At 70.1% G+C, this 46151-nt stretch carries 47 protein-coding genes and 2 pseudogenes; 29 read left to right on the forward strand and 20 right to left on the reverse strand.

What is annotated here, in order from left to right; all coding sequences use genetic code 11:
• Positions 1 to 387 precede the first annotated feature (387 nt).
• Positions 388 to 1353 (reverse strand): LysR substrate-binding domain-containing protein, encoded by a 966-nt coding sequence (locus tag MQH10_RS21925; protein ID WP_242566111.1) that lies wholly within the window; start codon positions 1351 to 1353, stop codon positions 388 to 390.
• Positions 1354 to 1703: 350 nt separating this feature from the next.
• Between MQH10_RS21925 and MQH10_RS21930 the strand changes: the two genes are divergently transcribed.
• A complete protein-coding gene (locus tag MQH10_RS21930) occupies positions 1704 to 2150 on the forward strand; it encodes a hypothetical protein (protein WP_242566112.1) in 447 nt (148 codons plus the stop codon).
• A gap of 93 nt (positions 2151 to 2243) precedes the next feature.
• Complete coding sequence (locus tag MQH10_RS21935) at positions 2244 to 2690, forward strand: winged helix-turn-helix domain-containing protein (protein ID WP_242566113.1); 447 nt, start codon at positions 2244 to 2246, stop codon at positions 2688 to 2690.
• On the opposite strand, the gene MQH10_RS21940 is transcribed toward MQH10_RS21935, so the two are convergent.
• Positions 2687 to 3424 carry a hypothetical protein gene (locus tag MQH10_RS21940; protein ID WP_242566114.1) on the reverse strand — a complete coding sequence of 246 codons (738 nt, stop codon included), beginning with the start codon at positions 3422 to 3424 and terminating at the stop codon, positions 2687 to 2689. The genes MQH10_RS21935 and MQH10_RS21940 overlap by 4 nt on opposite strands.
• Positions 3425 to 3595: 171 nt before the next feature.
• Here MQH10_RS21940 and MQH10_RS21945 point away from each other — a divergent pair, with 171 nt between their 5' ends.
• The 6 genes from MQH10_RS21945 (at position 3596) to MQH10_RS21970 (ending at position 9510) form a co-directional block, all read left to right on the forward strand.
• Positions 3596 to 4672, forward strand: coding sequence for an AI-2E family transporter (locus tag MQH10_RS21945; protein WP_242566115.1), 1077 nt, complete (start codon positions 3596 to 3598; stop codon positions 4670 to 4672).
• Positions 4673 to 4800: 128 nt separating this feature from the next.
• Positions 4801 to 5073, forward strand: coding sequence for a metal-sensing transcriptional repressor (locus tag MQH10_RS21950; protein WP_242566116.1), 273 nt, complete (start codon positions 4801 to 4803; stop codon positions 5071 to 5073).
• Between the two features lie 104 nt (positions 5074 to 5177).
• Positions 5178 to 6080, forward strand: a complete 903-nt coding sequence (locus MQH10_RS21955) for a class I SAM-dependent methyltransferase (protein WP_242566117.1) — start codon at positions 5178 to 5180, stop codon at positions 6078 to 6080.
• Positions 6077 to 6976, forward strand: a complete 900-nt coding sequence (locus MQH10_RS21960; protein ID WP_242566118.1) for a nickel/cobalt efflux transporter — start codon at positions 6077 to 6079, stop codon at positions 6974 to 6976. Before MQH10_RS21955 ends, MQH10_RS21960 begins: the two co-directional genes overlap by 4 nt.
• A gap of 67 nt (positions 6977 to 7043) precedes the next feature.
• Complete coding sequence (locus MQH10_RS21965; RefSeq protein WP_242566119.1) at positions 7044 to 8867, forward strand: amidohydrolase; 1824 nt, start codon at positions 7044 to 7046, stop codon at positions 8865 to 8867.
• 199 nt (positions 8868 to 9066) lie between these two features.
• Positions 9067 to 9510, forward strand: coding sequence for a hypothetical protein (locus MQH10_RS21970; RefSeq protein ID WP_242566120.1), 444 nt, complete (start codon positions 9067 to 9069; stop codon positions 9508 to 9510).
• Here MQH10_RS21970 and MQH10_RS21975 read toward each other — a convergent pair.
• The gene (locus MQH10_RS21975; protein WP_242566121.1) at positions 9507 to 9947 is read right to left on the reverse strand and encodes a MarR family winged helix-turn-helix transcriptional regulator; all 441 of its coding nucleotides are present in this window, start codon (positions 9945 to 9947) and stop codon (positions 9507 to 9509) included. The genes MQH10_RS21970 and MQH10_RS21975 overlap by 4 nt on opposite strands.
• A gap of 71 nt (positions 9948 to 10018) precedes the next feature.
• On the opposite strand from MQH10_RS21975, the gene MQH10_RS21980 reads away from it, so the two are divergent.
• Both MQH10_RS21980 and MQH10_RS21985 read left to right on the forward strand, forming a co-directional pair.
• Positions 10019 to 11155: an aminotransferase-like domain-containing protein gene (locus MQH10_RS21980; RefSeq protein WP_242566122.1), complete on the forward strand. Its 1137-nt coding sequence runs from the start codon at positions 10019 to 10021 to the stop codon at positions 11153 to 11155.
• 37 nt (positions 11156 to 11192) lie between these two features.
• The gene (locus tag MQH10_RS21985) at positions 11193 to 11522 is read left to right on the forward strand and encodes a hypothetical protein (protein WP_242566123.1); all 330 of its coding nucleotides are present in this window, start codon (positions 11193 to 11195) and stop codon (positions 11520 to 11522) included.
• Positions 11523 to 11525: 3 nt separating this feature from the next.
• Here the strand turns inward: MQH10_RS21985 and MQH10_RS21990 are convergent, their stop codons facing one another.
• Together MQH10_RS21990 and MQH10_RS21995 are read right to left on the reverse strand one after the other, a co-directional pair.
• Entirely contained in the window at positions 11526 to 11957 is a 432-nt protein-coding gene (locus tag MQH10_RS21990) for a hypothetical protein (RefSeq protein ID WP_242566124.1), read from the reverse strand.
• 37 nt (positions 11958 to 11994) lie between these two features.
• Positions 11995 to 13806: an acyclic terpene utilization AtuA family protein gene (locus MQH10_RS21995; protein WP_242566125.1), complete on the reverse strand. Its 1812-nt coding sequence runs from the start codon at positions 13804 to 13806 to the stop codon at positions 11995 to 11997.
• 215 nt (positions 13807 to 14021) lie between these two features.
• Between MQH10_RS21995 and MQH10_RS22000 the strand changes: the two genes are divergently transcribed.
• From MQH10_RS22000 to MQH10_RS22030, 7 genes are read left to right on the forward strand one after another with little or no spacing between them, the layout of a single operon-like run.
• Positions 14022 to 14660 (forward strand): DUF4129 domain-containing protein, encoded by a 639-nt coding sequence (locus MQH10_RS22000; protein ID WP_242566126.1) that lies wholly within the window; start codon positions 14022 to 14024, stop codon positions 14658 to 14660.
• Positions 14657 to 15883, forward strand: coding sequence for a DUF4350 domain-containing protein (locus MQH10_RS22005; RefSeq protein WP_242566127.1), 1227 nt, complete (start codon positions 14657 to 14659; stop codon positions 15881 to 15883). Before MQH10_RS22000 ends, MQH10_RS22005 begins: the two co-directional genes overlap by 4 nt.
• Complete coding sequence (locus tag MQH10_RS22010) at positions 15870 to 16826, forward strand: AAA family ATPase (protein WP_242566128.1); 957 nt, start codon at positions 15870 to 15872, stop codon at positions 16824 to 16826. The genes MQH10_RS22005 and MQH10_RS22010 overlap by 14 nt, the downstream gene beginning before the upstream one ends.
• A 3-nt stretch (positions 16827 to 16829) precedes the next feature.
• Positions 16830 to 17126, forward strand: a complete 297-nt coding sequence (locus tag MQH10_RS22015; protein WP_242566129.1) for a hypothetical protein — start codon at positions 16830 to 16832, stop codon at positions 17124 to 17126.
• On the forward strand, positions 17093 to 18139 hold the full coding sequence (locus MQH10_RS22020; RefSeq protein WP_242566130.1) for a DUF58 domain-containing protein: 1047 nt from the start codon (positions 17093 to 17095) through the stop codon (positions 18137 to 18139). Before MQH10_RS22015 ends, MQH10_RS22020 begins: the two co-directional genes overlap by 34 nt.
• A complete protein-coding gene (locus tag MQH10_RS22025; RefSeq protein WP_242566131.1) occupies positions 18139 to 19152 on the forward strand; it encodes a stage II sporulation protein M in 1014 nt (337 codons plus the stop codon). The genes MQH10_RS22020 and MQH10_RS22025 overlap by 1 nt, the downstream gene beginning before the upstream one ends.
• Positions 19145 to 19990, forward strand: coding sequence for an RDD family protein (locus tag MQH10_RS22030; protein WP_242566132.1), 846 nt, complete (start codon positions 19145 to 19147; stop codon positions 19988 to 19990). The genes MQH10_RS22025 and MQH10_RS22030 overlap by 8 nt, the downstream gene beginning before the upstream one ends.
• Before the next feature lie 4 nt (positions 19991 to 19994).
• On the opposite strand, the gene MQH10_RS22035 is transcribed toward MQH10_RS22030, so the two are convergent.
• From MQH10_RS22035 to MQH10_RS22065, 6 genes and pseudogenes are all read right to left on the reverse strand, one after another.
• On the reverse strand, positions 19995 to 20735 hold the full coding sequence (locus MQH10_RS22035) for a hypothetical protein (protein WP_242566133.1): 741 nt from the start codon (positions 20733 to 20735) through the stop codon (positions 19995 to 19997).
• 2 nt (positions 20736 to 20737) lie between these two features.
• Positions 20738 to 21520 carry a hypothetical protein gene (locus tag MQH10_RS22040; protein ID WP_242566134.1) on the reverse strand — a complete coding sequence of 261 codons (783 nt, stop codon included), beginning with the start codon at positions 21518 to 21520 and terminating at the stop codon, positions 20738 to 20740.
• Positions 21521 to 21623: 103 nt separating this feature from the next.
• Positions 21624 to 22100, reverse strand: coding sequence for a hypothetical protein (locus MQH10_RS22045; RefSeq protein WP_242566159.1), 477 nt, complete (start codon positions 22098 to 22100; stop codon positions 21624 to 21626).
• On the reverse strand, positions 22097 to 22741 hold the full coding sequence (locus MQH10_RS22050; RefSeq protein WP_242566135.1) for a DsbA family protein: 645 nt from the start codon (positions 22739 to 22741) through the stop codon (positions 22097 to 22099). The genes MQH10_RS22045 and MQH10_RS22050 overlap by 4 nt, the downstream gene beginning before the upstream one ends.
• Positions 22742 to 22940: 199 nt before the next feature.
• On the reverse strand, positions 22941 to 23648 hold the full coding sequence (locus MQH10_RS22055) for a hypothetical protein (protein ID WP_242566136.1): 708 nt from the start codon (positions 23646 to 23648) through the stop codon (positions 22941 to 22943).
• A gap of 30 nt (positions 23649 to 23678) precedes the next feature.
• A pseudogene (locus MQH10_RS22065) lies at positions 23679 to 27394 on the reverse strand (hydantoinase B/oxoprolinase family protein).
• Between the two features lie 71 nt (positions 27395 to 27465).
• Here MQH10_RS22065 and MQH10_RS22070 point away from each other — a divergent pair.
• Both MQH10_RS22070 and MQH10_RS22075 read left to right on the forward strand, forming a co-directional pair.
• Positions 27466 to 28161 (forward strand): molecular chaperone DjiA, encoded by a 696-nt coding sequence (locus MQH10_RS22070; protein ID WP_242566139.1) that lies wholly within the window; start codon positions 27466 to 27468, stop codon positions 28159 to 28161.
• 103 nt (positions 28162 to 28264) lie between these two features.
• Entirely contained in the window at positions 28265 to 28552 is a 288-nt protein-coding gene (locus MQH10_RS22075) for a hypothetical protein (RefSeq protein ID WP_242566140.1), read from the forward strand.
• Positions 28553 to 28583: 31 nt separating this feature from the next.
• On the opposite strand, the gene MQH10_RS22080 is transcribed toward MQH10_RS22075, so the two are convergent.
• Complete coding sequence (locus MQH10_RS22080) at positions 28584 to 28985, reverse strand: surface-adhesin E family protein (RefSeq protein ID WP_242566141.1); 402 nt, start codon at positions 28983 to 28985, stop codon at positions 28584 to 28586.
• 185 nt (positions 28986 to 29170) lie between these two features.
• Here MQH10_RS22080 and MQH10_RS22085 point away from each other — a divergent pair, with 185 nt between their 5' ends.
• From MQH10_RS22085 to MQH10_RS22100, 4 genes are read left to right on the forward strand one after another with little or no spacing between them, the layout of a single operon-like run.
• Positions 29171 to 29458, forward strand: a complete 288-nt coding sequence (locus MQH10_RS22085; protein ID WP_242566142.1) for a putative quinol monooxygenase — start codon at positions 29171 to 29173, stop codon at positions 29456 to 29458.
• Between the two features lie 13 nt (positions 29459 to 29471).
• Complete coding sequence (locus MQH10_RS22090) at positions 29472 to 30695, forward strand: acyl-CoA dehydrogenase family protein (protein WP_242566143.1); 1224 nt, start codon at positions 29472 to 29474, stop codon at positions 30693 to 30695.
• 28 nt (positions 30696 to 30723) lie between these two features.
• Positions 30724 to 31155 (forward strand): globin, encoded by a 432-nt coding sequence (locus MQH10_RS22095; protein ID WP_242566144.1) that lies wholly within the window; start codon positions 30724 to 30726, stop codon positions 31153 to 31155.
• Complete coding sequence (locus tag MQH10_RS22100; RefSeq protein ID WP_242566145.1) at positions 31155 to 32318, forward strand: serine hydrolase domain-containing protein; 1164 nt, start codon at positions 31155 to 31157, stop codon at positions 32316 to 32318. The genes MQH10_RS22095 and MQH10_RS22100 overlap by 1 nt, the downstream gene beginning before the upstream one ends.
• Positions 32319 to 32495: 177 nt before the next feature.
• Here the strand turns inward: MQH10_RS22100 and MQH10_RS22105 are convergent, their stop codons facing one another.
• Complete coding sequence (locus MQH10_RS22105) at positions 32496 to 33971, reverse strand: N-acyl-D-amino-acid deacylase family protein (protein ID WP_242566146.1); 1476 nt, start codon at positions 33969 to 33971, stop codon at positions 32496 to 32498.
• A 123-nt stretch (positions 33972 to 34094) separates the two neighbouring features.
• Here MQH10_RS22105 and MQH10_RS22110 point away from each other — a divergent pair, with 123 nt between their 5' ends.
• Both MQH10_RS22110 and MQH10_RS22115 read left to right on the forward strand, forming a co-directional pair.
• The gene (locus tag MQH10_RS22110) at positions 34095 to 34556 is read left to right on the forward strand and encodes a cupin domain-containing protein (protein WP_242566147.1); all 462 of its coding nucleotides are present in this window, start codon (positions 34095 to 34097) and stop codon (positions 34554 to 34556) included.
• Between the two features lie 49 nt (positions 34557 to 34605).
• Entirely contained in the window at positions 34606 to 35700 is a 1095-nt protein-coding gene (locus MQH10_RS22115; protein ID WP_242566148.1) for an NAD(P)/FAD-dependent oxidoreductase, read from the forward strand.
• Between the two features lie 82 nt (positions 35701 to 35782).
• On the opposite strand, the gene MQH10_RS22120 is transcribed toward MQH10_RS22115, so the two are convergent.
• On the reverse strand, positions 35783 to 37060 hold the full coding sequence (locus MQH10_RS22120; RefSeq protein ID WP_242566149.1) for a cytochrome P450: 1278 nt from the start codon (positions 37058 to 37060) through the stop codon (positions 35783 to 35785).
• Between the two features lie 237 nt (positions 37061 to 37297).
• On the opposite strand from MQH10_RS22120, the gene MQH10_RS22125 reads away from it, so the two are divergent.
• The 4 genes and pseudogenes from MQH10_RS22125 (at position 37298) to MQH10_RS22135 (ending at position 40712) form a co-directional block, all read left to right on the forward strand.
• Positions 37298 to 38398, forward strand: a complete 1101-nt coding sequence (locus MQH10_RS22125) for an NADH:flavin oxidoreductase (RefSeq protein WP_242566150.1) — start codon at positions 37298 to 37300, stop codon at positions 38396 to 38398.
• 95 nt (positions 38399 to 38493) lie between these two features.
• A pseudogene (locus MQH10_RS27165) lies at positions 38494 to 38631 on the forward strand (GFA family protein); the annotation flags it as partial.
• A 47-nt stretch (positions 38632 to 38678) separates the two neighbouring features.
• Positions 38679 to 38897 carry a GFA family protein gene (locus MQH10_RS22130; protein WP_242566151.1) on the forward strand — a complete coding sequence of 73 codons (219 nt, stop codon included), beginning with the start codon at positions 38679 to 38681 and terminating at the stop codon, positions 38895 to 38897.
• 87 nt (positions 38898 to 38984) lie between these two features.
• Positions 38985 to 40712, forward strand: a complete 1728-nt coding sequence (locus MQH10_RS22135) for an amidohydrolase (RefSeq protein WP_242566152.1) — start codon at positions 38985 to 38987, stop codon at positions 40710 to 40712.
• Here MQH10_RS22135 and MQH10_RS22140 read toward each other — a convergent pair.
• The 6 genes from MQH10_RS22140 to MQH10_RS22165 form a co-directional block, all read right to left on the reverse strand.
• A complete protein-coding gene (locus MQH10_RS22140) occupies positions 40709 to 41812 on the reverse strand; it encodes an acyltransferase family protein (protein ID WP_242566153.1) in 1104 nt (367 codons plus the stop codon). The two genes, MQH10_RS22135 and MQH10_RS22140, sit on opposite strands and share 4 nt — an antisense overlap.
• Before the next feature lie 87 nt (positions 41813 to 41899).
• Positions 41900 to 42619 carry an SOS response-associated peptidase gene (locus MQH10_RS22145; RefSeq protein WP_242566154.1) on the reverse strand — a complete coding sequence of 240 codons (720 nt, stop codon included), beginning with the start codon at positions 42617 to 42619 and terminating at the stop codon, positions 41900 to 41902.
• 24 nt (positions 42620 to 42643) lie between these two features.
• Complete coding sequence (locus MQH10_RS22150; protein ID WP_242566155.1) at positions 42644 to 43555, reverse strand: SMP-30/gluconolactonase/LRE family protein; 912 nt, start codon at positions 43553 to 43555, stop codon at positions 42644 to 42646.
• Between the two features lie 85 nt (positions 43556 to 43640).
• Positions 43641 to 44159 carry a dihydrofolate reductase gene (locus tag MQH10_RS22155; RefSeq protein WP_242566156.1) on the reverse strand — a complete coding sequence of 173 codons (519 nt, stop codon included), beginning with the start codon at positions 44157 to 44159 and terminating at the stop codon, positions 43641 to 43643.
• A gap of 186 nt (positions 44160 to 44345) precedes the next feature.
• Positions 44346 to 45197: a thymidylate synthase gene (locus tag MQH10_RS22160; RefSeq protein ID WP_242566157.1), complete on the reverse strand. Its 852-nt coding sequence runs from the start codon at positions 45195 to 45197 to the stop codon at positions 44346 to 44348.
• 101 nt (positions 45198 to 45298) lie between these two features.
• Complete coding sequence (locus MQH10_RS22165; protein ID WP_242566158.1) at positions 45299 to 45844, reverse strand: DUF924 family protein; 546 nt, start codon at positions 45842 to 45844, stop codon at positions 45299 to 45301.
• Positions 45845 to 46151: the final 307 nt, after the last annotated feature.

Here is a 46151-nt window from a genome sequence, read left to right on the forward strand (position 1 = left end):
GCGGCCGCCGGCGGCGTCAGCCGCGCTGAGCGCGCGGGCGGGTTCGTCGGCCCAGGCCGGGTGGGCCAGGGCCAGGGCGGCGCCTGACGCGGCCCAGAAGAGTTTCAGTTTTGTTGAAGGCATAGTTATCCCCGAAGCGCCCCGGGACCCGGTGGCGCTCGCCCAGAAAGACATGATGTTGGTGGTGGGCTGCGCCCTCTACGGCGGCGTCAGCCAGGTCGTCAGCGGCCGCTCAGGCCCGACATCGCATTCGGTAGATCACAGAAATCACTCCATAAGTCCCGCAACCGCGGGCCGGCCTGGGAGGGCCGGCCCGCGTCGAGGCTCTCCTGGCGGCGCCAAGGGGGAGGAAACGCCGCCGAGTAATTCCTATCGAACGAGTGGCTTTTAGGTCTCGATAGAATTTCTAGGAAATGGTGGGATATTCGCTGGGCCGCCGGGGCGCCGGTGGCGGGCGATGGCCGGGTCGGCGGCGACCTGGGCCAGGATCCAGTCGCGGAAGGCGGCGATCTTGGGAACCCGCGCGCGCTCGGCGGGATAGGCCAGCCAATAGCCGGGGCCGTAGGCCGGCGAGATGTCGAAGGGCTGGACCAGGCGACCCTGGGCGATCTCGCCTGAGAAGAAGATCGGCGAGCCCAGGGCGATCCCGTGGCCGGCCAGGGCCGAGGCGACCTCAAAGGTCTGGGCGTCGCCGGCCAGGCGCGGGCCGGCGGCGGGGCCGGGCGGGGCGACCCCGGCGGCGGCGAACCACAGGGCCCATTCCTCCTCCGACCCGATGCGCGGCGCGTCCAGCAGGTCGCGGGGATGGGCGAGGCCGCCCAGGCGGTCGCGGGTCTCGGCGGTGCAGAGCGGGGTCTGGGTGTGGGCGAACAGGTGGATGGCCTCCAGGCCCGGCCACTGGCCGGCGCCGCCACGCAGGGCGACGTCGGTGTTCTCCCGCGTCAGGTCGATGGTGCGGGTCGAGGTCTCCAGCCGCACGGCGATCTTCGGATGGGCCAGCTGAAAGGCGCCCAGCCGAGGCGCCAGCCACTGGGTGGCCAGCGACGGCATGGTGGTGATCGAGAGCACGCCCTCCGCCGCGCCGGTGATGTCGGCGAGCGCCACGCGCAGGCCGGTGACCGCCTCGGTCGCGGCGCGGGCCAGGCGCTCGCCCGGCGGGGTGAGGACGACTTCGCGGGTCAGGCGGCGGAACAGGGTGAGCCCCAGCCGCCGCTCCAGCGCCTTCACCTGCCAGCTCACCGCGGCCTGGGTGATTCCGAGTTCCTCCGCCGCGCGGGTGAAGCTCGACAGCCGCGCGGCGGCTTCGAACACCCGGATGGCGCTCAAGGGGATCTGGGCGAGCGGATCAGACATAAGTACAGCTTATCCATACACGAGGAAGACCCGTTTGTCCTGGCGCGGCGATGCGACCATGTTTCCGTTGTCAGATCAAGGAATGGAAAGGATCTCCGTCATGGAAGAGCTGAGCAGACTGCATAAGGATGTTCCCTTTGGATGGGCCCTGTGGGTCAGCCAGTGGCTGGCGGCGCGCGCCGTCGCAAGGCCCTTGCCGCGCCCCATCAGACCTACGCGGCGCCCCAGATCCGCCGGGACGACTGGCCGAGGCTCTCGGCGCCCCGCTGACCGCCGCGCAAACAGGTGCGGGGCGGCGTAAACCATAGTAGACTGCTCGGGTTGACTGATTGAGGGCCCGCGCCGCCTGCATGGACGACCCCGCCCACCTCCGGACGATCTCGCGTCTGACCTCGGAATATCTGATCGGCCTCGTCTCCGAGATGATCCGCGAGACCGGCCTCGATCCCGTCGACATGCTCGTCCTGAACGCCATCGGGGCGGCCAATGTCGCCCATCTGCGCGACCGGCAGGACCTGACCGCCGAATACCAGGCCCCTGACGCGCCGCTGCCGATCGAGCTGAAGCGGCCCATCACCAGCCTGGCGATCGCCGAAAGCCTGGGCCTGCCCCGGGAGACCGTGCGGCGGCGAATCTCGGGGCTTGTGAAGGCCGGCCAGCTGATGCGCCTGAAAGGCGGATTGATCGCCACCCCGGAGCTGCAGAACCCGGAACGCACCATCGCGCTGGCCTTTTCGAACGCCCAGCTGTTCCGCCGCATGATCCGCCAGATGCGACAGCATGGCGTCGAGATCTGAGGCTGCGCGCCACGTCGCGGTGTCCAAGCCGCGAATTGATGCTAGCCCTGGACGCGGGGACGAGATTCTCGGGCGGCGGCGGGCGTTCTAGGCATGGATGACGCGACCAATATCCGGAAGATCGCGCGTCTGACGGCCGAGTACATGATCTCGATGGTGGGGCTGCTCACCCAGTCGAGCGGCATGGATCCCACCGACATCCTGATCCTGAACGCGGTCTCCGCGGCCAATGTCGCCCACCTGCTCGACGATCCGGAGAAGGTCGACGTCTATTGGTCCAAGGGCCAGACCATCCCGTTCGAGGTCCGCCGCCCGATCACCAGCCTGGCCATCTCCGAGAGCCTGGGCCTGCCGCGTGAAACCTGTCGGCGGCGCATCAAGGGGCTGGTGGAGAAGGGGCTCCTGGAGCGCCAGCCCGGCGGGCTGATGGCGATCCAGGAGAAGGCCGATCCGGTGCAACTGGCCGCGATGTTCGCCGCCAACGCCCAGCTGTTCCGCAAGCTGGTGCGCAAGCTGCGCAAGCACGGGGTCGAGGTCTAGGCGGCCGGCGGCGGCGCGGGCGCGCGGCCGATCCAGATCTGGCCGCCGCGGGCCATCAGGGTCCCGTCCTTGTCGAACAGGGCGACGCCGGCGAAGTGCTTGCGGCCCTCGGCCTCCAGCGCCCAGGCGCTGACCACATAGGTCTCGCCCGCGCGGGGCTTGATCAGGACCTCGCCAGCCATGGTGCCGAGCAGGCCCACGGGCGCGCCGGTCTTGATGAACCAGGCCATGGAGCCCGGGCAATCCAGGGCCGCCCAGGTGATCTCGTCGGGCAGGGTCCCGTCGGGATTGGCGAAATTGGCGTGCGGGGTCCAGACGCCGGCGCACTGGCCGGCGGGCGCGCCCTCGACCTGGCCGACATAGACCCCCAGGCCCTCGCCGTCCGCGCGCTCGATGCAGCAGGAGAAGCAGCCGCGGTGCAGGGGGCGCTTGGCGAAGGGCGAGGTCTCGCCGAAGGCGCGGGCGGCCTCGATCGAGGGCGGCGCCGGCGGGGCGGGCAAGGCGCTGTCCTCGGCGGGCTTGGCCGAGCCGAGCGGCTGGCCCTCGGCGTTGCTGAGGGTGGCCGAGCCGTCCGCCGCCAGGGCCAGGGTGACGGGGACGTCGAGGGGCACGCCGGCCCGCAGCATGGCCGATCCCCGGCCGCCGACCGCATTGGACAGGACGCCGCAGATATAGCCGCCATTGGCGGTGGTGGGCGGTCCGCGGAACTGCCGCGGCACGACGATATCGGTCATGGAAATCGAAACCTTGGAAATGAGGCGCTGAAATGAGCCGAGGGAGACGGAAATATCGAAAAGTCGATGCGCGTTTCTAAGGACGGCGGCTTGGTCGGGGCAAGAGGCTTGTGACGCGGCGGGGGCGCGGGGCTAAGTAGCCGCACTGCCCGATCCGCCGGAGATTCGACCATGGCTCACCCCGACGCGCGGACCTCCCTGGGCGGCCAGCTCGGGACCGTGAAGGTCGCGGTGGTGATCATCGCCACGATCCTGACCGGCTTCACCCTCTACGCCCTGCGCCGGATGCTCGAGCCGTTCGTGATGGCGCTGTTCCTGCTGATCATGGTGGACGGGGTCGCCCGCCTGCTGAACGCCCGGGTTCCGGGCTTTCCGAAGAAGGCCGCCCTGCCGGTCGCCATCGGCGCCATCGTGCTGGTGTTCGCCCTGACCATCTGGATCACCGCCGACAACGCCCACGCGCTGGCGCTGCAGGCGCCGACCTATACGGCGCACATCAACACCCTGCTCAGCAACGGCGCCCAGAGGCTGGGGCTGAACGTCACCCCGACCCTGGCCGATCTGATCGAGAAGCTGAACCCCAGCCGGTTCGCCGGCGTGCTGGCCGAGGCGGTCAGCCATTTCGCCGAGGCCGCGGTCTTCGTCCTGATCTATCTGGGCTTCCTAGTCGCCTCGCGTCAGGGCTTCGCGGCCAAGACCAGCCAGCTGTTCGGCTCGGCGGAGGATCGCGCCGAGGCCCAGCGGGTGTTCTTCCGGGTCCGCCGCGGGGTGGAGCAGTACATCTGGGTCCAGACCCTGGTGGGCGTGCTGATCACCGCCCTGTCGGCGGTGCTGATGACCCTGACGGGGCTGTCGCACATCCCGTTCTGGTGCCTGATCATCTTCATGGCCAACTACATCCCGGCCGTGGGGGCGGCGATTGGGGTCCTGTTCCCGGCCCTGTTCGGCCTGGTCGAGGTGGACGGCGTGACCCGGGCGATCGTGCTGCTGGTCGGGCTGGAGGCGATCCACTTCCTGGTCAGCCACGTGGTCCAGCCGCGCATGCAGGGCAAGAGCCTGAACGTCGACCCGATCGTGGTGCTGCTGGCTCTGGCCTTCTGGAGCGCGGTCTGGGGGGTGACGGGCGCCTTCCTGTCGACGCCCCTGACCGTGCTGGCCATGGCGATCCTGGCGGAGTTCAAGGGCACGCGGCCGCTGGCCGTGCTGCTGTCCGGCGACGGGCGGCCCGATGCGGACATGGCGGACTAGGCAGCGCGCGCTCCCCCTCCGCTCATCCCGGCATTCGCCGGGATGAGCGGAAAACGTTGGACGTTCTCAAATGACGTGCCGCTCAAAAGCAGGCTTGCCTATCCCCTCCAGGGGGATAGGATGCGCCCATGTCCGAACACGATCACGCCCACGCCTCGCATCCCGCCATCATCAAGCGCCTGAAGCGCGCCGAGGGGCATCTGAAGTCGATCATCGGCATGATCGAGGCCGGGCGGCCGTGCCTGGATCTCGCCCAGCAGCTTCACGCGGTGGAGGCGGCGGTGACCAACGCCAAGCGCGAGCTGATCCACGACCACATCGAACATTGCCTGCACGACGCCGAGGGGCCTGACGGCCGCGCGGCCCTGGCCGAGCTGAAGCAGCTCGCCAAGTACCTCTGATCCCTCGAAACTCAGGAGGCTGAAATGGCCCAGACGAGAGTGAGACACGCCCACAGCTACATGTGGCTGATCGGCCTTTTGGGCCTGGCGGCCGGCGCGGCCTGATGATCTACGCCCCGCGCCTGAAGGGGGTCTCGACCTCCATCCTGCTGTTCGCCGGGTTCCACCTGATCGGGGCGGTGGTGATCCTGAGTTCGCTCTACGGCATGGCGCTGCGCGACTGGATCCGGGGTTTGCGCAAGCAGGCCCTGCCGGCCGGCGACGCCCTGGAGTTCGGCTGGGGGCCGGGCTGGATGAACGGCCTGGCGGTGGCGGCCCTGGTGGCGCTCGCCGCCGCGGTGGCGGTGCAGGTCTCCAACCCCGGCCTTTGGCCGATCAGCTTCCTGCTGGTGGTCCAGGCCGTGCTGTTCCTGTTCGGCAACACCACCATGAGCGCCTTTCGCCGGCCCGACCACATGGTGCTGCCCATGGTCGATCTGGTGCGTGGCGAGACCGACCGGGTGCTGGACGCCGGCTGCGGCGCGGGACGCACGACCATCGCGCTCAGCCGGGTGTTGCGGCAGGGGCGGGTGACGGCCCTCGACCGCTTCGACGCCGACTATATCGACGACGGCGGCCGCGCCCTGCTGGAGCGCAACCTGAAGATCTCCGGCCTCGCCGACCGGGTCGAGGTGGTGACCGGCGACCTGACCGCCATGCCGTTCCCGGAGGGCGATTTCGACGCGGCGGTCAGCACCAATGTCTATGACCACCTGGGCGCGGCCAAGCAGGCCGGCCTGACCGAGACCTGCCGGGTGCTGAAGCCGGGCGGCCGGTTCCTGATGGCGGTCTGGACCCCCGGCCCCATAATGTTCACCATCGGCAGCGTGCTCTCCTTCCTGCTGACGCCGAAGTCCGCCTGGCGGGCCATGGCGCGGAAGGCCGGCTTCGAGGTGATCGACGAGGGCGCGATCAACGGCTGCTGGTGGGTGCTGTTGCAGAAGCCCGTTTCACAGGCCGCCGCATGACCGATTTCGCCACCCTGCTCGCCCAGGGTCACGCCTGGCTGTTCATCCCCTCGGCCCTGGTGCTGGGCGCCCTGCACGGGCTGGAGCCCGGTCACTCCAAGACGATGATGGCGGCCTTCATCATCGCGGTGCGGGGCACGGTGGGGCAGGCGATCCTGCTGGGCCTGGCGGCGACCTTCTCCCACACCCTGGTGGTCTGGGCGGTGGCGCTGGCGGGGCTCTATTTCGGGCGCAACCTGAACATGGAGACCTCCGAGCCCTGGTTCCAGCTGGCCTCGGCGGGGATCATCCTGGCCGTGGCCCTATGGATGCTCTGGCGGACCTGGAGCGACGGCCGGGCCTGGCGCAAGGCCCATGCGGGCCATGGGGCGCACGGCCACAGCCATGATCACGCGCACGGTCATTATCACGATCACGACCACGACCACCATGACCATGACCACGATCATCACCACCACCACGATCACGACCCTGGTCACAGCCACGACCACCGGCATGATGCGGCGCACGCCTATGAGGACGCGCACGAGCGGGCGCACGCCGCCGACATCGCCAAGCGCTTCCAGGGGCGGACGGCGACCACCGGCCAGATCGTGCTGTTCGGCCTGACCGGCGGCCTGATCCCTTGCCCCGCCTCGATCACCGTCCTGCTCCTGTGCCTGCAGCTGAAGCAGGTGGCGCTCGGCGTGGTGCTGGTGCTGTGCTTCTCCATCGGCCTGGCCGTGACCATGGTCTCGGTGGGTGTCGGCGCGGCCCTGGCCGCGCGCCAGGCCGAGAAGCGCTGGGGCGCGGCCTTCGAAGGCTTTGCGCGCAGGGCGCCCTATGTCTCCAGCGGCCTGATCATCGTGCTGGGCCTGGCGCTCGGCGGCCAGGCGATCCACGCCCTCCTCAGATAGGGTTGTTCCGTCCTGTCCATGCCCCGGCGCCTGGGCCATTCTGCCCGGGCAGTCGAGGGACGGAATCGTGGATCAGACAGAGATCGCAGCGGAGCGGGGCGGCGTCGCCCTGGGGGATGGCCCGGCGATCCGGCCGTTCCAGGCGGACCGCTTCGGCTGCGCCTGCTGTTCGCCGACCCTGACCGGGCTTGGGCTTCTGTCCCGACCGTTCCTGGCGGGGGCGAGCCGGCCGGCGGCCTGGGGGCGACTGGGACCGCCGCCGGCGCCTCACGCCGGGACCACGGTCTTGACCAACGCCAGGATCCTGACCGTGGACGCCGACTTCTCAGTGGCCGACGCGATCGCCTTCCACGACGGGGTGATCCTGGCGACCGGCGATCTGGAGACCGTCCGCGCGGCGGCCGGCGAGGACGCCCAGCTGATCGATGGCGGCGGGCGCGTGGTGCTGCCCGGCTTCATCGAGCCGCACATGCACTTCTTCATCATCGCCGTCCTGGAGAAGATGGCCAATGTCGGGGCCATGGTCTGCGCCGACGCGGACGCCGTCATCGCGCGGGTGGGGGAACTGGCCCAGACGGCGCCGGCCGGCGACTGGGTGCTGGCCCGCCAGTTCGATCCGTCCCTGCAGCCGGGCGCCGAGCGGATCAGCCGCCACACCCTGGACCAGGTCGCCCCCGACCGGCCGGTCTTCATCTTCAACGCCTCGCTGCACATCGCCTATTGCAACAGCGCCGCCCTGAAGATCGCCGGCGTGACGGCGGAGACCCCCGATCCGCCGGGCGCGGTCTATGTGCGCGACCTGGACGGCGCGCCGAACGGGGTGCTGCAGGGTCAGGCGGCCATGTTCACCGTGCTGGGCCATAACCTCGGAGCCATGCGCGTGGCCGATGTTCCGGCCGCCTGCCAGAAGGTCTGCGCCAAGGCCAATCGGGCCGGGGTGACCACCTTCTGCGACCAGGCCAGCGGCGGCTTCCTGGGCAAGGACGAGATCGGCGCCTATCACGCCTTCGCCGCCTCCGGCCACATGACCACGCGGCTGCGCTATTCCGTGATCAACGCCGGGGCGCGGCACTGGGACGCCAGCGGGCCGAAGCCGGGGGACGGCGACGCCATGGCCCGGGCCGTGGGATGGAAGATCGTCTCGGACGGCTCGAACCAGGGGCGGACGGGCCTGCAGCGCGAGCCCTATCTGGGGAGCGAGAGCGCCGGCATGGCCTATGTTGAGCCCGACGCCCTGACGGACATCGTGGTCCAGCGCGCCCTGCAGGGCTGGCAGGTGGTGATCCACGCCAACGGCGATCTGGCCATCGACCGGGCGCTGGACGCCATTGAGGCGGCGCAGGCCGCAGGATGCGACCCGGGCTTGAGGTTCCGCATCGAGCATTGCTCGATCCTGCATGACGACCAAATCGCCCGGATCGCACGGCTGGGGGTCAGCCCCAGCTTCCTGATTGGCCATGTCCACTATTGGGGCCGGGCGTTCCGCGACGAGATTTTCGGGCCGGCGAAGGCGGACCTGCTCGGCCGCGCCGCCTCCTGCGGCCAGGCCGGGATCCGCTGGACGATGCATTCCGACGAGCCGGTGACCGAGATGGGCCCGCTCAGGCTCATCGACAATGCGGTGAACCGCAGCCTCTGGCAGGAGCCGGGCGGCGTGCTCAATCCCGCCGAGCGGGTCACGGTGGAGCAGGCGATCATCGCGCTGACCCGCGACGCCGCCTGGCAGTGCCATTCGGAGCACGAGATCGGCTCGCTGGAGCCCGGCAAGTTCGCCGACTTCGTGGTGCTGGACGCCGACCCCCGCGAGGTCCCGCGGGCGGAGATCGGCGCGATCCGGGTGCTGGAGACCTGGGTCGGCGGGCGACAGGTCTATGCGGCGGACGCCGATTGACAGAACGCTGATCTGGCGACTACCAGGGCCCATGGCTCATATCCTGACCCGCACCCAGCAGCAGCAACGCCCCATTCCGGCGGTGCGGGTGCGCGCGGCGGGCTGATCCCAGTCCCGTTCGAATGATCCACCCACCCCGCCCGGCCGGCGGGGGGAAGATCTTCGTTCGCTGCCCGGGCCTTCCTGTTGGAGACCCAAGATGACCAAACACTATGCTGATGACGACGCCGTGGCCCGCGTGGGCCGGGGGCTCGTGGAGCGCACCCTGCCCAAGGCGGAATGGACCCATGCGGCCCATTTCGCCGCCGCCCTGTGGCTGTTGCGGCATGCGCCCGAGCCGCCGCTCGGGACGGTGATGCCGGACATGATCCGGGCCTATAATCTGGCGACCGGCGGGGAGAATACCGACAGCGCCGGCTATCACGAGACCATCACCCAGGCCTCGATCGCCGCGGCGCGGGGGTTCCTGGGGCGCTATGCGGCGGACCATCCGCTGCATGCGGTGGTCGACGACCTGATGGCCTCGCCGCTGGGCAAGCCGGACTGGCTCTTGGTTCACTGGAGCCGGGCGCGGCTGTTCTCGGTGGAGGCCCGGCGGGGCTGGATCGCGCCCGACCTCGCGCCCCTGGCCGATCCGCTCTAACCCTTCGCCAGCTCGGCGAGCTCCGTCATCACGGTCCGCCAGCCTTGCTCCGCGGCGGGGCCGGCGCGATCGAAGGCGGTCTGCAGGTGGCGAGCCTGGACGCCGGTCAGCTCGGCCTCCAGGCGCTCGCCCTCCGGGGTGAGCCTCAGGTTCTTGACCCGCCGGTCGCCGGCGGCGGGCAGGGCGGTGACCAGGTGCATCTCGACCAGCTGGCGCAGGGGGGCGTTGAGCGCCTGTTTGCTGACGGCCAGGAGGTCGAGCAGGCCGCGGACCGAGATGTCCGGCCGGCTGCCGATGAAGTGCAGGATGCGGTGATGGACGCGCCCCAGGCCCCGGCGTTCGAGGATGCGGTCGGGCCGGTCGGTGAAGCCGCGATAGGCGAAATAGAGCAGTTCGATCGCGCCGCGCAGCTCGTCCTGGCGATCTAGGTCAAGCATGTTGACACATTAATCTTGCCCGCCTTAGGCTGTCGATAGGTCAATAACCTTGACGCTAAACGGAGGCCAAGATGGCGCGCTTGTCGGTCCGGACCCAGAACCTGCACGCCTCGCCGGTGCGCGAGATGCTGAGCGTCAGCCAGCGTCCCGGCATGATCTCCTTCGCCGGCGGCCTGCCCTCGCCGGAGAGCTTCGCGGGGCTGGAACTGCCGCCGCCGCCGGGCGACCTGCTGCAATATGGCCCGACCGAGGGCGAGCCCGAGCTGCGGGCGAAGATCGCGGCCGAGCTGATCGGCTTGGGGATCGACAGCGCGCCCGAGCGGGTGCTGATCCTGTCGGGCTCGCAGCAGGGCATCGACCTGGTCGCCAAGCTGGCGGTGGACGCCGGCTCGGTCGTGGCGGTGGAATCGCCGGCCTATCTCGCCGCCCTCCAGGTGTTCCGGTTCTTCGGCGCGGACTTCCAGATCCTCGACCGCGCCGACCCGGCCGAGGGCTGGGACAAGGCCCCGCCGGCCGTCGCCTATGTCACCCCCACCTTCCAGAACCCGACCGGCGGCTGCTGGAGCGCCGACGCGCGCCGGGCGCTCGCCCGGGCTTGCGACGCCCATGGCGTGATCCTGTTCGAGGACGATCCCTATCGCGACCTGGTCTATGAGCCCTGCGAACGGCGGCCGGTCTGCGCCGACGTCACGTCCGCCTCCTGGGTCTATCAAGGCTCGTTCTCCAAGACCGTCGCGCCCGGCCTGCGCCTGGGCTTCCTGACCGCGTCGGAGGATCTCTTCCCCCTGCTGGTGCGGCTGAAACAGGCCGCCGATCTGCACACCAACCGCCTGAGCCAGTGGATGGTGCTGCAATACCTGAACGACCCCGACCGTGACGCGCGGCTGACGCGGATCGCCGCGCTCTATCGGCAGAAGCGCGATGTGTTCGCGGAGGCGCTGAGCCGCCATCTCGGCGGCGTCGCGACCTGGACCGTGCCGCCCGGCGGGCTGTTCTTCTGGGTGACGCTGAAGGGCGCGGTCTCGCCCGAGGCGCTGTTGAAGCGGGCGCTTGAGCGCGGCGTGCTGTTCACGCCGGGCAGCCACTTCCTGGCGCAGGGCGGCGCCTGCCAGGCTCTGCGCCTCAACTTCAGTCTCGCCGCGCCGGAAGATGCGGAGCGTGGGCTGGCGATCCTGGGCGAGCTGTTGCGCGAGCAGATGGCGGCCTAGGCTGGCCTCAACCCGCCAGCCGCGCTAACCCCCTCCCATGGCCAAGACCAAGAAAAGCGCGGAGTTCGAGATCACCGTGGGCGGGGAGCCCTATGTGTGGCGGCTGCAGCGTCGGCCCGGGCGGTCCAGCGACACTGGCGAGTGGAGCGGCATGGCGATCGCCGTGCGTCACGCCGAGGGCCAGCGCGAGGCCGTGGTGGAGTTTCCCGCCCCGCCGCGCCCCCGGTTCGGCGCGCCCCTGCTGCAACCCGCCCAGATCCCCCGGGACCTTGTGGCGAACGCCGTCGCCTCGGCGATCGCCTCGGGCTGGGAGCCCCTGTCGCGGGGCAAGACCGTGGCCATCGTGGTGGATGCGAACGGGGAGTGAGCCCTACCGCTTCAGGAACCGCTTGGCGTCGGCCTCGAGCTTGGCGAGCAGGGCCTCGGAGTCGTCGGTCTCGGCCTGGTAGGGCAGGGTCCCGGCGACGCCGCGGACGGCGAGCCACAGCGGGCCGCTGAAATGGCCGAGCACGCGGAGCGGCCGGCGCTTGTCGTCGGTGACGTCCCAGCCCTCGGCCTCGAAGGCGGCGACCTGAACGGCGGGGGCCTTGTTTTCGATATTGTCCCAGCCCGCGGGGCGCGGCAGGTCCTCGGCCTCGTCCGCCGTCAGGCCGAAAAGTGCGGTGGTGCAGGCGTCGATCTCGGGAAACTCGGCGCGGGCTTCGGGCTCGGCGAAGTCGCGCTTGAGCAGGGCGCGGTATTCGAGCGCATCCACGCCGGGCAGATCGATCAGGCGCCGCAGCGCGGGGGGCTTGCTGGTCATGGGGCGGGTCTAGCGCGGATCAGGCGGAGTGGCGAGATCACCCCAGCAGCGCCGCCGGGACCTCGATCTCGATGTCCAGCAGCTGCTGGGCCTTGCCCTTGGCGAGCGCGTCGAGGCGCAGGCTGGAGAACTGGCCGCCGCCGAGCGCCTGGATGCAGTGGAAGTTCAGCGCCGCCATGCCGGGCAGCTCGTAGCGGACGACCTTGGGGGCCGGCGCGCCAGCGAACTCGTGGGCGAACCAGGCCTTCACGCGGGCCTCGGTGAGGGCGGCGCGGATCCAGGGCAGGACCTCCGGCTTGCGGGCGATGACGCCGACATTGAAGGCGTCGCCCTTGTCGCCGGACCGCGCCCAGGCGACCTGGACCAGAGGTACGGTCTTCATCGGGCCGGCGTCCCTGGCGGCGGGATCGGCCGGGACCGGCGGACGGATGGTGGCGGCGGGATCATAGACCCGCGGCGGGCGCTCGGCCTCGACGGTCAGGGTCTGGCCGCCGACATCCACCTTGGCCGGGATCTCTTCGCGCGGCAGCAGGATCGAGAACACCCTGCAGACCGGGGTGATGGTCGGCGCGCCGCCGAACCAGCCGGTGGACCCGACGCTCATCGAGGTGGTGGGGGAGGCGAACTCGCGCATCATCAGGCCCAGCGCCTCGGCGCTCTCATGCTCACAGCCGATACGGGCCACGACCTCGCGGACCCCGGCCAGGGCCGGATTGGCGTTGGCGCCATAGGTGGCCTCGGCGCCCAGAACCTCGACGCGGCTGTCGCGCAGGGGCGGCAGGTTGCGGTCGCGCAGCATCTCGCCGACCCGGATTAGCACGGCGTCGGCCTGGCGCTGAGCCTTCAGCGCCGCCTCGCGGCCGACCACCGGCATGGCGCCGATGAAGCGGAAGCCGTCGCCGAAGGTGACGCAGACCTTGTAGCGGTCGGATGGCGGATAACCCTTGGCGCCGGTGACCTTCACGCGGTGCGCGCCGACCTCCTCGACCTTCACCTGCGTGAAGTCGCAGACCACGTCGGGCAGGGCGTAGGCTTGCGGATCGCCGACCTCATAGAGGATCTGCTCGGCCACGGCGGCGGCGGAGACCAGGCCGCCGGTGCCGGGGGGCTTGGTGACGATGAAGGACCCGTCGGCGTGGCATTCGATCACCGGATATCCGATGTGGGCCCAGTCGGGGACGTCCTGCCAGTCGGTGAACAGGCCGCCGGTGGCCTGGGCGCCGCACTCGATGACGTGGCCGGCCAGCGAGCCCGCCGAGAGCAGGTCATAGTCACGGTCGGTCCAGCCGAACTCGTACATCAAGGGGCCCAGCGTAAGGGCGGAATCGACCACCCGGCCGGTGATCACCATGTCGGCGCCGGCGGCCAGGGCCTCGGCGATCGGGCGGCCGCCGAAATAGGCGTTGGCGGAGAAGACGGCCTCCGGCTCCGGGAAGGCCGCGTCGGTGAACATCTCGGTCAGGCCGCGGGACTTCAGGTCGGCCAGACGGTCGGAGAGATCATCGCCCTCGACCACGGCGATCTTGAAGGACAGGCCGGCGGCGGCGGCCAGCTCCTCCATGCGCGCGCGGCAGGCGTGGGGATTGAGGCCGCCGGCGTTGGTGATGATCTTCACCCCCTGGGCCTTCAGTTCCTGGAGGTTGTCCTTCCAGATCCAGTCGGTGAAGTCGCGGGCGAAGCCCTGGTCAGGGCGGGCGGCCTTGAGCTGGCCGAGCGCCGACATGGTCGCCTCGGCCAGGTAGTCGAGGATCATGTAGTCGAGCTTGCCGCCGGCCAGCAGCTGGGGCGCCGCCACCGAGGAATCGCCCAGGAAGCCGCCCGCGCCGCCGATCCTGATCACCTTGGCCATGCGTCCGCTCCCTGATGCTGGTTGGCGTGCAGGTGGAGGCCAGCGGGGGCCTCGGTCAAGCCGGGGACGTAACGGCAGGAGCGGGAAATTTGCGGCCCGCGGCGGCCAGGGCTGTCCTGCGCCAGAGGTTCCTTGACCTCGCCCGACGGCTCGGGCCTATTCGGTTCCACCATAGGTGGCGGGTGCGCCCCGCCTTGGCTTTCGGGGGCGGACGCTTGGGGGTTTCGGTCGGCGACCATGAGCAGGCGTTCGCCGCCGCCCATCGCAAACTCCTGGCTACGCGCGGCCTGCAGTTCGACTTCACCGCCGTCCCGCAACCCCCGCCGCCGCCGACCTGGCTGGTCAAGCTTCTGGAGGCGATCGGCCACGGCTTCCTGGCGATCGCGCCCGTGCTGAAATACGTCTTCTGGGGCGGGCTCGTGCTGGGCGTGGTGCTGATCGCCTGGTTCATCGTCCGCGACCTGACCCGCGTGGGCCGCGGCGACCGGGCCGCGCCCGCCCATCTTCGTCAGGCCGACGCCGGCTGGCGGCCGACCGTCGAGAAGGCCAAGGCCCTCTTGTCCGACGCGGACCGCCTGGCCGCAGAGGGCCGATACGCCGAGGCCGCGCACCTGATCCTGAACCGCAGCATCGACGATTTCGCCGGGCGCCGGCCGGGCGCGGTCAAGCCCGCCCTGACCAGCCGCGACCTGGCCCGCGCCGAGGCCATGCCCGCCGAGGCGCGGGCGACCTTCGCGGTCATCGCCGAGGTGGTGGAGCGCAGCCTGTTCGGCGGCCGGCCGGTGGATGCGGCGCGGTTCGCCGCCTGCCGCCAGGCCTATGAGGACTTCGCCCTGCCGGAGCGCTGGGCGTGAGCGAACCGCGCGTGCGGGCGGATTTCTCGCCCCGGACCATGATCGCCCTGGTGCTGGTCGGCGTCTTCGCCTTCGCCGGCTTCACCGTGCTGTCGGTCTATGCGCCGGAGCTGCGGGGCGGCGAGGATGGCGAGGCCCACGCCCTGTCGAAATCGGCGGTGGGTTTCGCCGGCGCCGTGACCCTGCTCCAGGCCCTGGGGACGCCTGTGGTGGTCAGCCGCACGCCCCTGCACAGCCTGGCCGACAGCGCGGGCCTGCGGGTCATTTCGCCGGGGGTCATGCCCGACCGGGACGAGATGGCGGCCTATCGGGGTGACGGCCCGTTGCTGATCATCCTGCCCAAATGGAATGTCACGCCCGACGAGACGCACCTCGGCTGGGTGAAGAAGCTCGGCGTCATCACGCCTGATGCGGCCGCGGCCCCGATCCGGGCTCAGGATCACGCGATCCGTCTGGCCCAGAGGCCGGGCGTCTCGCGGCCGGCGCTGCGCGGCGCGGGCGGGCCGTTCGGGCCCGGCGTCTTCCTGCCCCTCGACGCGGTCGACCACCTGCAGACCCTGGCGGGCGAGGGCTGGCGGCCAGCCCTGACCGACGAGCAGGGCGGCATGGTCCTGGCCAGCTGGGGACGCAGCCAGATGTATGTGCTGTCCGATCCCGACCTCCTGAACACCCAGGGGTTGAAGGGGCTGAACACCGCGCGGGCGGGCCTCGCCATCCTGGACGGTCTGCGCGGCGACCGCGGGGTGGCCTTCGACGTGACCCTGAACGGCTTCAAGCGCGCCCGCGACCCGCTGCGCCTGCTGTTCGAGCCGCCCCTGCTGGGCGGATTCCTCTGCGTGCTGGCCGCCGCCGCCCTGATGGGCGTGCATGCGGCGGTGCGGTTTGGGCCCGTGGTCCGCGAGGGCCGCGCCTTCGCGCTCGGCAAGCGGGCCCTGATCGACAATTCCGCCGCCCTGATCCGCGCCGCCCACAAGGAGCCGGAGCTGGTCGGCGCCTATGTCAGCCTGGTCGAGGCGCGGACCGCGAAGCTGCTGGGGGAGCGGGAGACCGATCCCGCCGCCCGCGCCGAACGCCTGGTGCGGCTGGAGCGCCAGCGGCGCCCGGCGGAATCCCTCGAGACCCTGAAGACGGCGGCCTCTGCCGCCAAGACCCGCGGCGACGCGCTCGCGCTCGCCCTTCGACTGTTCAAGTGGAGATCGGACATGAGCCATGATCGTCGGTGACGTGAAACAGACCGCCGACCGCATCCGGGCCGAGATCGGCAAGGCGGTGATCGGGCAGACGGCCACGGTCGACCTGATGCTGGTCGCCCTGCTGGCCGGCGGCCACGTGTTGCTGGAGGGGCCGCCCGGCACGGCCAAGACCTTCCTGGCCCAGTGCTTCGCCCGGACCCTGAAGCTCGACTTCGGGCGGGTGCAGTTCACCCCGGACCTGATGCCCGCCGATATCGTCGGGGCCAATCTGTTCAACTTCCAGACCTCGACCTTCACGTTCAATCCGGGGCCCGTGTTCTGCGAGCTGCTGCTGGCCGACGAGATCAACCGCACCCCGCCCAAGACCCAGGCCGCCCTGCTGGAGGCCATGCAGGAGCGCCGGGTGACGCTGGACGGCGCGTCGCACGTGCTGAGCGACCGGTTCATGGTGCTGGCCACCCAGAACCCCCTGGAGCAGCAGGGCACCTATCCCTTGCCTGAGGCCCAGCTCGACCGGTTCCTGTTCAAGCAGGTGCTGGGCTATCCCGACCGCGAGGAGGAGCGCGCGATCATCGCCGCCCACGGCCTGCGCAGCGGCCAGGCCGATCCGGCCGCCATGGGGGTCGAGCAGGTGGCCGACGCCGACTGGATCCGCGGGGCGGGCGAGACCGTGGCGGCCGTGCGGCTGAGCGACGAGGTGGTCGACTATGTGCTGAACCTGGTGCGCTCGACCCGGGAGACGGCCGACCTGTCGGGCGGCGCCTCGCCGCGCGGCGCGGCCATGCTGGCGCTCGCCGCCCGGGCGCGGGCGGTGCTGGACGGCCGCGACTATGTGATCCCGGACGATGTGAAGGCGCTGGCCCTGCCGGCCCTGCGCCACAGGGTGATCCTGTCGCCGGCCGCCGAGATCGAGGGCCGCCAGGTCGACCAGGTGCTGACCGCCCTGGTCGAACAGGTCGAGGCGCCCCGCTAGCCCATGGTCTATCCCACCCGCCGCAGCATGATCCTGGCCCTGGCCGGCGCGCCGGTGGCGGTGGCGCTCGGCGTCCTCGCGCCGGGCCTGTGGGCGCTCGGCCTGGCCTGGGCGCTGGCGGCCGTGGCCCTGGTGCTGGCGGACGCCTGGCTGGCGGCCTCGCCCGGGCGGCTCAACTTGAGCCTCGACCTGCCGGAGAGCCTGGGCGTCGGCGGCGCGGGCGAGGCGGTGGTCACCGCCAGGTTCACCGGCGGCGCGCGCGGCGGATGGAGCTGGCCCTGGGCGTCAATGATCGCCTGAGCGTCGATGGCGCCGCGCGGCGGATGGACCTGACCCAGGGCGAGGGCCAGGCGCGCATCGCCCTTGCCCCCCTGCGCCGCGGCGAGGGCCGGATCGACGCCATCTGGTCCCGGTGGCGGGGCCCGCTGGGCCTGGCCTGGGTGCAGCGCCGCGACGCGCCGGGGCGGGTGCTGCCGGTCACCCCCAATATCCAGATGATCCGCGACGAGGCGCTGAGGCTGTTCTCCCGCGACGCGTCGCTGGGGATCAAGGTTCAGAACGAGATCGGCCAGGGCTCGGAATTCCATGCGCTGAAGGAGTTCCAGACCGGCATGGACCTGCGGGCCATCGACTGGAAGCAGAGCGCCCGGCACGGCAAGCTGCTGGGCCGCGAGCACCGGACGGAGCGCAATCACCCGGTGATCCTGGCGCTCGACACCGGCCGGCTAATGTGCGCGCCCCTGGCCGGGGCGCCGCGGATCGACCATGTGATCAACGCCGCCCTGCTGCTGGCCTTTGTGGGCCTGAAGCTCGGCGACCGGGTCGGGCTGTTCGCCTTCGATTCCCGGCCGCGGGTGTCGAGCGGCGCGGCCGGCGGGGCGGGCGCCTTTCCGTTGTTGCAGCGGCTGGCGGCCTCGGTGGACTACACGACCGAGGAGACCAATTTCACCCTGGGCCTCACCACCCTGGCCGGGCAGCTGAGCCGGCGGTCGCTGGTGGTGATCTTCACCGACTTCGCCGACGCCACCAGCGCCGAGCTGATGCTGGAGAACCTGGGCCGGCTGATGCGCACCCACCTGGTGCTGTTCGTGACCCTGCGCGACGAGGAGCTGGAGACCCTGGCCGACCGCGCCCCGGCCGAGCCGGACGACGTGTCCCGCGCGGTGATCGCCGGGACCCTGCTGCAGCAGCGCGAGATGGTGCTGACCCGGCTGAGGCGGGCCGGCGCCCTGATCGTCGAGGCCCGTGTCGACCGCCTGGGGCCGGACCTGATCAACAGCTATCTCGACATCAAGCGGCGGGAGCTTCTCTGATGGCCGAGCTGCAGCTGAAGAGCCACCGGTTCCGCGAGGAGCGCGAGGCGGACTGGCGCCGTCTCGAGCGGCTGCTGACCAAGGTCGAGGGGCGTTCGCCCGGCAAGCTGACCGCCCCGGAGCTGCTGGAGATCCCGGTGCTCTACCGCCAGGCCCTGTCGTCCCTGTCGGTGGCCCGCGCCATCACCCTGGACCAGGGGCTGATCGACTATCTGGAGAGCCTGTGCGCCCGGGCCTATTTCATCGTCTACGGCCCGCGCACCAGCGTGTGGGAGCGGACCGGACGATTCTTTTCCCACGACTGGCCGGCCGCGGTCCGCGGCCTGTGGCGCGAGACGCTGGCGGCCACCCTGATCGGGGTGCTGGGCCTGATCGTGGCCATGGCCCTAATCCATCAGGACGCCGGCTGGTACTTCTCCTTCGTGCCCAAGGCATTGGCCGGCGGACGGGACCCATCGGCCTCGGCGGAGTTCCTGCGCAGCACCCTGTTCGCCGCGCCGAAGGGGCAGCAGCATTCGGGGCTGTCGGTGATGGCGGCGTTCCTGTTCACCCACAATGCGGGGATCGCGCTGCTGGCCTTCGCGCTGGGCTTCGCCTTCTGCGTGCCGACCGGGGCGCTGATGGCCTATAACGGCGCCATGCTCGGCGCCTTCCTGTCGCTGTTCATCTCCCGCGGCCTGGGGGTGGAGGCGGGGGGCTGGCTGTTCATTCACGGGGTGACGGAGCTGTTCGCCGTGACCCTGGCCGGGGCGGCCGGCTTCGCGATCGGGACCGCCACCCTGTTCCCCGGCGACCGACCCCGGGCAGAGGCGGTGGCCCAGGCGGGCCGCCGCGCCGCCGCCGTGATGACCGGCGTGGTGGTCATGCTGTTCGTCGCCGGCCTGCTCGAAGGATTCGCCCGCCAGCTGATCCAGAACACCGCCGTGCGCTACGGCGTGGCGACGCTCAGCGCGGCGGTCTGGGGGCTCTATTTCTACGGTCCGCGGCGGCGGGGAGGCCTGGGCCATGAGTGACGCCGGGCGGGAATTCGTGACGCCGGAGGGCGTCGATCTGCGGCTGAAGGTCGGCGCCGTGTCGGAGCGGGCCGGCGCCCTGGTCATCGACCTCCTGATCATCATGGCGGCCCTGATCCTGCTGACGATCCTGGTGGGCGCGGCGCTGTGGGTCAGCAACGTCACGGCGAGAAGCGCCCCGGCGGTGATCTGGCTCTTGGGCTTCTTCCTGCTGCGGAACTTCTATTTCACCGGCTTCGAGCTGACCCCGGCGGCGGCGACCCCGGGCAAGCGGGTGATGAAGCTCCGGGTCATCGCCCGCAACGGCGGCCGCCTGACCGCCGACGCGGTGTTCGGGCGCAACGCCATGCGCGAGCTGGAACTCTATCTGCCGATGATCTTCATGCTCAGCCGGGGCCAGGGCGTCGACGCCTGGGTGATCTCGCTGGGCTGCCTGTGGTCGCTGGTCTTCCTGCTGTTCCCCCTGTTCAACCGCGATCACCTGAGGGCCGGCGACCTGATCGCCGGGACCATGGTGGTGCGGGCGCCCAAGCCAATCCTCGCGCCGGACCTGTCGCGGGACGGGGCCGTGGCGCTGAACGAGCTGCGGTTCACCGACGAGCAGCTCTCTGCCTACGGCATCAAGGAGCTGCAGGTGCTGGAGTCGGTGCTGCGCAGCAATGACCGCAAGACCCTGGCCGAGGTCGCCCGGCGCATCCGCGGCAAGATCGGCTGGATCGACGAGGTCGGGGTGTCCGACCGCGCTTTCCTGACTGGCTACTACGCCGCCCTGCGCGGGCGGCTGGAGCGCCAGATGCTGTTCGGCCGCCGCCGCGCCGACAAGTTCGACGCCGGCTGAGGCGTCAGTCGAACACCTCCGCGATCTGGGTCGCGCCTTCCTTCAGGCGGCGAAGCTCGGTGTAGAGCACGGCGAAGATCGGGCCGTTGACCAGGCCCATGATCAGCGAGGCGAGCGCTGTGCCAACCAGAGTTGCGCTTCCCGCATCGGCGAAGATGCCGATCAGAACGCCAAGCCCAAAGGATACTACGAGGACGATCAGAGCGACGCTGAACCAGTAGATCATCAACAGGGCGAGTATTGTCCAGCGATGGCCCCGTGTGAGCGTTGCGCTGCGGGTGAAGGCGGGAGACAGGCTGCGGCGCTCAGAGACCAGGACGGGGCCTGCAACGCACCACATGACCCCCAACATGACGCCTGGCACGACGAATAGAATGAAGCCCAGGAATACGCCCGCGCCCACAATGAAGCTGATCCCGAGCAAGCCTCTAAACGTCTTCAGACCTGCGGACGCGCCCTGTGTCCATGTGGACTGGCGACCATCAAGATCGGTCAGCGTCAGGTGTATCAGGGCTCCCTGGAGGATCACGCCGAGGACTAAACTCACGGACCTGTCGAGCAGACTTACCGACTGCGCCGGGACATGCGCGAGCGCCGCAGCGAAATCAATCACCAGGGCGGGCAGACTTCCAAATATGGCCGCGAGCAGCAGCATCGGCCCCAGATTGCGGCGGGTGACCTCGACGGTCGTGCGCAGGACACGGCCGATGTCGAGGCGCTCGGGCGAGGCGGCGGTGTCGGACATGGTCAGTCGAAGACGGCGGCCAGGTCGCCGGCGCCGACGCCGTCCTTGATGCGGCGGAGCTCGCTGTAGAGGACGGCGATGCCGGGGTGCAGGAGCATGGCGATGATCAAGCTGAAGAGCAGGCTGAACAGCCGAACGACTGAAATCGCGGACCCGCTGGCCATGGATTTGGCGAATCCACTGAACCCGCCGAACAGTCCGACTGCCGCGATCTCGACAACGAAGAAGGTGATCATCAGGATCAGAAACAGGCCCAGTAGTCGCCAGCGGGATCCCTTGGTCAGGGCGGCGCTGCGCGAGAAGGCCGCGAAGATTCCGCGGCTCTCAATCACATAGGCGGGTGTCGAGACGCACCAAGCCAGGGCGAGCATCACGCCTGGTACGAAGAAAAACAGGGACGCGAGCCCGCAGCAGAAGAAATACACGATCGACAGGCCGATCAGGGGCAGGATCGCGCGCACGCCCCGGATCAGGGCGGGGCGCATCGAGACCGGCTGGCCATTCAGATCGGCGACCGTCATCTGGATAAGGGCGCTCTGAGAGATCATGGCGCAGGCGAAGGCGATCAGGCCGAAGGGGAGGCCGACCAGGATGCTCGCCGGACCGGGGCGCAGACTGTTCATACCCAGCGCCGTCTGAACCCCCAGGGTCACCAGGCCAGGCAGGGCGCCAAACAGGAACGCCACCAGGGCGAAGGGGCGCAGATTACGCCCCACCACCGCGAAGGTCGTGGAGAAGACCCGGCCGATCTCCAGCTTGGCCCGTCTCGTACTCGTATCGCTCACCGCAACGTCCCCCAACTCAACCCCAGATAAGTTGAGCACGCGGGAACACGGTTGTCGACATGCCCGCGGCGGCTTTGCGCCCGAGATGGGGCGAGGCGATCGTCTAGCGCGTCTTGGCGGGGCAGGCGCCGCGGAAGGCGCGGATGGCGGCGCGTTCGTTCGCGGCCCGCGCGTCCAGGCGGGTCTGGTCGGCGATCAGTTCACCCGAGGCGGCGAAGGCGTCGAGCACGGGATCGGCTGCGGGCATGGTGGCCTGGAGCAGGGCCTCGCCCTCCGGGGCCAGGGGATAGACGCCATGGGCCTTGCCGCTGCGCAGGGCGATCTTCTTGGGCGGGGCCGCCGCCGGCTGGGACATCCAGATCTTCACCCGCGGCTGGGCGCAGAGCAGCATCAGGCCGACATCGTCGCTGTTGGGAATTCCATAGGCGAGCTTGGCGGACTCGCTCCGGTTGGCGGGCGCGAAGGACCAGGCGCCGCGGCCCTGGCTCAGGGGCTTGGGCGGCGGGGTGGTGGCGCAGGCGGCCAGCAGGGCGCTGAGCGACAGGGCGGCCAGGAGGGGGAGGCGGCGAGCGGCGGTCAATGCTGGGCCACCGCGCCTTCGATCCACTGGTTCAGCACCGCCAGGACCTGATCGCCCGGCGCGAAGCCGCGGGTCACCACGCCATAGGCGCCGTCCTGGTTGGGACCGGCCACCAGGGTGGGGAAGCCGGTCACGCCGGCCCGTTGCGACGTGCCGTAATCCCCCCAGGTCTCCTGCTTGAGATCGCGGCTGTCGAGGTCGGCGAGGAAGGCCTCGCGGTCGATCCCGAACTCGGCGGCGAGATCGGCCAGGATCTCCGGCCGGGTGATGTCCAGGCCCTCGCCATAGAAGGCGGCCTGCAGGCGGCCCAGATAGGTCAGCGCCAGCTCCGGGTCCTCGCGGCGGACACGGACCACGGCCCGCGCGCCGGGATCGGTGTCATAGAGGAACCCCTCGCCGTCGATGGCCGCGCGGTTGAACGGCAGGCCGGTGGCCTCCTGCACATGGGTCCAGTGGCCGGCGAGCTCGTCACGGGCCTTCTGGCTCATGGGCTCGGTCGTGCCGGGGCGCAGGCCGCCGAGGATCAGCTTGATCGGCAGGGCGCGGCCATAGGCGCGGCGGATCTCGGCGATCACCGGCGAGAAGCCGTAGCACCACGAGCACATGGGATCGGCGAAATAGATGAGATGCGGCTCGGCCATCGGCGAAATCTAGACCCGCCAGGGACGAGGCGCACGGATTTTCGCGGGGCGCCTTGGCTCCTCCCCCGCTGGGGGAGGGGGACCGCGAAGCGGTGGTGGGGGCCGCCTTCGCCAGGAGGCGGATGGGGCGTATCCGTCCCTTCGGGCCGGCCCCTCAGGCGCTTCGCGCCAGCTCCCCCAGTGGGGGAGCAGCAGATCCCTACTGCGGCTTGGTGCGGAGCTTGGGCGGGGTGGGCTTGGCGGTGGCGATGGCGTCGCCGATCGGGTCGCCGGCGGCGGGCTGGTCGGCGGGCGGCGCAGCCTGGGCGACGTCGGGACTGGCCACAGGCGCGGCCGCAGGCGCCTCGACGGGCGCCGGGTCCGGCTCGGCGGGCGCATTGGCCTGGAAGGTGGCGCCCAGCAGCTTGGCGCGGCTCTCCAGGGTCTTGGCCGTGGGCACGCAGCGGGCGGGCAGGGTCCAGCCCATCCACTGCTGGGCGACCGTGCGGCGGGGCAGGGTGTTGGCGCCGGCCCAGCCGGCCCGGCCCTGGCCGATGGCCTTGGCGCCATAGGCGTTGATCGGCTTCAGGCTGGCCTTTTCCGCGGCCTGCATGGCGCGGGTGAACAGCTTCATATTGGTCCGGCTCATGGCGTCGAGCTCGTCATAGACCGCCATGTCCTGGGCGAGCGTGCGGCCCGGGGCCTGGAACGCGCCCTCGATGCGGGTCACCTCGGGGATCATCCGGTCGTGCAGGTCGAGATAGCCGCCGAGCGCGCCATAGCACCAGCCGACGAAGCCATAGTCGTCATGCGGCGCGCCGGGGGGGAAGGGTAGTTCTTCCTCCTGGGCCGCGGGGGGCGCGGGCTCGGCCGGGGCGGGCGGCGCATCCTGGGCGGCGAGGAGCAGGGCGAGGAGAAGAGCGGACATGGCGGCGGCGCTACCTGTGAATTTCGGCGGTCAGATGGCAGGCGGCGGCCCATAGCCTCCGCCGCCCGGGGTTTCGATCTCGATCACGTCCCCAGGCTTGACCGTAACGGAGAAGCAGCCGGGAAGCTCCGTCACGGCGCCGCTTTTTTCGATCAGGCGCTGGGCGCCGGGTTTCGCCGCCCCGCCGCCGGCCAGACCTTGCGGGGCGTTGAGGCGTCGGGTGGAGAGCAGGGCCGCGTCCATCGGGGCGAGGAACCGGATGCGGCGCAGGGCCCCGTCGCCGCCGGCCCGCGCGCCCGCGCCGCCCGAACCGTGGCGGACCGCGAAGGCCTCGACCCGCACGGGGAAGCGGCGCTCCAGGATCTCCGGATCGGTCAGGCGGGAATTGGTCATGTGGGTGTGGACGGCGCTCTCGCCGGCGTGGCGCGCCGTGGCGCCGGCCCCGCCGCAGAGGGTCTCGTAGTACTGGCGGGTCTCGTCGCCGAAGGTGAAGTTGTTCATCGAGCCCTGCGCATTGGCCATGACGCCGAGCGCCGCATAGAGGGCGTCGACCACGTGCTGGCTGGTCTCGACATTGCCGGCCACCACGGCGGCGGGCGGGGCCGGCGCCAGCATGGAGCCCGGCCGGTCAGGATCTTCAGGGGCTTCAGGCAGCCGGCGTTCAGCGGGATGTCATCATCGACCAGGGTGCGGAACACATAGAGCGCGCGCGCGTCGACGATGGCCGAGGGGGCGTTGAAGTTGGTCGGCAGCTGGTCGGCGCTGGCGGTGAAGTCGAGGGTCGCCTCGCCGGCCTGCGCATCGACCGTGGTGGTGACGACGATCTCGCCGCCGCCGTCCATGGGCACGCGGGCCTGGCCGTCGGTGAGCCGGCCGACCGCGCGGCGCACATTGGCCGCGGCGTTGTCCTGGACGAAGCTCATATAGCGGGCGACCACCTCGCCGCCGAAGGCCTCGATCATGCCGGCCACGGCCGCGGCGCCCGCCTGGCAGGCGGCGATCTGGGCCTTGAGGTCGGCGAGGTTGCGGTCCGGGGCGCGGCTGGGCCAAGGCCCGGACAGGAGCGCCGCGCGGGTCTCCGCCTCCAGGAACACGCCGGCCTTCATGATCGGCAGGGCGTCGAGCAGGACGCCCTCCTCGTCGATGGTCTTCGAGAACGGCGGCATGGAGCCGGGCTGCACCCCGCCGACGTCCGCATGGTGGCCGCGGGCGGCGACATAGAAGGCCGCGGCTTTTCCTCCCCCGTTCACGGGGGAGGGGGACCGCGCCGCAGGCGGGGTGGAGGGGGCGGCCGCAAACGCCGAGCCCGGTCTCGCCCCCTCCACCGCTTCGCGGTCCCCCTCCCCCGCAGGCGGGGGAGGAGAAGAGAGGAACACCGGCATGACCACGGTGATGTCCGGCAGGTGGGTGCCGCCGGCATAGGGGTTGTTCAGGGCGAAGGCGTCGCCGGGGGCCAGCACCGGGTGGCGGTCGCGAACCGCGCGCACGGATGCGCCCATCGAGCCCAGATGCACCGGCATGTGCGGCGCATTGGCGACCAGGCCGCCGTCGTCGTCGAACAGGGCGCAGGAGAAATCCAGCCGCTCCTTGATGTTCACCGAATGAGCGGTGCGCTCCAGGGCCGCGCCCATGGCCTCGGCCACGCCCATGAAGCGGCGGTTGAACAGCTCCAGGGTGACGGGATCGGGGCGATCGAGGGCGATGGCGCGGCGGGCCTGGGCGCCGAGGCGGGTCAGGCGGATCAGGCCGTCGGCCTCGGCGGTTGCGCGCCAGCCGGGGGCCAGAGCGATCTGGGTGTCGCCGCGGACGATCAGGGCGGGGCCGTCGGCGGCGGTCAGGGCGTCGGCGGCGAGGATCGGGGCGTCGTGGACAGCGCCGTTGGCGAACATCTCCATCCGCTCGTCCCCGCGCAGGCGGGGATCCATGCTGAGCTTGGTGGCGGCGGTGAGTCCGCTTGGGTCCCCGCCTGCGCGGGGATGAGCGGGGCTTTGGACGGCCTCAACCTCAACGCTGGCGATCAGGACAATGCGGGCCGGTTCGATGAATCCGAACAGGCGCTTATGGGCGACTTCGAAGGCGGATTTCGCCTCGGCGAGGGACGAGAACGGCGCCGGCAGTTCGGCGTCGGCGCCGTCGTAGCGCAGGCGCAGGGTCCGGCGGACCTCGCCCTCGGTCGCGCCCTGTTCGGCCAGGGCCTGGCGGGCGGCGGTCTCCAGCTGGTCCAGCAACTCTCCGGCGCGGGAGAGGCCGGCGGCGTCCAGCGGCGCCTCCAGCCCGGCCTGGCGCAGGGCGGCGACGCGGGCCTGGCCGATGCCCCAGGCCGACAGCACGCTGCCATAGCGGGGGCACAGCACCTCGGTGACGCCAAGCGCCTCGGCGGCCTGGCAGGCGACCTGGCCGGCGGCGCCGCCGAAGGCGACCAGGGCGTGGTCGCGGGGGTCGAAGCCCCGCTCGGTGGAGATGCGGCGCACGGCCTGGGCGGTCTGTTCGACGGCGACGGCGACGAAGCCCTCGGCGGCGGCCTCCAGGCTGTCGGCGCCCATGGCGGCGGCGAGCTCGGCCAGGCGGGCGCGGGCGGCCTGCGGATCGAGGGGCTGGTCGCCCCGGGGCCCGAACACCTTGGGGAAGAAGCGGGCGTCGAGCCGGCCCAGCACGATATTGGCGTCGGTCACGGTGGCGGGGCCGCCCCGGCCATAGGCGGCTGGCCCCGGCATGGCGCCGGCGCTGTGCGGTCCCGAGCGCGCGCGGAAACCGTCGAAGGTGAGAATCGAGCCCCCCCCCGCCGCCACGGTCTCGACGTCCAGCATGGGGCTGCGCAGGCGGGCGCCGGCCACGCGGGCGACGTCGCGGCGCTCGAGCGCCCCGGCATAGCGGCAGACATCGGTGGAGGTGCCGCCCATGTCGAAGCCCAGCACCGCCGCAGCGTCGGCCTGTTCGGCCGTGCGGGCCACGCCCACCACGCCGCCGGCCGGGCCGGAGACCACGGCGTCGCGCCCACGGAAGGCGGCGGCGTCGACCAGGGCGCCCGAGGAGGTCATGAAATAGAGCGGCGCGCCGGCGACGGCGGCCGCCACCCGGTCGACATAGGCGCGCAGGACCGGGGTCAGATAGGCGTCGGCGACGGTCGTCTCGGCCCGCGGCACATAGCGGGGCAGGGGGGAGACCTCGTGGCTGAGCGCCACGAAGGGAAAGCCGAGCTCGCGGGCGATCTCTCCCGCCGCGATCTCATGGGCCGGATTGAGGTCGGCGTGCAGGAAGGCGATGGCGCAGGCCTCGTAGCCCTCGGCCAGGGCGGCCGCGAGCCGGTCGCGCAGGCCGGCCGTGTCGAGCGGAGCGACCACGGCGCCGTCGGCGGCCAGGCGCTCGTCGGCCTCGACCACGCCCGCATAGAGCGGGGCGGGGCGGACGATATCCAGGGCGAAGAGGTCGGGGCGGGTCTGGTCGCCGATCAGTATGGCGTCGCCGAAACCCCGGGTGGCGACGAACAGGGTCTTGGCCCCGCGCCGCTCCAGCAGGGCGTTGGTGGCGACGGTGGTGCCCATCTTGATCGCCTCGACCCGGTCGGCCGGGAACGGGGCGCCCGGGGCGGCGTTGAGGACCCGGCGCATGGCCTCGACGGCGGCGTCCTCATAGGCGGGGGAGGCGGACAGCAGCTTCAGCGAGACCTCTTCGCCGTCGTCCGCCCGGCCGATGACGTCGGTGAAGGTGCCGCCCCGGTCGATCCAGAAACTCCAACGCCTGTCCAAAACTTAATTTCCCCGAGGGCAGCTTCGCGTTGTCAGCGCATCCGCAAGACTTTAGAACCCGAATTACTCCCATGAGCTTTTGGCGCAACATCGCAGGGCTCGCCGTCCGCCGTCCTGACGCGGCCGACTGCGTAGACTGTCCTCCCGGACCTCCGGGCGAGGACCCCGCCTTTTCGACCGCGGTCACGGCGCTCGGCGCCAAGCTGGCCAAGGCCGACGGCCGGGCCCACGTCGCGGAGTTCGACGCCTTTTCCCAGGTCTTCCAGACCGACGCCGCCTCGGAGCCGAACATCCACCGGCTCTATGACTTGGCGCGCCAGACGACGCGGGGCTTCGAGAGCTACGCCAAGCGGCTCGCCAAGCGCTATCGCAACTGCCCGCAGATCCTGGAAGACGTGCTGGACGGCCTGTTCCACATCGCCGCGGCCGACGGCGTCGTCTCCGACGAGGAGCTCGACTATCTGGAGCAGGTGGCCGGCTATTTCGGATTTTCGGCGCTCGCCTTCCGGCGGATGAAGGCCACCCATCTGGGCCTGGCCGAAGACGATCCCTACGGCGTGCTGGAAGTGCCCCACGACGCGCCGGACGATCACGTGCGCACCGCCTGGAAGCGGGCGCTGGTCGAGACCCATCCGGACAAGGCCCGCGCCCGCGGCCTGCCGGCGGAATATGTGGCGGTCGCCGAGACCAAGGCCGCCGCCATCAACGCCGCCTTCGACGCGGTGATGCGCGAACGCCGCTCTCTGGCGCTGGAAGGCGCCGTCTGATGCGGCACATAGGTTCATATTTGCGTAAGTCTGTTGACGTGTGCGGTCGTCAGACCGACATATTAATCGAAGATCGCTAGAAAGCCGGTCAATCGAGGACGCCATGGTCAGGGAATTCGCCCGCAAGCACGGTTCCGCACTCCGCAGCATCGCCATGGTCGGGGGCGCGCTCGCCACCACGGCTGCGGTCGCGGTGGGCGCGGTCCTGGCCCTGTTCGCCGCGGCGACGGTGGTGATCATCGCCGTGATGTCCAGCGCCCTGCTGGCGCTCGCCGGCCTCGCGCTCCGCGCCCGACGCACCGCCACGGCCCAGGCCGACGGCGTCATCGAAGCCCGCCACCTGGGCGGCCACCACTGGGTGGCCTATGGCTGGAACGAACGCGGCCGCTAGGGTTTCGCCCCAGGGCCGCGCTCTCCCCGGACTACTTCTTACAGAACTGAGCCTGCATGGCCGCGGCGCCGCCGCCGGGCGTGATCGCCTTGGCCGGGCCGGGCGTGGGGCTTTGGACGACCATCGCGCCTGAGGCGTCGTAGCCGGCGTTGCGGTTGTCGATATAGAGGCCGGCCGCGCAGTCGACCGAGATGCTCTCCAGCATGGTGGCGACCTGGACCGAGGCGCCCTGGGCGTTGGTCGTCGGGACCGGCGGGCTGAACTGGGCTTTCACCGTGGCGGTGACCACCTGCTTGCTCCAGCTCACCGAGGCGGAGTCGTAGGACAGGGTCTCGCCGTTCTGGGTTCCCCAGCTGACCCAGGTCGGGGTCTGGGCCATGGCCGGCGCGGCCATCAGCATCGGCGCGGCAAGCGCGAGCATGGCGATCTTCATGGTGTTCCTCCTCCCGGCGCGTTTCGGCCGGCTGACCTAAGCTTAACCATTGGCGAAGGGGGAACAATCAACCTGGCCGGACCAGGCGCCCCGAAACGGGCGAGGGTGATCGATGGTAAGTCGGGCTTGCCCGCCGCCATCCGCCCCTCTACCGTCAGACTTCAAACAAACGTTGGGAGGACGGCATGATCGGCGTGATCGCGACCTTGAAGGTCGCTGAAGGCAAGAACGCGGAATTCGAAGCGATCTTCACGGCATTGGGCGCTCAGGTGCGCGCCAATGAGCCGGGCTGCCTGGCCTACCAGCTGACCAAGAGCCGCACGGACGGCCAGGTCTACAAGGTGCTGGAGCTCTACAAGGACCAGGACGCCCTGACCGCCCATGGCCAGACCGAGTACTTCAAGGCCGCCGGTCCGAAGATGGGTCCGTGCATGGCCGGCCGTCCGGAAATCGAACTGCTCGACGGCGTCTGAGGAGCATATCGCCATGGACCTCGAATTCACGGCCGAGGACCTCGCCTTCGGTGACGAGGTCCGGGCGTTTATCGCCGACGCGTTCGACGACGAGATGCGGGCCCTGTCTGCTCAGTCGAAGAACCACCACCTGACCAAGGACGCCCAGGTCCGGTGGCTGAAGAAGCTCAACGCCAAGGGCTGGATCGCGCCGGACTGGCCGGTCGAATACGGCGGCACCGGCTGGAGCCACACCAAGAAGTACATCTTCGACATGGAGATGGCCCTGGCCGGGGCGCCGGAGACCTCGAACATGGGCCTGCGCATGTGCGCCCCCGTGGTCATGGCCTTCGGCACGCCGGAGCAGAAGGCCCAGCACCTGCCCAAGATCCTGTCGACGGACGTGTGGTGGTGCCAGGGCTATTCCGAGCCGGGCTCGGGATCGGACCTCGCCTCCCTGGCTTTGAAAGCTGATCTGGACGGGGATCATTACGTCTTAAACGGTTCAAAAATCTGGACAACCTACGCCCAGTGGGCCGACTGGATGTTCTGCCTGGTGCGGACCGGCAACGACCCGATCAAGCAGAAGGGCATCAGCTTCCTGCTGCTCGACATGAAGACGCCGGGGATATCGATCGTGCCCCTGCCGACCCTGGACGGGCCGCCCGAGGGCGACCAGGAAATCAACCAGGTGTTCTTCGACAATGTCCGGGTGCCGGTCTCCAACCGCATCGGCCAGCAGGACGAGGGCTGGACCTACGCCAAGTACCTGCTGCAGTTCGAGCGCGGCAACGCCTATGCGCCGGGCCTGACCAACATGCTGGGCAAGGTCAAGAAGATCGCCGGCTTGGAGCCGTCGGACGGCGGCCGCCGGATGCTGGACGATCCCGACTTCCGCAAGAAGCTGGCCGAGACCGAGATCAAGGTCGAGACGCTCAACGCCACCGAGCTGCGGATGTTCGCCGCCCGCACGGCCGGGCAGGCCATGGGCGCGGCCTCGTCCATGCTGAAGCTGGAGGGCAGTCAGGCCCAGCAGCTGATCACCGAACTGGCCCTGGAGGCGGCGGGCGTCTACGCCCAGCCCTTCGTCCAGGACACCTGGGCGGAGATCCGCGGCGGGACCAACACGCCGCGCGCCGGGGCCGATTACGCCGCGACCGTGGCGCCCATGTACTTCAACTACCGCAAGACCTCGATCTATGCCGGGTCCAACGAGATCCAGCACAACATCATGGCCAAGATGGTCCTGGGGCTCTAGCCCCGGGACCACACCTGGGGAGGACGCCATGCAGGCTGAGCTCGTCGAGCTGAGTTTCGAACTCGCGGCCGAGCGGTGTGAGGATCTCACCCCGCTGGTCTATGCGCGGCTGTTTCGCGAGAACCCCGAGATGGAGGCGCTGTTCTGGCGGGACTCCAACAATCAGGTGAAGGGCGAGATGCTGTCGCGGGTGGTGCGCGCCATCCTCGATTTCGTGGGCGAGCGGCTCTATGCGGCCACCCTGATCCAGTGCGAGGTCATCACCCACGAGGGCTATGACGTGCCGCCCAAGGTGTTCGGCCTGTTCTTCGGCACGGTGCGCGACACCCTGCGCGAGCTTCTCGCCGCCGACTGGAGCGCCGAGATGGACGCCGCCTGGGATAAGACCCTGACCGAGCTCGACTTCTATGTGACCCATCCCGACCAGGCGGAGACCACCGCCCCCGCCAAGGTGGCCTGATGTCCTATTCCGCGTTCGAACAGGCGCTCGCCCAGGCCGTGGCCCAGGGCAAGATCGCCGGCGCCGTCGCCCTGGTCACCGACCGGACCGGCCCGGTCTATCAGCACGCCCACGGGGTGCGGGCGGCGGGATCGGCGGCGGCGATGGACGCCGACACGGTGTTCTGGATCGCCTCCATGACCAAGGCGGTGGTCTCGATCGCCGCCCTGCAACTGGTCGAGCAGGGCAAGCTGTCGCTCGACGCGGACCTTTCGGGCCTGCTGCCGGATCTGGCCGGGCTGGAGGTCATGGAGGGCGTCGACGCCGACGGAAAGCCCAGGCTGCGGCCGGCCCGCACGGCCGTCACCCTGCGCCAGCTCCTGACCCACACCTCCGGCTTCGCCTATGGCTTCACCAGCCCCGAGATCCTGGCCTATCTGGCCGCGACCGGCGCGCCGGACTCCGCCTCCGGCTCGCGGGCGGCCCTGCGCCAGCCCCTGGTCTTCGAACCGGGGACAGGGTTCATCTATGGCATCGGAATCGACTGGGCGGGTCTCGCCGTGGAGGCGGCCAGCGGCCAGAAGCTGGACGCCTATGTGGCCGAGCACATCACCGGCCCGCTGGGCATGACCGACACCGGCTTCGCGCTGTCCGCGGACCAGGTCGCACGGCAGGCCGGGGTGCATGTCCGGGGCCCCGACGGCGCCCTGATCCCCATCCCCTTCGCCCTGCCGGCCAATGCCGAGGTGCTGTCGGGCGGCGGCGGCCTCTACAGCACCGTGCCGGACTACGCCCGATTCCTGCGGATGCTGATGAACGAGGGACGGCTGGACGGTGTCCAGGTGCTGGCGCCTGAGACCGTGCGCGGTCTGGCCGAGATCCAGACCGGGCCGGACCCGGTGGGCGGCTTCAAATCGGCCCTGCCCAACATGTCCAACGACTTCGATCCCCATCCGCACATGGGGTCTGGCCATGGCCTGGCGACCTTCGTGGCCCCGGCGCCCACGGGCCGCGGACGGGCCGGCGGCACGCTCGCCTGGGCGGGCCTCGCCAACACCTATTACTGGGCCGATCCGGCCAGCGGGGTGGGCGGGGTGCTGATGACCCAGGTCCTCCCCTTCGCCGATCCGACGGTGCTGAGCCTGCTGGGCGAGCTGGAACGCGGGGCGTACGGGACAGCCTGAAACGTTCCCCATTCCGCTCATCCCGGCGAATGCCGGGACCCAGATGGAATAGCTCAGATATGGGTTCCACGCGCGCTGCGCTGATCCAAGCGGCCTCCAGGCCTTTGGATCTGGGTCCCGGCATTGACTGCTTCGCGCCGCCCCTTCGGGGTCGCCGGGATGAGCGGTGTGTGGGGCTCAGGCCGCGCGCCGCAGAGCCTTGCCGGGCCGCGCCTCGGTGACGCGGCCGTCCCGGACCACCGGCTGGCCGTTGACGAACACGCAAGCGATCCCGGCCGGCGACTGCTTCGGGTCCTCGAAGGTGCCCCGGTCGATGATGGTGGCGGGGTCGAACAGCACCAGGTCGGCGAAGGCGCCTGCCTTCAGCACCCCGCGATCCTTCAGCCCGAACTTGGCCGCCGAGAAGCCGGTCATCCGGTAGATGCCGTCGGGCAGGCTCAGCACCGACAGGTCGCGGGCGTAGTGGCCCAAGACCCGGGCGAAGGTGCCGTAGAGCCGGGGGTGCGGCTTGCCGGCCAGGGTGGGCAGGCCGTCGGAGCCGACCATGGTCGAGGGGTGGCGCATCACCGTCTGGACGTCGGCCTCGCTCATGCTGTGCAGCACGACCGTGGCGCCGGGCGTCTCGTCGAGGACGCGGTTGAGGGTGGTCGCCAGGTCCTGGCCGAAGGCGACCATCAGGGCGGCGATCGACTGGCCCTCCCATTCGGGGTGATTGGCCGCCGAGGCGATCACCACGTCCTCTGGCATCAGGGACCCGACCCCGCCGCCCAGGCGGCCGTCCCCGGCCACGGCCGACAGCACCGTGCTGCCGGCGGTGTAGGGATACTGGTCGGCATGGACGTTCAGGCCCTGGCGCTGGGCGGCGTCGATGCGGGCCAGCGACTGGCGGACCAGGCCCCAGGCGGCGCGGCCGGAGGCCTTGTGGTGGGAGATCTGCACCCCCACCCCGGCCGCCTCGCCGATGCGGATGGCCTCGTCGATGGAGTCCAGCAGGCCTGTGCCCTCATCGCGCATGTGAGTGGTGTAGAGGCCGCCCGAGCCGCGCAGGACCTCGGTCAGCTCGATCAGCTCCTCGGTGCGGGCGTGGCGGCCCGGCTCATAGATCAGGCCGGTGGACAGGCCGAAGGCGCCGGCGTCCAGGCCCTCGCGGATCAGGGCCTTCATCTGGTCCATCTCGGCGGCGTCGGGCGCCTCGGTCTTGCGGCCCATGACCGACATGCGCACCGTCCCATGGCCGATCAGGGCGGCGATGTTGAGGGCCGGGGGCGCCTGGTCGATCAGGTCCAGATAGCCGCCATAGCCGTCCCAGCCGGGCAGGGTCGCGCCGGGGTGGAGGGAGCGGGCCAGGATCGCGGCGGAGGGGAAGGGGGCGGCGCCCATGCCGCAATTGCCGACCACCGAGGTGGTGACGCCGCCGGCGGTCTTGAACGCCATGTCGGGATGCAGGACGGCGGCGAAATCGTCGTGGGTGTGGACGTCGATGAAGCCGGGCGACAGGGCCTGCCCGCGGGCGTCGAGTTCCTGGCGGGCGGTCCCGGAGACGGCGCCGACCGCGGCGATCCGCTCGCCCTCGATGGCCAGATCCCCCGCGACGCCCCCCGCGCCCGTCCCGTCATAGATGACCGCGTTGCGGATGATCCAGTCGTACGCCATGTGCCGGTTCCCTGCTCCGCCCGCATAGTCGTCGAGCCCGGCGCGCTTGCCCAGTCCCGCCGGTTGCCGCCGCACCGGGTTGCGCACAGGATGGCGTTTTCCGAGGCCGCGCCTGGACCTGCCATGCCCAAGATCGACCTGTCCGCCGTTCCCGAGCGCAGGGGCTCGGGCTATCCGCCGCCCTATGACGCCCCTTGCGCGGCGCGTGTCCGCCAGAGACTGGGCGAGGCGGGCGGGCTGAAGGATTTCGGGGTCAATCTCATGCGCCTGCCGCCCGGCGGCTGGTCGAGCCAGAGGCACTGGCATTCCCACGAGGACGAGTTCGTCTATCTGCTGGAGGGCGAACTGGTGCTGGTCGAGGACGGGGGCGAGACGCCGCTGAAGGCGGGCGACTGCGCCGCCTTTCCCAAGGGCTCGGGCGACGGCCATCACCTGGTCAATCGCGGGGCGACCACGGCGGTCTATCTGGAGGTCGGCTCCCGCGACCCGGAGGACCTGACCACCTGTTCGGACATCGACATGATGAGCGCCAACGCCGACGGCAGATTCGTGCGAAAGGACGGCTCGCCGATCCCGGCCGCTTGATCCGACGGCCCGGCGCACGGCAAGGCGGCCGAGGCCAGGAGAGGATTCCATGCAGGACTGCGATGTCATCGTGATCGGCGCGGGCATGGCCGGCGCCTCCATCGCCACCGAGCTGGCGGCCCGCCAGGCGCGGGTGATCGTGCTGGAGATGGAGGACGCGCCGGGCCGGCACACGACCGGGCGGTCGGCGGCCCTGTTCTCGGAGATCTATGGCAATGCGGTGATCCGCGCCCTGACGCGGGCGAGCCGGCCGCGGCTGGCCGAGGGGTTCATGACCCCGCGCGACTGCCTGCACATCGCCAGCGCCGAGCAGCTGGAACGGCTGGAGGCCTACGCCGCCCTGCCGGACGTGGCGGGCGCGTCGCGGCGGGTGTCGGCGGCCGAGGCGATCGCGCTCTGTCCCATCCTGCGGCCCGACTATGTGGCCGGGGCGCTCGCCGAGCTGAACGCCTATGACATCGACGTCGACGCCCTGCATCAGGCCTATCTGCGCCAGATCCGCAGCCTCGGCGGGGCGGTGATCTGCGATGCGCGCCTGGAGCGGGCCGAGCGGACGGACGGGGTCTGGACCGTGACGGCCGGCGGGGCGGCCTATCGCGCGCCGATCCTGGTCAACGCTGCGGGCGCCTGGGGCGACGTGGTCGCGGCCCTCGCCGGGGTCGCGCCCCTGGGCCTGGCGCCCAAGCGCCGGACCATCGCCATCGTGCCCGCGCCGAAGGACGGCCGCTGTGACGACAGCCCCTTCGTGGTCGATGTCGATGAGCAGTTCTATTTCAAGGCCGAGGCCGGGCGGATCATGATCTCGCCCGCCGACGAGACCCCCAGCGACCCTTGCGACGCCGCGCCGGACGAGCTGGACGTGGCCATCGCCATCGACCGGGCCCAGGCCGCCGCCGACCTGCCGGTCACCCGCGTGCTGTCCAGCTGGGCGGGCCTGCGGACCTTCGCGCCCGACCGGACGCCGGTGCTGGGCTTCGACGCGGCGGCGGCGGGGTTCTTCTGGTGCGTGGGCCAGGGCGGCTACGGCATCCAGACCGCCCCGGCCATGGGCGGCCTGGGCGCGGCCCTGGTGCTGGGGGCGGCGCCGCCCGCGGGGCTGGAGGACCTGGACCCGGCCCTGCTGTCGCCGGCGCGGTTCGGCTAGCGACCTGCAGCAAGAAGGCCCGCCGCTTTCGCGACGGGCCTTGCTGAAACGCGATGAGCGGCCGCCCAGGGGCGGCGCGGGCTCAGTACTTCGAGGGGATGGTGACCATCATCTTCAGATAGCCCTTCACGAAGGCCGAGGGCACGAGCTCGGGCTCTTCGACGACCTTGATCTCGGGGAAGCGCTTCAGGATCTCTTCCCAGAGAATGCGCAGCTGCAGCTCGGCCAGGCGATTGCCCACGCAGCGGTGGATGCCGAAGCCGAAGGACATGTGCTGGCGGGGACGCTCGCGGTCGATGATGTAGGCGTTCGGGTTTTCGATCACCTCTTCGTCGCGGTTGCCCGAGACGTACCACATGATGACCTTGTCACCCTTCTTGATGGTCTTGCCGCCCAGTTCCGTGTCCTGGGTGGCGGTGCGGCGCATGTGGGCCAGCGGCGTCTGCCAGCGGATGGTCTCGGAGACCATCGACGGGACCAGCTCGGGATTGGCGCGCAGTTTGGCGTATTCGCCCGGGTTGCGGTTCAGGGCCAGGACCGAGCCGGTCATGGAGTTGCGGGTGGTGTCGTTGCCGCCGACGATCAGCAGGATCAGGTTGCCCAGATACTCCATCCGATCCATGTTCTTGGTGGCTTCGCCGTGGGCGAGCATCGAGATCAGGTCGCCCTTGGGCGGGGCGTTGACCCGCTCTTCCCAGAGACGCGAGAAATAGTCGACGCACTCGAACAGCTCCATGCGGCGTTCGGCTTCGACTTCCTCGGGATCGGTGGACTTGAACAGGCCCGACTCCGGACCGGCCGTGGCGATGTCGGACCAGCGGGTCAGCTTGCGGCGCTCTTCGAACGGGAAGTCGAACAGGGTGGCCAGCATCTGGGTGGTCAGTTCAATCGAGACGCGATCGACCCAGTCGAAGGGCTCGTTGATCGGCAGGTTGTCCAGGGTGTGCTGGATGCGGCTGCGGATCAGGGGCTCCAGCTCCTGCAGGTTATGGGGCGAGACGATCGGACTGACGGTCTTGCGCTGGACGTCGTGCTTCGGCGGGTCCATCGCGATGAACATCGGCAGCGTGAAGTCGTCCTTGGGGTCGAAGATCGTGATCGACGGCTCCGACGAGAACACCTCGTGGTTGGTGTCGACGGCCATGATGTCGTTGAACTTGGTCACCGACCAGAAGGGCCCGTCCTCGTGCTGGCCTTCCGGGTGATAGTGGACCGGGTCTTCCTTCCGCAGGCGCTCGAAATAGGGCCAGTAGGATTCGGTGCGCCACAGCTCGATGTCGGTGACGTTGATCTCCTCAAGGGGGATGGCGTAGGCCTTGGCCCGGGCCTCGGCTTTCAGGTCAATCGCGCCGTCGCTCATCGTCATCCTCCATTGGGCGGCGTTTCACGCCGCGCCAGGCTATCTAATCGCTGTTCAGAAGAGTGCCGGACGCAGGGTCATCTGGCAAGATGCGCCAAGGTGACATCGGCGTCATTTTTGCGCGGATATGTCGTTTTCCGCTCATCTTGGGCGCTTCCGAGAATTTCTGGACTGACGCAGGGGCAGGGCCGTGCTCTATCGGCGTTCGAACAACCGTTTGAACTTTACGGAGCGCCCATGGCCGCCGACGCCCTCTTCCAACCCTTCGCCTTCAAGGGCCTCAACCTCAAGAACCGGATCGTGATGGCGCCGATGACGCGCTCCTTCTCGCCCGGCGGCGTCGTGAACGAGGAGGTGGCCGCCTATTATCGCCGCCGCGCCGAGGGCCAGGTGGGCCTGATCATCTCCGAGGGCACCGGCGTGAACCGCCCGGCCTCGGTGAACGACAAGAACGTCCCGCGCTTCTACGGCGAGAGCGAGCTGGCCGGCTGGAAGCGGGTGATCGACGAGGTCCACGCGGCCGGCGGCGTCATGGCGCCCCAGCTGTGGCACGTGGGCGCCGTGCGCACCCGTGATCCGGAATGGGCCCCGCCCGGCCCCTATGACAGCCCGTCCGGCCTGTCGCGTCCGGGCAAGGAATTCGGCCAGCCGATGACCGATGAGGAAGTCGCCGACGCCATCCAGGCCTTCGCCGACGCCGCCGCCCACGCCAAGGCGCTCGGCTTCGAGGCCGTCGAGCTGCACGGCGCCCACGGCTATCTGATCGACCAGTTCTTCTGGGACGGCACCAATGTCCGCGAGGACGCCTATGGCTCCAAGGACCTGCCGGGCCGCGCCCGCTTCGCCGCCGACATCCTGAAGGCCGTGCGCAAGGCGGTCGGCCCCGACTATCCGGTGATCATCCGGATCAGCCAGTGGAAGCAGCAGGACTATGACGTGAAGCTGGCGACCACGCCCAAGGAGATGGAAGCCTGGCTGACGGCCCTGACCGACGCCGGCGCCGACATGCTGCACTGCTCGCAGCGCCGCTTCTGGGAGCCGGAGTTCGAAGGTTCTGACCTGAACTTCGCCGGCTGGGCCAAGAAGCTGACGGGCGTGCCGACCATCACCGTGGGCTCGGTGGGCCTGACTGGCGAGTTCATCGCCGCCTGGGGCGGGGAGCAGTCCAAGCCCGCCTCGCTGGATGAACTGGTCCGCCGCCTCGACCGCGGCGACTTCGACCTGGTGGCCGTCGGCCGCGCCGTCCTGCAGGACCCCAACTGGGTCGTGAAGGTCAAGGAGGGCCGCGAGGCCGAACTGATGAACTATGACGCCAAGGCGCTGGCGACCTTGAGCTAGGCCGAGCTATCGTCGTCCTCCTGAACCGGGAGGAGACGATGTTCGAAGGCGGGTGCGCCTGCGGGGCTGTGCGCTATCGGCTGACCAGCCCGCCAATGTTCGTCCACTGCTGCCATTGCCGCGACTGCCAGAGGCAGACGGGCGGCGCCTTCGCGATCAACGCCCTAATCGAGACCGACCGGATCGCGATCGCTTCGGGCGAGATCGCGCCCAGCCGCATGCCCACCGACAGCGGCCGGGTCCATGACGTCTATCGCTGCCCCGCTTGCGGGACCGGGCTGTGGTCCGATTATGGGGGCCGGCCGCCCTGCGCTTCGTCCGTGTCGCCACCCTGGACGACCCGACCGCGCTCAGGCCCGACGTCCACATCTTCACCCGCACGCGCCTGCCCTGGGTCGAGGTGACGGGGGCGCCGCAGTTCGAGGTCTATTACGACATGCCGACCCTGTGGCCGGCCGAAAGCCTGGCGCGACGCCGCGCGATCCTGGGCGACGGCTGAGGCCCAGCTTGGGGTGAACGGCGCTGGTCAGGCGGTCGTCCCCGTGAAATCGTCAGTACGATTATAAAAGCTATGGGGGGAGACGTCATGTGCCGCGCCTGCGAGCCGGGGTTTCGCGCGCTGATGCGCACCGGCCTGTCGCGCCGGGACATGGCGCGCAGCGCCGCCGCCTTTGTCGGCCTGGCGGTGGCGGGCGAGGCCTCCGCCGCAGAGGCTGGTCCGGCGGACGTAATCTTCCAGGGCGGGACAGTGCTGACCCAGGACGCCCGCTGGCCGCGGGTTACGGCGCTGGCGGTGCGGGGCGACCGCATCCTGGCGGTGGGCTCAGTTGCGCACGTGGCTGCGCACCGCGGTCCCAGGACCCGGATCATCGACCTGGCCGGCCGGACCCTGGCCCCCGGCTTCGTCGAGCCGCACATGCACGGGACCTCGGTGTTCTTCGACGACTGGCTGGACCTCAGCCCCTTCACCACCGCGACGGTGGGCGAGGCCCTGGACAAGGTCCGCGCCGAGGCGGCCAAGGCGCCGGACGGGGCCTGGATCCGGGGTCAGGGCTTCGATCCGGCCCTGCAGCCGGGCGGGCCGATCACCCTGGATCGCCTGGACGCCGCCGCGCCGGACCATCCCCTGATCATCGTCGAGGGCAACGGCCATGTCGCCTACGCCAACCGCCGGGCGCTCGCTCTGGCCAAGGTCGACGAGACCACGCCGGACCCGCCCCAGGGCCGGATCATCCGCGACGCGGGCGGGCGGCTGACCGGCCGGTTCGAGGAGCCCCCGGCCATGGGGCTGCTCCTGAAGATCCTGCCCCAGATGGGCCTGGCCGAATATCGCCGGCGCCTGCGCCGCCTGCTCGACAAGGCCGCGTCCGTGGGCTGCACCTCGCTGCACGACTGCGGGGTGGGCTCGATCTACCAGGGGGCGGAGTTCGACGCCCTGGCGGCGGTCATGAAGGACGACCCGCCGGTGCGCTATTCGGCGGCCCTGGTCTCCAACCAGATGGACCAATGGCTCAAGCGGGGTCTGACGCCGGGGGCCGGCGACGATCTGTTCCGGGTGACGGCGATGAAGCTGTTCTCCGACGGCTCGAACCAGGCGCGCTCGGGCTATCAGCGCGAGCCCTATCTCGGCGGGGACCGGCGCGGGGCGCTGAACTACAGCGGCGCCGAGATCGAGGCGGTGATGGCGCGGGCCCATGGCCTGGGCTGGCAGGTCTCCGTCCACGCCAATGGCGATGCGGCCATCGACACCGTGCTGGCGGCCTATGCCGCGGTGCTGGCCAAGGCGCCGCGCGCCGACCACCGGCACCGGATCGAGCATTGCAGCATCCTGCACCCGGAGCAGATGGCCGAGATGCGGCGGCTGGGCGTCTCGCCCTCGTTCCTGATCGGCCATGTGCACTATTGGGGCCGCGCCTTCCGCGACCAGATCCTGGGGCCGGAGCGGGCGAACCTCTACGACCCCTGCGCCTCGGCCCTGAAGGCGGGGCTGAGGATTTCCCTGCACTCCGACTACAGCGTCACGCCGATGGAGCCGCTGCGCTACATGGAGAACGCGGTGACCCGGGTGATGAAGGACGGGGGCGAGATGCTGAACCCGGCCGAGCGGATCACCCCGGACCAGGCGCTGCGCGCCGTGACCCTGGACGCGGCCTGGCAGTGCCAGGCGGACCATGTGGTCGGCAGTCTGGAGGTCGGCAAGTACGCCGACCTGGTGCTGCTGGAAGGCGATCTCACGCGGGTGGATCCGACCACGATCCGCCAGATCAAGGTCGGCGAGACCTGGATGGGCGGGCGCCGGCGCTATGGCGGCTAGGCCGCGGCGGTCGCGGCCTTGGCGGCCGGGGCGCGGTTCAGCCGCCGGACAAGGCCGCGGCCCAGGGCCTGGCCGGGGACCTCGATCCAGGCGTGGAGGGGCCAGGCGACCAGAGCGGTCGCCGCCACCGTGACGGCGCTGGCCAGCAGGAACTGCATCCCCACCCCGCCCCGGGCGGCCTTGAGCGCGTCATAGACATGGGCGCTCTTCAGGGTGGCGATTACGTGGGGATGGGCCAGATAGAGGCTGAAGCTCACCTTGCCTAGCCACCGGGTGGCGGGATTGGACAGGGCCTCGTCCGGGCGGCTGGCCAGGGTCAGACAGGCCAGGGCGATGGGGATCGACCAGAGGCTTTGGTAGACGGTGTTGATCGCCGGAGAATTCAGCAGGCCGGCCAGCGGCCCCGCGGCCCAGACGAGGCCGGCGACGCTGACCACGGTCAGGAGCAACAGGGGGCGGAACGCCAGGGTCGGGCGGGCCTGATAGAGGCGATAGGCGACAATGCCGGCGGCGAAGAACGGCAGGTTGAAGGCCAGGCTGTGGGCCACATAGTTCGATAGCCCGCCGTTCAGGGCGACCATCGCCAGGGCTGCGGCCACGGACGCGATCACCAGGACCACGGCGGACGTCAGGCTGCGGGCGAGCGCCAGGACGAAGGGAAAGATCAGGTAGAACAGCATCTCGACGCCGATCGACCAGGAGGCCAGGGCGATGCCCTCCACATGGGCCGGCGCGAGATTGAAGAGGAAGGCGCCCGCCAGGAGGATCTGTCCAGGGTGGGTGAGCGCCCAGGCCAGGGACAGGTGCCGGACGATCTCGACCGCACAGGCGAAATAGTAGAGCGGCGCGATCCGGAACAGCCGGCGCAGATAGAAGTCGCGCAAGCCCCCGCCGGCCAGGCGGCCGTCATAGCCATAGGCCAGGCTGAATCCGCTGACGGCGAAGAACAGCGGCACGCCCCGACCCGCATGCCATTTGAGGGCCTCGAGCGCGTGGGGTGGGTCAAACCCCGCCAGCCAGATGACATGGAAGACGATGACCAGCAGGGCGGCGTAGGCCCGCAGGGATTCGATGCCTCCCAAATGCTCCCGGCTGACCATGGCGCCTCCGAATCCACCATAGGTCGCGCGGATTCGGGTGCAAGCTCTAGTGTAGTTTTTGTGACGGCTCTACCAGCGCGGGCTTCTCTAGGGCAGGGCCTTGCGCATCTCCGCGGTCATCAGCTGGGCGCGCGGCGCCTCGGTGACCCTATAGGTTCCGGGCGGGGTCTCGGTGATCAGGGCGGCCTTGCCGGGACCTGCGAGGTCCAGCCATTCGAGCCCCTGCTCCAGGGTCAGCACCGCGGGCTGGCGGTCGTGGACGGCGCCGACCTCGGGGCCGGGCGGACCGGTGACGAAGGCGAAGCTCTCGATCGGCTCGGCCAGATCGGACGGATGGGCGCGGTCCCAGATCCCGGCGAAGAACCGCACGCGGTCGGTCTCGCTCGTGGGCGTCCAGCTCACCTCCCAGCGGCGCTTGGGCTGACCCTTCTTCCAGCCCGGCGGCTCGTCATATTCGATGAAGCTGGAGACCGGGATGAGCGCGCGGCGGCGCTTATAGGCCTCTCGGAAGGCCGGGGTGGTGTCGATGGTCTCGATGCGGGCGTTGGTGCACATCGACTTCCAGGCCGAGACCGGGGCCTTGTGGAAATAGGGGATCATCCACCAGCGCCGCTCGACCCCCTCCAGACCCGCGCGCGGATCAGCCGGATCGACCGGCCGGATCATCGCCGCCCGGTTGGTCGGGCGGACCGGATCGTCCGGGTCGCGGTTGGGCTCTGGATCGGCCCAGTGCATGGGGATCTTGATCTGGGAGAAGGCGTCGGCGTACTCGCCCCGCTTGATGCGGTTCTGGAACTCGTTGCACATCGCCGACGCCTTTCCCGCTTCAGTCTAGGCGTTGAAGTTGAGCTTGAGGCCCGGGCGCGGCCAGGTCGCCTTGAACAGCTTGCCGGTGGCCGAGCAGGTCACCCAGGCGGTGGTCATGTCCGGCCCGCCGAAGCAGATGTTTGTGACGATCAGGTCCGGGAAGGCGAAGTGCTCATAGGCGCCGTCCGGCTGGATGGCGGTGATCCCGCCATTGATGATGGTGGCCACGCAGACCCGGCCGTCGGCCTCCACGGCCAGGCTGTCGAACAGCTGGTAGCCCGGCAGGTTGACGATCACCCGGCCGGGCGCGAAGCCCTCCGGCGGGGCCAGCACGCCGGGCGACTGGACGTCGAAGGCCCAGAGCCGGCCGAGATTGGTGTCGGCCACATAGACGACCTTCTCGTCCGGCGAGAGGCCGACGCCGTTGGGCGAGATGATGTGGTCGCGCTGGCGCGAGATGTGGGAGCCGTCGATCTTGGCGTAATAGAGCGCGCCGTACTTCTTGCCCTCGGGGGTCGAGCAGCCGTGGTCGGTGAACCAGAAGCCGCCGGACTTGTCGAAGACGATGTCGTTGGGGCCGATCAGCCGCTTGCCGTCGCAGCTATCGTAGATCGTCTTCAGCTCGCCGGTCGCCAGGTCGAAGCGCTGGATCATGCCGCCGGTGTGGCTGGGCGGGGTGGGGCCGGGGATGGTCAGGCCGCCATTGTCCAGCCACTCGAACGAGCCGCCGTTATTGGTGATGTAGATCGCGCCGTCCGGGCCGATGGCCGCGCCATTGGGGCCGCCGCCGGTGTCGACCACGGTGGTCTTATTGCCGTCCGGGGTGACGCGGGTCAGGCGCTGGCCCTTGATCTCGGTGAGGATCACCGAGCCGTCGTTCATGGCGATGGGGCCCTCGGGGAACTCGAAGCCCTCGGCGATCAGCTCGATATTCATGGCGCGTACCTCTCCCAGACATGTTCTTGGTTGGCGGCCACTATGGCCGAACCTGCCCCTGGGGAGACAAGCGGTTTCTGGGGGATCAGCGGCGTTCCAGGACGCGGATGGTGAAGGGGTGGTCGTCGCCTTCGCCGGCGGGATAGTCCTGGGAGCGGACCTCCTTCCACTGGCCCTCGTCGAAGCCCTCGAGCGCCACGTCGCCCTCCAGGTCGGCATGGACCTCGGTCAGATAGATGCGGCCGGCCTTGGGCAGGGCCAGCTTGAACAGCGAGACGCCGCCGATCACGCAGACCTCGGACTGGCCGTCATCCTCGGCTTGCTCGCGGGCGATGGCCACAGCCTCGGTGAAGTCCTCGCAGACCACGCAGCCGGGCGGAGCGAAGGAGCCGTCGCGGGACATGACGATATTGGTGCGCCCGACCAGCGGGCGGCGGGGCAGGCTGTCCCAGGTCTTGCGGCCCATGATCACCGGCTTGCCCATGGTCACCGCCCGGAAGTTGGCGAGGTCGGTCTTCAGCTTCCAGGGCAGGCCGCCATCCTTGCCGATGACGCCGTTGCGGGCCCGGGCAATGGGGCCAGCGGTGAGGGTGATGCGTGTCATGGGAGCGAGGATACACGACTCGGAGCCCAAGCTCCTCCCCCGCTGGGGGAGGTGGCCCGAAGGGCCGGAGGGGGCCGCCCTCGCGAGAGGGCGGTCGCGGCGGACCGTCTGGATCCGACCCTGCGGGTCGGCCCCCTCAGTCGGCTTCGCCGACAGCTCCCCCAGAGGGGGAGCAGCCTTGAGTGATCAAACCGCGATCGGCGCCCTGATGGCGTCGTGGGCCTTGTAGCCGCGCAGCTTGAAGTCCTCGAACTCGAACGCGAACAGGTCGTCCTTGTCGGCGATCTCCATCAGCGGCAGGGGCAGGGGCTCGCGGGCCAGCTGCTCGCGGGCCTGGTCGAGGTGGTTCAGATAGAGGTGGGCGTCGCCCAGCGTATGGACGAACTCGCCGGGCTCCAGCCCGACCACCTTGGCCACCATCATGGTCAGCAGCGCATAGGAAGCGATGTTGAACGGCACGCCCAGGAACACGTCGGCCGAGCGCTGGTAGAGCTGGCAGGAGAGCTTTCCGTCCGCCACGAAGAACTGGAACAGGCAGTGGCAGGGGGGCAGGGCCATGTCCTCGACCTCGGCCGGGTTCCAGGCCGAGACGATATGGCGGCGGCTTTCCGGATTGGCCTTCAGGCCGGCCACCAGATTGGCGATCTGGTCGATGACCCGGCCGTCCGGCGCGGTCCAGGAGCGCCACTGCTTGCCATAGATGGGACCCAGTTCGCCTTCCGCGTCCGCCCATTCGTCCCAGATGCTGACCCCGCGCTCCTGCAGCCAGCGGACATTGGTGTCGCCGCGCAGGAACCAGAGCAGCTCCAGGATGATCGACTTCCGGTGCAGCTTCTTGGTGGTGAGCAGCGGGAAGCCCTGGGCCAGGTCGAACCGCATCTGGCGGCCGAAGACGCCCAGCGTGCCGGTGCCGGTGCGGTCGCCGCGCTGGACCCCGTTCTCCAGGATATCGGCCAGGAGGTCGAGATACTGACGCTCGGGATGATCGGCCGGAGCGGCTTCGGTCTCGCGCGAAAGGAGGGCGAAGGGTGCGTTCATGGGGCTGCCTGTTCGCGGGTGATTCGGCGCCGATTCGCGACGGCCGTCAGCCGGCTTGGCGCGAGGGCGGGACGGAATGCGGGGGATAAGCCTGCGACGGATCAGCCCGCGAAGCCGCCCTCGTCGAGGAAGGCCTGTTCTTCCGCCGTCGTCTCGCGGCCGAGGGCGGCGTTGCGGTGGGGGAAGCGGCCGAACTGGGCGATGACGTCCAGGTGGATGAGGGCGAACTTCAGATAGTCCTCGGCCCCCAGGATCTCCATCAGCCGCACCGCCTCCTCCTGGCAGGCCAGGTCCTCGGCGTGCTCGAAGGGCAGGTAGAAGAAGACCCGCAGGTCCTCGTCGATCTCCTGGTCGAAGCCGGCGGCGATCGCATGGCGGGCGATCGCAAGCGCCTTGCCGTCGGTGGCGTAGGCGTGGGCGTTGCCGCGGTAGAGATTGCGGGGGAACTGGTCGAGGACGATCAGCATCGCCAGGCAGCCCTCGGCCGTCGCCATCCACTTGGCGTCATAGTTCCCGCGGGCGACGTTGTGATGCAGGGCCTCGAACTTCAAAAGGATGGCGTCGTCGAAGGACCGCTTGCCGGCGAACCACTGCTTGGGGCCGGCGTGACGCCAGAAGCCGATCACGTCCTGGGGCTGGGCGACCATGGGGGCTCCGTTCGGGTTAGGGTCCCTATGTCGCGGCGTCAGGGGATCTGTTCAAGCTCGGTTCAGCTTGGCGGGCTCAATCCTTAACGCCAAGGGACGAACAGGCCCGCCGCGCCCCCCGGCGCCGGATGAGCGAGAAAAGACATGAAGACGGTGATGAGCGGCGCCCTGGCGCTGATCCTGATGGCCCAGGCGGCGCCCGCGGCCATGGCCCAGGACAATCCCCAGGAGCGACATGACTGGCGCGGGCCCCGCCCCGCCCCCGAGGCGCCGCGGCCCGTGCAGCCGCAGGCGCGGCCCCCGCGCC

The sequence above is a fragment of the Phenylobacterium aquaticum genome (assembly GCF_022695515.1).
Classification (GTDB): Bacteria; Pseudomonadota; Alphaproteobacteria; order Caulobacterales; family Caulobacteraceae; genus Phenylobacterium; species Phenylobacterium aquaticum.

Excerpts from the sequence above, each read along its gene's own strand:
- MQH10_RS21925 (WP_242566111.1), bottom strand. The coding sequence starts at position 1,353 with ATGTCTGATCCGCTCGCCCAGATCCCCTTGAGCGCCATCCGGGTGTTC.
- MQH10_RS21930 (WP_242566112.1), top strand. The coding sequence starts at position 1,704 with ATGGACGACCCCGCCCACCTCCGGACGATCTCGCGTCTGACCTCGGAA.
- MQH10_RS21935 (WP_242566113.1), top strand. The coding sequence starts at position 2,244 with ATGGATGACGCGACCAATATCCGGAAGATCGCGCGTCTGACGGCCGAG.
- MQH10_RS21940 (WP_242566114.1), bottom strand. The coding sequence starts at position 3,424 with ATGACCGATATCGTCGTGCCGCGGCAGTTCCGCGGACCGCCCACCACC.
- MQH10_RS21945 (WP_242566115.1), top strand. The coding sequence starts at position 3,596 with ATGGCTCACCCCGACGCGCGGACCTCCCTGGGCGGCCAGCTCGGGACC.
- MQH10_RS21950 (WP_242566116.1), top strand. The coding sequence starts at position 4,801 with ATGTCCGAACACGATCACGCCCACGCCTCGCATCCCGCCATCATCAAG.
- MQH10_RS21955 (WP_242566117.1), top strand. The coding sequence starts at position 5,178 with ATGATCTACGCCCCGCGCCTGAAGGGGGTCTCGACCTCCATCCTGCTG.
- MQH10_RS21960 (WP_242566118.1), top strand. The coding sequence starts at position 6,077 with ATGACCGATTTCGCCACCCTGCTCGCCCAGGGTCACGCCTGGCTGTTC.
- MQH10_RS21970 (WP_242566120.1), top strand. The coding sequence starts at position 9,067 with ATGACCAAACACTATGCTGATGACGACGCCGTGGCCCGCGTGGGCCGG.
- MQH10_RS21975 (WP_242566121.1), bottom strand. The coding sequence starts at position 9,947 with ATGCTTGACCTAGATCGCCAGGACGAGCTGCGCGGCGCGATCGAACTG.
- MQH10_RS21980 (WP_242566122.1), top strand. The coding sequence starts at position 10,019 with ATGGCGCGCTTGTCGGTCCGGACCCAGAACCTGCACGCCTCGCCGGTG.
- MQH10_RS21985 (WP_242566123.1), top strand. The coding sequence starts at position 11,193 with ATGGCCAAGACCAAGAAAAGCGCGGAGTTCGAGATCACCGTGGGCGGG.
- MQH10_RS21990 (WP_242566124.1), bottom strand. The coding sequence starts at position 11,957 with ATGACCAGCAAGCCCCCCGCGCTGCGGCGCCTGATCGATCTGCCCGGC.
- MQH10_RS21995 (WP_242566125.1), bottom strand. The coding sequence starts at position 13,806 with ATGGCCAAGGTGATCAGGATCGGCGGCGCGGGCGGCTTCCTGGGCGAT.
- MQH10_RS22010 (WP_242566128.1), top strand. The coding sequence starts at position 15,870 with ATGATCGTCGGTGACGTGAAACAGACCGCCGACCGCATCCGGGCCGAG.
- MQH10_RS22015 (WP_242566129.1), top strand. The coding sequence starts at position 16,830 with ATGGTCTATCCCACCCGCCGCAGCATGATCCTGGCCCTGGCCGGCGCG.
- MQH10_RS22020 (WP_242566130.1), top strand. The coding sequence starts at position 17,093 with ATGGAGCTGGCCCTGGGCGTCAATGATCGCCTGAGCGTCGATGGCGCC.
- MQH10_RS22025 (WP_242566131.1), top strand. The coding sequence starts at position 18,139 with ATGGCCGAGCTGCAGCTGAAGAGCCACCGGTTCCGCGAGGAGCGCGAG.
- MQH10_RS22030 (WP_242566132.1), top strand. The coding sequence starts at position 19,145 with ATGAGTGACGCCGGGCGGGAATTCGTGACGCCGGAGGGCGTCGATCTG.
- MQH10_RS22035 (WP_242566133.1), bottom strand. The coding sequence starts at position 20,735 with ATGTCCGACACCGCCGCCTCGCCCGAGCGCCTCGACATCGGCCGTGTC.
- MQH10_RS22050 (WP_242566135.1), bottom strand. The coding sequence starts at position 22,741 with ATGGCCGAGCCGCATCTCATCTATTTCGCCGATCCCATGTGCTCGTGG.
- MQH10_RS22055 (WP_242566136.1), bottom strand. The coding sequence starts at position 23,648 with ATGTCCGCTCTTCTCCTCGCCCTGCTCCTCGCCGCCCAGGATGCGCCG.
- MQH10_RS22070 (WP_242566139.1), top strand. The coding sequence starts at position 27,466 with ATGAGCTTTTGGCGCAACATCGCAGGGCTCGCCGTCCGCCGTCCTGAC.
- MQH10_RS22075 (WP_242566140.1), top strand. The coding sequence starts at position 28,265 with ATGGTCAGGGAATTCGCCCGCAAGCACGGTTCCGCACTCCGCAGCATC.
- MQH10_RS22080 (WP_242566141.1), bottom strand. The coding sequence starts at position 28,985 with ATGAAGATCGCCATGCTCGCGCTTGCCGCGCCGATGCTGATGGCCGCG.
- MQH10_RS22085 (WP_242566142.1), top strand. The coding sequence starts at position 29,171 with ATGATCGGCGTGATCGCGACCTTGAAGGTCGCTGAAGGCAAGAACGCG.
- MQH10_RS22090 (WP_242566143.1), top strand. The coding sequence starts at position 29,472 with ATGGACCTCGAATTCACGGCCGAGGACCTCGCCTTCGGTGACGAGGTC.
- MQH10_RS22095 (WP_242566144.1), top strand. The coding sequence starts at position 30,724 with ATGCAGGCTGAGCTCGTCGAGCTGAGTTTCGAACTCGCGGCCGAGCGG.
- MQH10_RS22100 (WP_242566145.1), top strand. The coding sequence starts at position 31,155 with ATGTCCTATTCCGCGTTCGAACAGGCGCTCGCCCAGGCCGTGGCCCAG.
- MQH10_RS22105 (WP_242566146.1), bottom strand. The coding sequence starts at position 33,971 with ATGGCGTACGACTGGATCATCCGCAACGCGGTCATCTATGACGGGACG.
- MQH10_RS22110 (WP_242566147.1), top strand. The coding sequence starts at position 34,095 with ATGCCCAAGATCGACCTGTCCGCCGTTCCCGAGCGCAGGGGCTCGGGC.
- MQH10_RS22115 (WP_242566148.1), top strand. The coding sequence starts at position 34,606 with ATGCAGGACTGCGATGTCATCGTGATCGGCGCGGGCATGGCCGGCGCC.
- MQH10_RS22120 (WP_242566149.1), bottom strand. The coding sequence starts at position 37,060 with ATGAGCGACGGCGCGATTGACCTGAAAGCCGAGGCCCGGGCCAAGGCC.
- MQH10_RS22125 (WP_242566150.1), top strand. The coding sequence starts at position 37,298 with ATGGCCGCCGACGCCCTCTTCCAACCCTTCGCCTTCAAGGGCCTCAAC.
- MQH10_RS22135 (WP_242566152.1), top strand. The coding sequence starts at position 38,985 with ATGTGCCGCGCCTGCGAGCCGGGGTTTCGCGCGCTGATGCGCACCGGC.
- MQH10_RS22140 (WP_242566153.1), bottom strand. The coding sequence starts at position 41,812 with ATGGTCAGCCGGGAGCATTTGGGAGGCATCGAATCCCTGCGGGCCTAC.
- MQH10_RS22145 (WP_242566154.1), bottom strand. The coding sequence starts at position 42,619 with ATGTGCAACGAGTTCCAGAACCGCATCAAGCGGGGCGAGTACGCCGAC.
- MQH10_RS22150 (WP_242566155.1), bottom strand. The coding sequence starts at position 43,555 with ATGAATATCGAGCTGATCGCCGAGGGCTTCGAGTTCCCCGAGGGCCCC.
- MQH10_RS22155 (WP_242566156.1), bottom strand. The coding sequence starts at position 44,159 with ATGACACGCATCACCCTCACCGCTGGCCCCATTGCCCGGGCCCGCAAC.
- MQH10_RS22160 (WP_242566157.1), bottom strand. The coding sequence starts at position 45,197 with ATGAACGCACCCTTCGCCCTCCTTTCGCGCGAGACCGAAGCCGCTCCG.
- MQH10_RS22165 (WP_242566158.1), bottom strand. The coding sequence starts at position 45,844 with ATGGTCGCCCAGCCCCAGGACGTGATCGGCTTCTGGCGTCACGCCGGC.